The sequence below is a fragment of the Corynebacterium pseudokroppenstedtii genome (assembly GCF_019754945.1).
Lineage (GTDB): Bacteria > Actinomycetota > Actinomycetes > Mycobacteriales > Mycobacteriaceae > Corynebacterium > Corynebacterium pseudokroppenstedtii.
In genome coordinates this window covers 346,028-397,910 of record NZ_JAEUWU010000004.1, presented here as the reverse complement: position 1 = coordinate 397,910, position 51,883 = coordinate 346,028, and the positions used below count along the sequence as shown (strand labels likewise).

Genomic DNA, 51,883 nt, shown 5'->3' with positions numbered 1-51,883 from the left:
CCGGAAGCTAAGCCTGCCTGCGCCGATGGTACTGCACCTGGGAGGGTGTGGGAGAGTAGGTCGCCGCCAACCTTGACGTTGGAATAATAGAATATGGCGTGTTTGTGTTTGTGTGTGGTGCGAGCCCCGGTGGGCCACACCACACCTTTCGTATGCACAGAAACAAACATGGGATGGACACAAGATTCTTCTCATAGATCTGGGAACGCATTTCCGTCCCGCTTCTTATCCGAATGAAATCTTCATAGAAGGCCATTGCTAGCCTGGGGACTATGAGGAAGTTGTATATTGCTGCCACCGTTTGGTTGGCTATCGGGCTCATCGCTGGTGTGTTTTATCGCGAATTCACCAGAGCCCACGATTTCGAAGGCACTACTCAATTATCTGTGGTGCACACCCACTCGCTTATTCTTGGCATGACGATGAATCTTCTTTTCCTTGTCTTCGCCTTGGTACTGCGCATTGACAAAGATCGGCGGTTTACCACATTCTTTTGGGTATACAACGCGGGAGCAGCGTGGACCGTCGGGTTTCTCGCTTTCCACGGCATTCGTCAGGTCCTCGGTCAAGACTTTCCGGAGTCGTTGGCCATCTTCGCAGGTATGGGCCACATTATTATCACCGTTGGGTTTGTCCTCTTCTTCGTGATTTTGAATAAATACGTCAAGAGATGGCAAAGGAAAAATAACGTATCACACTAGGTCCGTCGTTTCCTGAACATGGTTACCCGTATCCGCTAACTATCCGGTTGTAGCAGACCATTCGGGTGTAATGGAAAGTTTCCCGCACGTTAAATCTTCCCAACGAGATAGGTAATCGCGGGAAACCAACGTAATCTAAGTTGCGTAATTACGCACTATCCTCCGCCAACGTCGTTTATTAAAGTCATTTATCAAAACCCAAATCGCCGCGTTTAAGCTATCCCGCCCGTTAGGGGCCCGCACCTAACTTAAAAGCGGCTTTAGCCGTGCTGTTTAAAGGAGCCCTCATTATGCGTCTACGTTCAGTGGCTGCAGCTATCGCAACTCTGGCGTTATCCGCAACCGGCCTCGTTGCCTGCGGTGATGGGGGTGGAGCCACTCTCGACGGAGCGGGCGATCCCAACATCGTCCGGACCGCAGCGTCGGAACCCCAAAACGGACTCATCCCCACAAATACCAACGAATCAAATGGTTCCCAGGTACTGGAACTTCTGTATCGCGGCCTTGTGTCCTACGACGAAAATGGTAAGTCGCATAACCAAGTCGCTGATTCCATCACCGCTAATCCAGACAGCACAGAATTCACCGTCCGGCTCAAAGACGGGTGGACATTCACCGACGGAACACCCGTCACTGCAGATTCATTCATCGACGCCTGGAATTACGGAGCAGCCGGAAAAAACGCCCAAAAACAACAAGACTTCTTCTCAAATATTAAAGGGTTTGACGACGTCAAAGACCCCAGCAGTAGCGTCGAAAAGCTGTCCGGGCTGCAAAAAGTGAATGATAAAGAATTCACGATTACGCTCTCCGATCCGGACTCCCAATTCCCCATCAGCCTCGGAGCGACGCCGTTTTTCCCGCTCCCGCAGTCGTTCTTCGATGATCCGAAGAGCTTCGGCGAGCATCCCGTCGGCAATGGGCCCTATAAACTAGATGGCCAGAATGCGTGGACTCACAACAGTTCGATCCGAACAGTAAAGAACGACAAATATGCTGGTGACGATAAGCCGAAGAACGGCGGCGTCACCTTTAAGCTGTACGAAAACCTTGATACGGCGTACACCGACCTGCAGGCGAGCAACCTTGACATCATCGGTCAGACCGTTCCCCCGACGGCGATGCAGACCTTCAAAGATGACTTTCCGTCCACGCACCTCGTGAAGCCGATCGCGTCCAATGGGGGCTTCGTCATTCCGCAATGGCTCGACCACTTTGGCAACGATGAAGAGGGGCATTTACGTCGGCAAGCGATCTCTATGGCGATTAACCGGAAGCAAATTTCCGACAAGATCATGAACGGTACGCGCGTGCCAGCGAAGGACTTTACCGCGACGACGCTCGGCGACGTGCCCAATGTCGAAGGCAGCGACGTGCTGGACTATAACCCGGATAAGGCCAAAGAGCTGTGGAAAAAGGCTGACGACATCAAACCGTACAGCGGGAAATTGGAGATTGCGTACAACTCGGACGGCGGCCATAAAGAATGGGTCGAAGCCGTATCGAACAGTATTCATAACGTTTTGGGGATAGATGCCACGGGCAAGGCGTACCCCAACTTCAAAGCACTCCGAAACGAAGTATCGAGTGGGTCGATTCATACCGCTTTCCGAAGTGGCTGGCAGGCAGACTTCCCTTCGCAAGCGAATTTCCTCCAACCCCAATTCGCGACGAATGGAGCGTCGAATGACGGTAAATACACCAACGCGGAATTCGACAGCCTCCTGAAAGACGCGTCGAAGGAAAGCGACCAGAAGAAAGCGCAGGAGATCTACGCGAAGGCGCAGGCGATTCTCATGCGGGAGCTCCCCGAAATCCCGCTGTTCTACTACACCGCCTCTGCCGCGTGGACTACCTCGCTATCGAACGTGAATTACGACTGGAAAGGCGTCCCCATCTTTACGGACATCACGAAGAGCTGACCTATCGGCCGACCGATCGATAAGGCTCCCCCACGATAAGGACCCCTCATGCTTTGGTATATCGGAAAACGATTATTACAGATGGTGCCCGTTTTTCTCGGAGCAACATTCCTCATTTACGCCATGGTGTTCCTCACCCCCGGCGACCCCGTCGCGGCACTAGCCGGGGATAAACCCCTGAGCCCAGAGATTATCCACTCCATTCGCTCGCAATATCACTTAGACCAGCCATTTATCGTCCAATATCTCCTGTACCTCAAGGGGATTTTTACCGGTGACCTGGGACAAACGTTCTCCGGGCAAAGCGTCGGCACTGTTCTGGGAAATGCGTTCCCTGTCACGATTCGGCTGGCACTGATGGCCATCGTCATCGAAACCGTATTCGGTATTGGTTTCGGTGTCCTCGCCGGATTGAAGAAGGGTGGGCTGTTCGACTCCACCGTCCTCGTTATCTCGCTGTTCATCATCGCGGTGCCGATTTTCGTCATCGGCTTCGTTGCACAGTTCCTCTTTGGCATTAAATGGGGAATCCTACCAGCCACCGTCGGTGCGCAGGGCGACTTTAAACACCTCCTCATGCCCGCCTTTGTGCTGGGTCTCGTGTCCTTTGCTTACGTGCTGCGCTTGACCCGATCAGAAGTGGCCGAAGCGCTGGGCCGGGACTTTGTGCGTACTGCCTATGCCCGAGGAATGAGCAAACCACAGGTCATCCTCCACCACGTGTTGCGAAACTCCATGATCCCCGTCGTGACGTTTATTGGTGCTGACCTCGCTGCGCTCATGGGCGGGGCGATCGTCACCGAAGGCATCTTCAACATCAACGGCGTCGGTGGCCTGGTCTACCACGCAGTGATGTTAGGCGAAGCGCCGACCGTCGTGTCCGTCGTCACGGTCTTAGTCATTATCTTCGTCGTATCGAATCTCCTTATTGACCTGCTCTACGCACTTCTTGACCCGAGGATCCGCTATGCCTAATCCATCACACACACCCGCCCACAGGTCATCAGAAGGAGAAACATCAGCAGAATTGCCGACGACTCACGGAGGGAATTCATTGGCAGCGGAAACTCATTCCCCGGCGGCGGGACGCCATGAGAGACACGAGGGCCACGGTGCCGGACTAGTTACGTCGTCGCGAACGGAACGGTGGGTCGCTGAAACGGTGGGCGTGGATGAACCATCGCGTGACGATCTTCTGGCGGACAAGAAACCATTGAGCACGTGGGCAGAAGCCTGGCAGCGGTTGCGACGTCGGCCCCTGTTCTGGGTATCAATGGTGATTATTCTGGCGGTGCTGCTGGTTACGTTCTTCCCGGGACTGTTCACATCGACGGACCCGAAAACTGCTGACCTGAGTAAATCGCTGGAGGGGCCGGAAGCCTCGCACCCCTTTGGTTTCACTCGACAGGGTTACGACGTGTACTCCCGCACTCTGTACGGAGCGCGCGCCTCGGTCGTGACCGGCGTGTCCGTCACAATCGTCATCACGATTCTGGGGACGATCATCGGCTCGGTGGCCGGCTATGTCGGTGGCTGGCTGGACGCGGTGCTGTCCCGCCTGACCGATATTTTCTTCGCGATACCGCTGATCCTTGCGGGCATCGTTCTGATGCAACTGTTCAGCGAGCGCAATACGCTGACTGTCATCCTGGTGCTGTCCGCATTCGGCTGGCCGCAGATGGCGCGCATTGTGCGTGGTGCGGTCATGACGGTGAAAAACAACGATTATGTCATGGCGTCGCGTGCGCTTGGTCTCTCGCAGTGGAAGATTCTGCTGCGCCACATCATTCCTAACTGCCTCGCGCCCATCATCGTTATGGCAACGACGTCGCTGGGTATCTACATCGTGGCGGAAGCAACGCTGTCCTACCTGGGCATTGGATTACCACCACAAACGGTGTCGTGGGGGAATGACATCTCGACGGCACAAAACACCCTCCGAGCAGCGCCGTCGACGCTGTTCTACCCCGCGGGTGCCCTGGCCATCACAGTGCTGGGCTTCATCATGCTGGGGGATGCGTTAAAGGATGCCCTCGACCCGAAGGAGCGTACGGCCTCATGACATCGATCCCACATTTTGCGAACCGACACTCCACGGAGACGCAATCCGTGAATAAATCTGAGCACAGCGTCGGCACGCACAATTCCAGCAACGATACCCGCCCGCTGTTGCAGATGCGCGACGTCGATATCGCCTTCGGCGGAAAGAAGCGGCCGATACCGACGGTGTTCGGAGTCAACCTCGACATTTACCCGGGGGAGACTGTCGCGATCGTCGGTGAATCTGGTTCGGGTAAATCCACGACGGCACATTCGATCATCGGTTTGCTCCCTGGTGGAGGCCATGTGACCGGCGGTACCATCACCTTTGATGGCCGGGACATTACGCACGCGTCGCCTAAGGAGTTCACGGCTCTTCGCGGTGCGGACATCGGTTTAGTTCCGCAAGATCCCATGTCGAACTTGAACCCCGTGTGGAAAGTAGGTTTTCAAGTCAAGGAGGCTCTGAAGGCCAACAACGTCGCGACGGGGTCCGCCGCCCACAAGCGGGCTGTTGAGCTGCTCTCGGAGGCTGGACTGCCCGACGCTGATAAGCGCGTGAACCAGTATCCGCACGAGTACTCGGGCGGCATGCGCCAACGCGCGTTGATAGCGATCGGTTTGGCGGCGCGTCCGAAGCTGCTTATTGCCGACGAACCGACGTCGGCACTGGATGTCACCGTGCAGCGGCACATCTTGGATCACCTGGATTCGTTGACCCATGAACTGGGCACGGCGGTGATGCTGATTACGCACGATCTCGGTTTGGCGGCCGAGCGCGCGGATCGGATCGTCGTGATGAGCCAAGGGCGCGTTGTGGAATCGGGTCCTGCGCTGGAGATCCTTCAAGATCCTCGACACCCCTACACGCAAAAGCTGGTGGGGGCGGCTCCATCGCTGCGGGCGCGGCGCCATGATGTCATTGAACAGCGCGAAAAAGTGGCCCACGAGGCCGAGGAAAGGGCCCTCGAGCGCACCACTGGGCCGCACGCGGCGCAGGATGGCGACGTCGAGCACATTATTGAAGTCCGTGACTTGGGGAAGGACTTTCCGATCCCGGGTGGCCCGCCATGGAAAAAGAGCATGTTCACGGCCGCTGCGGATGTGAATTTCTACATCCGGCGTGGGACCACAACGGCGCTGGTGGGGGAGTCTGGTTCAGGCAAGTCCACCGTGGCGAAGATGATCCTCGGCCTGCTGCAGCCGACGCGGGGTTCGGTCACGTTTAATGGGCGCGATGTCACCGCTTTGAACCGAAAGCAAGAGCTTGCTTTCCGACGCAGGGTGCAGCCTATTTTTCAGAACCCGTTTGGGTCGATCGATCCGATGTATTCGGTGTTCAACACCATCGCGGAACCGCTGAAGATTCACAACATTGGGAATCGAGCGAGCCGCGAAAAGAAGGTTCGCGAGTTGTTGGACCGTGTGGCCATGCCGGCGGCGATGATGCACAGGTTCCCGTCGGAACTATCCGGCGGTCAGCGGCAGCGCGTTGCAATTGCGCGTGCATTGGCCCTGGACCCCGACGTCGTCATCTGCGATGAGGCGGTGTCTGCCCTGGACGTGCTGGTGCAGTCGCAGATCCTGAACCTGTTGAATGAGCTGCAGGCAGAGATGGGGTTGAGCTATCTGTTCATCACCCATGACCTTGCGGTGGTCAAGCAGATTGCCGACGACGTGCTGGTGATGCGTCAGGGGCGTCTGGTGGAGCGCGGAACAACGGATGAGCTGTTCGACCATCCGCGTGAGGAATACACGCGTAGCCTGATTGATTCGATCCCTGGCGGGAGCATCGACCTGGGCGGTGCGTAGCGGGGCTCGTAGCGGGCGCGGGCTCCGCAGTCCCGCCCCCTAATCGGCGATGGCGTCGAGTGGACTGATCCGCGATGCGCGTATGCCAGGCCAGACCGCAGCGATGATGCCAACGACGGCGGATGCAATAAGCATTGCGATGATCTGTTCCCATGGGATGACAATTTGCGTAATGCCTTGTGCTTTCATGACGTTCATGAACATCCACCCAATGTAGAGCCCAATAATCACCCCGATAATCGCACCATAGACGGACAATTGGATACTTTCGAGGGTGATCATGCGGCGTACCTGCCCGCGCACCATGCCCACGGCTCGAAGCATCCCGATTTCTTGCCGACGCTCAACAATGCTGAGCGCGAGCGTATTGATAATCCCAACAATCGCGATGACCACCGATAGGGCCAACAAACCATAGAGGATGGACAACAGTTGGTTAACAAGTTGTGCTTGTTGGCCTTTGAATTCGTCGCGTGTTTGCACTTGGACAATGACGTAGTGTTTGACCTTCTCTTTGATCCTTTTCTGCATGGTGACGTCGTCGACGGAGTGGTCGGTGCGGACCGTGGTCATGAGGCTGCGCCACGTGTGTTTATCAGGGCTGATCTTGTCGATATCCTGCTGTGACACCAGCGCGGTGGGGAAGAGCTTGCTGTCCATGATCCCGATGACAGTGGAAGTGGCGTGTGCGTCGGCGGGCGCTCCCCCTTGGGATATGAGTCCACCAGTAGAACCCGGGCTAGCGGCCGTGAGCGCGTCTATGTCGACGGTGTCGCCCACATGCAGGCCGTGCTTCTTAGCAAAACTGGCGTGAATAACAGTTCCGCCGCGGGAAAGGTCCTCGGTCCCCTCTTTCATCTTGAGATCGATGTAACCGTGTGGATTGTTGGGCGTGAAAATCACATATCCACGGTTCTTGTCGTCTCCCCGCAGCGTGGCGTTGGCCAGGGTGTAGAAGGGGGCAACTCCGGTGACACCATCGACAGATGCGATCTCCTTGTTCACACCACCAGGCAGAGAAAACATACTTCCCGTGGTCGCGCCGGGCGGCGTTGCGACGAGATCCGCGGTGAGTTCATTGTCAACAAGGTCCGACACTGTGCTTTTCATGGAGGCGCCGATCATGCCGACGGAACTCACGAGGGCGAGCCCGAGGGTGAGGGCGAACGCAGTAGTAGCAGTTCGTCGGGGGTTTCTCGACGAATTGGTGGCCGCGAGCTTGCCGACGGAGCGCCAGGGCAGTCCGAGGACGCGCCCTATTCCACTGACAAGCGGAAGGGAGAGCGCGGCGGAAACGGCAAGCGTGCCAACGATGATGGCCACGGCCCCGATGCCGAGGATGATCATGCGGTTACGTGTCGTAAAGTCGTCGGCGTAGCTTCCCCACCACGCGAGGGCCGCGCCCCCACCGAGGATGATGAGTCCAATGAGGGTCCGGCGAAGCAAGGGCGCGGATTGCGTCGTAGCGTTCATCGATTCGACGGGCCGCGTGGAACCCGCTCGCCAGGCAGGCGCCCACGCGCTCACCAGCGTGACAATGATGCCGATAACAAGCGGCCACACCATCGACTGCCACGTGAGGGGGATCGAGGAATCGGGCATGTCAAGGCCCGTCTTACTGAGCCCCGCCACAAGGAGGTGAACGAGCCCGAATCCAGCAGCGATGCCGATGACTGACCCGACAATGCCGACGATCAGGGCCTCGATGAGCACAGAGCGCGTGATCTGCCCCCGCGACGCACCCAGCGAACGCAGGAGTGAGAACTCACGAATCCTTTGCGCCACGATCATGGAGAACGTGTTCGCAATGATGAACGTGCCGACAATCAGGCCGATCGCCCCGAAAGCCAGAAGGAAGTAGTTGATGAAGGTCAACTGGCTGGAAATACTCGACGTCATCTCTTTGGACGCTTCCTTGCCAGTTTGGACTTTGCTCCCGGGGACAGCGCGAGAGATGGCCGCCATGACCTGCTGTTTATCCGCGCCGGGTTGGATGGCGACGTTGTAGGAGCTGATGCTGGTGCCGGCGAGTTCGCGGAATTGGTCGGGGTTCATGGCGACGCCGGCCCACCCGCCAAAGTTGGTCGACGTCGTATAGAACCCGACGATGGTGACGTCGGTACGCATGGTGGGTGTGGCGACAATGAGGTGATCGCCGAGGGAAATGTTGTTTTTCTTAGCGGCGTTGCTGTTGAGAGTGGCTTCCCCCGACTTGGTCGGTGCGTGTCCTTGGGTAATGGACCACGCGGTGTTGGCTTGCTCGTCGTCGGGATAGTTGGGGAGGATTTGTGCCGTTGCTCCGCCGGTGTCGATCATGGTGCCGTCGTCATGGGCGACGGCGACATTCATGTCGGTCATTTCGTTGGTGGCGCGGACGCCGGGAATGTTGTTGATGGTGTCGCGTTGGTGGGCGAAATCGGTGGCATTGCCGGGTTTGACGGCGATGTCGACGCCGTCGTACATGGTGGTGACGATCTCGGTGAACGCCTTGTTTAGCGTCGCGGTGAAGATGAACGATCCAGAGACGAACGCTGTGCCGAGAATGACGGCGAGGACGGTGAGAGCGAGCCGAACCTTGTGCGCGCGGAGGTTCCGAAAGGAGAGCGTCCACATGGGATGGTGACGCAGCTGATTGTTGGGCGTGGCGGATGCGTTCATGAGGCCTGATTATCTGGGTTGTCGATGGTGGCCATGGTGGTGAGGATGGCTTCTGTGGTGGGGTCGGTGAGTTCATCGACAATGTGGCCGTCGGTGAGGAAGATGACTCGATCCGCGTAGGACGCTGCGCGAGGGTCGTGGGTGACGATGACGACGGTTTGATCGTAGTCATCAACGACGGACCGGAGGGTGGTCAGGACCTCGGTGGACGAGTTGGAATCGAGGTTGCCGGTGGGTTCGTCGCCGAAGATGATGTCGGGCCTCCCGATGAGCGCGCGGGCGCAGGCGACGCGTTGTTGCTGCCCCCCGGAGAGCTCGGAGGGCCTGTGATCAAGGCGTTTCGTGAGGCCGAATGAGGTGACGATGTGCGTGAACCATTCCTTATCGACGCGATGGCCACCGATGTCCATGGGTAGCGTGATGTTCTCAGAGGCAGTGAGCGTGGGGACCAGGTTGAAAGACTGGAAGACGAAGCCGATGCGGTCGCGTCGGAGCCGGGTGAGCTGTTTGTCGTTGAGGGTGGAGAGGTCGGTGTCGCCGACGAAGGTGGAGCCTTCACTGACAGAATCAAGCCCGGCCATGCAGTGCATGAGGGTGGATTTTCCGGATCCGGAGGGGCCCATGATGGCGGTGAATTCCCCGGTTCGGAATTCGACGGAGACGGAGTCGAGCGCGGTGACGCGGGTGTCGCCTTTGCCGTAGTACTTGGAAATGGCGTCAGCCCGGGCAATCGGGGCGTTAGTGCCGGCTGGAGTAGAGGACATGAGTGAGCCTAGGGATATATGGTGTGGTTTTCTTCGGTTGTTTCTGCGTCGGGGAAAACAGTGGTCTTCGGCGCGGTATAACCAGGTCGTAGGGAACGGGGTAAGCGTTTATTGCTGTCGAGTTTGGTCTTGTGTCCCCATTGGATAACGGGGACGGAATTGGGTTGTGCGTCGTCCGTGGTGGTTTTTGTGGTGTAGTCACTGGGTTTCGACGAGAACGCGAGTGAATTCCCCTTGGTCAGCGCGAATCCGATGTTTTTCACGAACCGGGACGGCGACATCGGCGAGCGGTATGCCTCGAATAGTGAGACAAAGCCGGAATCGTGGAGCGCGATTCGTGCTGCGTGGACCTTCTTTTCGCTATCCCAGAACGGAGTGTCGGCCACCGGCGTGGCGCTGTCGGCAAGTTGCCAATACAGCGGTAGTGATTTGTCGTGCCCGATACGCGCGTTAGATTGTCGCGATTGTCGGGCAGCGAGTGGATTTGCCAACCCCATGGGGTCCACGACCCGGACGTCAAGCGGTGCATTCATGCTGGTCATACCCAGGTTGATGTAGGAGACCGTGACGGGGGTGTTATCGAGCCCACTGGCTGTGCGGAGCACGTCGTCGTAGTGGCTGGTGGCGTCATCGACGGTCGATGACTTCTTGCCAAGCTTTGCCAAGGACTCTTTTTCTTCAGGGCTGGTGAAGTTGGGGACGGGGGTCCAGACGAACCGTATGTCTTTATAAGGTTTGGTGGGGACAGAAGCAAAGGGCTGGACGTGGGGGCCGTCGGTAGTTAAGCCATGATCTGGGGTTCCGCTGTGAGAAGAGTTGTCCACGTGGGGAATAGTTCCTTCGAGCGAGCCCGTGTAGTTGATCATGGTGGGCGCAGCCAAAAAATCTTCCGCCCTGGTGAGGGGGTCATGCGCTGAGTGCCCAGTAAAAGTAGTCCAGAATTCGCGTTCATCGACGATGTCGAGGTGCTTAAAATCTGCAACTGTCGTTGGCTGGGTAAAGGGGTGACCAGCGCATAGGCGGATAATCCCCCATAGTCCAACACTTGCGCATCCCGCAATGATGATGATTGCCGACGCCACCAGTGGCTGCTGCGCCGCGCGGGAATGCTCATGGCGCTTTTGCCATGAGTGCTCTTCAATCGTCGAGAGTTGTGCTCGTGTGGACGACGCATGTGCGAAGCGGATAGGGACAACGGCGATGGGCATGACTAGGGCGAACAGGGGGAGAAGCCACATGCGTCCGTGCATGAAATCGCCACCGATTCTGATGACGTAGAGCACGTGCAGTACCCCGCAGGACACCATGATGATGACGGGGAGTGGAGTGCGGCGCCCGTCGGCCCGGAACACTGCGATACCGATGATGATCGCAATGGGAATAATGAGCCACAGCCAATAAGGGTTAGCGAAGTCGAGGACATAGCGCCAGCCTTGTTTCCAGTCCGAGCCGGAGGCAGATTTCGCAACCGCAGTGTTGGGGACCAAGAGGCCGTAATAGCCTGCTCGGAAAATCTCGTAGAGAAGGGGAAGTGGAACTGCCCACGCGAGAAGCGTCCAGCATCGATGAATAACGAGGAGTACGACGATGGTGGCGGCTCCGTAGAGTGCTAGCTCGGGGCGGACTAGCCAGCTCAATCCGGCCCAGAACGCGAGGGCATAGCTAGACCGGGGAAGGGAGCTCGTGCGGTCCCGCCGGCCCCGGGCGTTATTCCAGTACACCATCAGGAACCACAGCACAGCGATCCAGAAGATGGAGAGCCCCCACTCCAACCCCGAGGTTGTGAAGTCACGTGCGGGCGGGAGGCAGATATAGAGCAGCAACCCACAGGGAACAAACAGGGCCCCCGGTGAACGGTGAAGAGCAGCCGACCCCAGAGCGGCAATCGCGACCGCGAGGACCGAGAAAACCAGGCCTGTATAGATGGCTATGGTCTCTAGACGCGCTGATGAGACCGCGGCAATGACGTAGATAATGTACTGCCACATAACGGATGTATTGGCCTCGACGCGCTCGCCCGCATTAAAAACAGGGCCATTACCAGCGAGAAGATTGCGGACGGTACGCAAAACGATGAGCCCGTCGTCGCTAATCCACCGTCGCTGCCACCCGCCGATAGCGAAGATCACAGCGACGGCCAACGCACTCACCCATGAGGTGATGTCGGAGCCTCGAGCGCTCCCGGACTGTGCCGCACTATCTGTAGCAGGCGTGTTTTTGCCCTCATACCCGGCGGTTTTAGCGTCGGATGAATGCTGCTCGGGGTCCCTCGTGGTCATGCCAGGATACTAACACTTGGGCCGGACATAGTTGGCCGCAATGACGGCGCCAATGATGGCGCAGTTATCCGCTCAGACCCAGTGTGTGAGTCAGATCCGGCGCCGTCACGATAATGGGCCGATGAAGGCAGGGATCAGTCCAGCTCAATTGCGTGGATCGCAGGCATAGGGGCTGGTGCCATGCCTCATCAACATGCTGGTGAGCGTCGATAGCTTCGGGCAAAATCCGCGGATAGACCTGGTCGCCCATAATGGGCACTCCCAGGGAATTAAGGCACATCCGCAGCTGGTGGGTCTTCCCCGATAGCGGGTGCATGGTGTAGAGGGCGTAGCGAGTATCACGCAATGGGTCCCCGAACCAGTTGTGATAGCGCTCCCGAAGTGCGCGTTCATCGTCGTCGGTCAACATGCGTATCGACGAAATGACGGTCTCCGCATTGGGCTCTCCGGGTTCCAGCCGAGCCTGGATGAATCCGTGTGTCTTTTCCATGCGTTGGTGAACGTGAATGCCGTCGTCCTCGAGGTTGATGGTGCCGGAGTGGATGGCCACGTGCTCTATCTCGGCGCGGTCAGTGCTCTCTGCGAGAACAAGGTGGTAGGGGGCGATCGCCTGGTAAGTTTTCCGGACTTGCCGACGCGCGAACAGCGTTTGGTACGGCCCGCGATAGCGTGGATGAGTGGTGAACAGCAGGAGGCCAGAGGTGGGGCGGTCGAGCCTGTGAGCAGGAACGAGGTTGTCATTGCCGGTCGCCCGCCGAAGGCGCACGGTGGCTGTTTCCGTGATGTGCCGCCCCCTGGGCATCGTCGCTAAAAATGGTGGTTTATCGACGACGAGGATCCCTGGTGACGAAAACACCGGTGTGCAGTGCCCGGGGACTGGTGTTTCGTAGGCAGGCATGCGGTAGAACCACATTTCGTCATGTGGTTGAAGCAGGTCAGAGGGGTTGAGGGCGCGTCCCCGACCATCGCGAACGAGCCCGGCGGTGAACCGTTCCGCGCGGGCAGCGGTGGTGTCGGAGGGGTGGCGGTGTCGCTGGGAGGAAATCAGGTGCTCGAGGAAATCATCGGCCGTAATAGGCGCTGCACCTGCCGGTACACGGGCATGTGAGGGGTTAAGCCCATCACGAATTCCAAGAGCACGAACCATGCAGACCAGCATAAAGGGCGCGCGGTGGGCACCTGTAAGTGTGGTTCGCGGTGAGTGCTGCTGACGGCCAGTAGTGGGAATCATGGACGGAATTGGCCGTCACCGTTGTTATGGGTTGTAGAGCGAACACAACACTCAATCTCGACAGTTAGAACTGCACCAATAAAACCGTAGGAAGGGTGTTCATGGTTAACCCAGATAGTCCGTCATCAGGCCAGGTGACGTCGGATACCAGCACCACCGACCTCAGCAATATCGAACTTGGTCTTCTTGACCTCGTCCCGGTGAGCGAGGGCATGACAATGTCGGATGCTCTCCACGCGACGATCCGTTCAGCTCAGGCGGCGGAACGTACCGGTTACGACCGTTTTTGGCTCGCCGAGCACCACAATTCGAAGTCGTTGGCGTCGTCGGCAACCACGATCATGATCGGTCAAGTGGCGGCGGCAACGCACTCTATTTCGGTCGGCGCCGGGGGTGTGATGCTGCCTAATCACGCGCCTCTTCACGTTGCGGAGGAGTTCGGTACCTTAGACGCCCTCTATCCGGGCCGGATTGAATTAGGTTTGGGGCGCGCCCCAGGCACGGACCCGATGACGGCGCAGGCCTTGCGTCGGGGGAAGTCGGATGTGCCGGATTTTGAGCACGATCTAGCCGAGCTGCGTCGTTACATGGGTCCGATGGCGCACCGCGTCAATGCCTTCCCGGGATTGCGCAGCCACGTGCCGTTCTACATGCTGGGTTCGTCGGAAAATGGTGCGATGATCGCGGCGCACGCGGGTCTCCCGTTTGTGTTTGCCAGCCACTTTGCTCCTTTCCGCTTGTCGACGGCACTTGAGACGTATCGCAATAACTTCGTCGCAGGAGCATATGGTGATCGTGCCGACGGTTCTACTGCCGACGCCGATAGCGCCGATGGTGGTGTCGGCAGTAATGCTGCTCGGAGTAGTGCTGTGTCGGGTTCGTCGTTGAGCAAGCCACATGTGACTGTGGGGGTTAACGTGATGGTGGCAGAGACTGAGGAGAAAGCTCGGCATCTGTTTACGACGCATGAGCAGAGCTTTTATGGGATTGTGACGGGGACTCGTGGGCTGTTTAGGCCGCCGAAGGACGTGCGGGACGGCAATGTGATGGCATGGCAGCAGGTGGATGCGGCATTGCAGGTGAACGCCGTGGGAACGCCTGATCAGGTGAAGGATAAGATTGCCCGCATTGTTCAGGCGACGGAGGCGCAAGGTGTTATTGCCTCTATTTATGCCTTTGAGGTGGAGGATCGGCTGAGGGCGATTGAGATGCTGGGGGAGGCATTGAGGTCTTGAGACCTCCTTTCCGGGCCTCACCAGAAAGCAACTCTATTTCGGGGGTAGTATCGTGCACCTCGGGGGTACACCACTGCGACTTATGGGGGTACCGTAAGAGGTGGCAATGGTGTTGCCCGTCGGCTGTGATAATCGGTGTGCCGGCAGCAACATTACTGCACAGAAACTAGTTTCGCCTTAGTAGCGCAACGCATTGTGCGGGCAATAACGCTCGCATGAGTGACCTCGAAAGTGGGATGTCATGGTGAAGCAAAACGTTATTGTTGTTGCCGTTGATGGCTCTGCCGCCTCTCAGACGGCTACTCGGTGGGCTGCGAATACCGCACTGAAGCGGAAGGAGCCGATCCGCCTGGTCAGCACGTACTCTATGCCTCAATTCTTATACGCAGAAGGCATGGTTCCTCCGCAGGAACTCTACGATGACCTCGAAGCAGAGGCCATGGAAAAAATTGATACCGCCCGCAAGATCATTGCGGATTTCGACGAGTCCGTCGAGGTCAGCTATCAGGTGGAAGAAGGCAACCCCATCGATATGCTGCTCGATATCTCCCAGGACGTCACCATGATTGTCATGGGTTCGCGTGGCCTGGGCGGTTTTTCGGGCATGGTCATGGGTTCCGTCTCAGCCGCCGTCGTCAGCCACGCGAAGTGCCCCGTCGTAGTCGTCCGTGAAGAATCCGACGTATCGACGGCGACGAAGTACGGCCCCGTCGTCGTCGGAGTTGACGGTACGGGAGTTGCTGAGAAGGCCATCGAAATGGCATTTGCCGAGGCCAGCGCCCGTAAGGCCCCGCTACGTGCAGTTCACACCTGGATTGATATGCAGGTTCAGGCTTCCCTCGCCGGGTTGAATGCGGCCCAGAAGCAATGGGAAGAGATTGAAGAAGACCAGAAGCGGCTGCTCGCCGAACGGATCAGCGGTTATAAGGATAAGTACCCCGACGTGGAGGTCGAGCAGATTATTACTCGCGACCGCCCAGTTCGGGCACTTGCCGACGCTTCCGAGGATGCGCAATTGCTCGTCGTTGGTTCCCATGGTCGCGGTGGATTCCGCGGTATGTTGTTGGGATCGACGTCGCGCGCGCTGCTGCAAGAAGCTCCGTGCCCGCTGATGGTCGTCCGACCGGAAAGCAAGGTATAGGCCGACATGTAGGCACTGGCGTCGCCGAGCCCATTGTGTGGCTGCATCGTGTGGCTGCGTGGCGCCCTGGCGCTTACAGCGGGACTGCTACCTCAGTCGCGGTGTCGTGTGGCTTTGGGAACACGTTAAGTAGTAAGTTGGTCGGTTGATGGATATAGAGGCCATCAGGATCCTTACTCATAGGCCATTGGGCTGTACGCCCTCAAGACACCAGTAGACAAGGAGAGTGACGGCGAGGTGCCAGCTGCAAAAACAACGACTCGTCGTCGCCGGGATCGGCCGAGTCCTCGTCAGCGATTGCTTAAAGCTGCCACTCGTCTATTCACTACTGAGGGAATCCGGGTTATCGGTATTGACCGTATTCTCCGCGAGGCCGACGTCGCTAAGGCCAGCTTATATTCTTTGTTTGGATCCAAAGATAATTTAGTCATTGCCTGTTTAGAGCAGCTAGACGAACAATGGCGAACGAGCTGGCACGAACTCGCCGATCAGCGCGAAAAACCGCAGGACAAGATTCTGGCTTTTTTCGATATCTGTATTAGCGAGGAGCCGGGGAAGAATTATCGGGGGTCCCATTTCCAGAACGCGGCGAGCGAATATCCGCGCCCGGAAAATGATGGGGAACGGGGAATTCGCCAAGCAGCATTGGAACACCGTCGGTGGTGCCGCGACACGATGGCGGAGCTTCTGACCAAGAAGTACGGCTATGCGTCCCGGACTATTGCGGAACAGATCATGGTGTTCTTGGACGGAGGCCTAGCAGGGGCAAAGATGAGCCGCGACGTCGTCCCGCTTCAAATTGCCCGGGAACTCGCGCGGCAGCTGCTATCTGCACCACCCGGCAATTACGTCATTTAAGGTCTCTATGTAATTGGTGCGCGGCGCCCCACGCACTCCCTATACGCGCACGTCGTTATATGGCATCCAGTCACTGACCACAGGGAACACAACCTGCATCAGAATCAGCACTACTGCCGCGATGAGCACGAGTGCCTCGACCACGCGAAACCAGGTGGGACCGGGGAGGTGCCGCCAAATCCATGCGTACATGTGGTGTTCTCCTTAGCTTTCTAATTCGGCTGGTGTTTTGTTGCCATCTTTCGCTTCAACGCGGTCGAGGACGGCGTGAATCACCATGCGCTCGGCATTGGAAAATTGCGGATGGCACGTGGTCAGCGTGATCATGGACAGTCTCGCGGACTCCGGCGTGGAGTCCTCTTTACCAGGAACGGGGGCGATCGTGCTGATGTTGCTCGGCGTCGTGATGTAACGACCACGGACGGAGGCATAATCGCCTGTCGTTGCCTGTTTAGCTAGCGTCGGCGATGTGCAGTGTGCCAGGGCGGTTTCACGGTGGGCGCCTTTTTCGTCGATAGGAAGGACTCGATACACGTACCAGGATTCACGAGTTTCGACGACGATTGAGTCGCAGGTTTTGAGGTATCCCAAGTCATTAAATGGAGCGCCGCGGCCGACACGGTGCCCGGCGAGCGCGAAGTTTCCCTTGTCGCCGGGGTTTTGAGTTCGGGTGTAGTGCCCGGGCCCGCGGCTGAGGTCGCTGGCAGACGTCCCCTGAATAATGGCGTAGTTCCAGTCCGAACCGAATGTGGGAATGCGAAGCTTTCCCATGGCTTCGCCTTCGTCGGCATTGAGGGTGTTGCGGGCGTTGGCCCATTTGTCGTCGAGCTGGCTTTTGGCCTGGGACTGTTCGTGGTCGGACTGGATATTCGTCCAGTAGGCTTCGTAGATCACAAACAGCATGATGACGATGCCGATGGTAAGGATGAGTTCTCCGCTGACACCTAAAATTTTCGACGCCGTGCTGGTCTGACGCCGGCCGGTGCCGGCTGATACCGATCCACCTGACGACGCTGTGGCGTTATCCGTGGAGGGTGCGGATGGTTCAGTGTCGGCGCTGGTCTGTGTAGCGCTGGTGCTGGAATGTGTATCACCAGTATCGGCCTGGTCGGATTGCTGCGCGGCAAGTTCGTCGGGCGAGACCGGAGACGTGACTGTTTCCTTACTATGGCGAGCCATAGACGGCAGTGTACGGCAGATAGAAGCACTTCTGCGAAAATCGTTGTGCGAGGCAGCTATGTTCCACGCCGCCCGGGCCCGTTGCGGTATATCTTCTTCTCAAGGTAGGAACGCTCTTGGTGGAACGCTATTGTCTTATGGTGGTGTTCCTGACTAGTTAATGGGAACGGTTCAGGAATTGTCGTGGCCCTCACGCAGATAATTTGAGAGGTAGTGCATGATCTACAGTCTTTTCGCGTATCCGGTTTCGGGAGTGATCAAACTGTGGCATGTGCTTCTCACGGCCCTAGGTGCAGATCCGATTTCGTCATGGATCGCTTCCTTGTTTTTGTTAGTCATGACGGTCCGTCTTATTTTGCTTCCCTTTGCGTATGCGCAATATAAGTCGACCCGCATTCAGGTGAATCTGCGCCCTGTCATTAACCAGATTCGGGAAGAATACAAGGATAAGCCGGGGACTGCGGCCCGGAAGGAACGCATAGCCAAGGAACAGAAGGCGCGAAAAGACGCTGGGTATCGGCTCAGTGCTGGGTGTCTACCGGTCTTTATCCAGTTGCCCTTCTTTTTAGGTTTATATCGCGTGTTGATTCATATGGCCCGGCCCAAGGGCGGTCTCGGGGCTGCGCAGCATGAGCCTATTGGTTTCTTAACCAGTCAAGATGTGGGGCAATTTCTTCAAGCTAAGGCTTTTGGTGTTCCTTTGCCGGCCTATGCGGCTATGGCGTCGGAGCGTTTACAGGCAATGGGCACGGATAAGTCAACTATTTATACCTTGGCTGTTCCGTTGGTTCTTATCGCCTCGACGTTTACGACGATTAACATGTCGTATTCGACGTACCGCAGTTATCGCCAGTTGGAGCATGACAATCCCATTGCTGTGAGGATGCAGAAGATCATCATTCCTATGGCCGTCATGGGTAGTGCCAGCCCCTTGTTATTTGGTCTGACGAGTCCGGTTCCTGTGGCCATCTTGTTCTACTGGGTTGGGAATAACTTGTGGACGATGAGCCAAAACATTTTGCTCTATCGAACAATTGATAAAAGATTTCCCTATACTCAGGAATTTCGTGAACATTATGCGCGGACAAAGGCCGAGCATGATGAGGAGAAGCATGCCAAGAAAGAGAAAAAGCGCACTCTGAAGCGAAATAAGTGGCGCCGTCGGGGGAGGGGATTGATACGACCTTGGCGGATTCCGGCTCTGTGGTTGGAAGGTCACCGAGAGAAAAAGGCCTATAAGCAGGAGAAGAAACAGGCGAAGCTGGATAAGAAGCAAGAGAAGAGAGAGAAGAGAGCCGCTGATCGTGAGGCCGATAGGCAGGCTCGGCAAGCCGCGGCAGCGGCAGCAGCCCGTGCGAACAGGCCTCAGATTAAAGCGATTGAGACTGGCCGGCACGCTCTGAAAGACACACTAGAGACCCCAGAGCTGGATGAGAAGCGGAAGAAAATCATTGCGGCTCAGACGCATGGAGCAATGGTGCCGCAACAAATAGCGCATACTGCGAAAAAGCCGAAGAAGCGCCGTGGCCCGTCGTATTCGGGTTGGGGACCGCGCGAATAGGCCGCGACAAAGATGCGACTAGCCCGCGACTAAATGATTAGAGCTGTAATTTCTCGATCACTGTTTCGGCAATCTTTTGTGTTTTCACGGTCTGGGTTTGGTCAGAGTGGACAATAACCACCACTGGGCCCTTGTGAATTGCGTACACTGCCGCATTTTCCGCTTGAGCTCGATATCCTTCCCACCCCGTCGGTTGGTTGGTGTGTTCAACATCGCCACCGCTGACGGAATTGTCTGAATTCTTGGTAATTGTTGCGGCATCATCCGTTGTTCCTGGATGAGTGATAGCGGCGCTGATCATATCGATAGCTGCTTGTTCGTTTTTAGCTGTCCGAATGATTGTTTGCGCTTGAGGTGTATTTCCATACGAAAGCCATTGGCATGCCGGGGGATTAAACCGCTTATCGACAGACACTCCGGTGACGCGTTGACCGTTGAGGTCCGCCATGTCCTGGTTGTCCAAGTATGGGCAAGGCGTCGAGTCTGAAGCGTCAGAGGAGGGGCGAGCATCGATCGGGAGGCCATCGGCGGCCACGGTGGCTGAGGCAGCGTTAGAGCTGGCTGTAGAGCCATCTGATTCCGATCCGCTTGATCCGTCGTTAGAACATGCGGCAAGTGATACTGCGGTGATTGCGGTAAGGACGGTGGATATGGCCACACGGAAGCTCTTGTGGCGTGTTAGGTGTCGTTTCATAGGTCGATTGTGGTTCGTGTATTTGTTGCAGGCGTTATCGGAGCCGAAATGTCGGAATCGATATGTCGTGAAAAAGCGATGAACACCGCTGTGTGCGGTATCCATCGCGGGCAGGATTTAATAACCGGAAACGGATTGTTTCGGTTTAGGAATCTTTGTTCACCGGGTGAGCGCGATCATAAGCCTCGATGATTTCTTTCTTAATCTGGCCACGGGGTGCAACGTGGTAGCCATTCTCATTGGCCCACTTACGGATTGCGCGGTTGCGAGCCTTGGTGGCCTCCGAGGAAACATTGTTGCGGTATGAGGAACGACGACGTCCACGGCCGCTTTCTTTTGTTGCGGAGGAAATGAATGGCTCTAAAGCCTCGTGGAATTTACGGGCGTTGTCTTCCGAGACCTCCAGCATGTACGCAGTGCCGTCGACGCTGAAGTGAATTTCTGTTGCGTCGGACTCGGTAAGTTCGGTGCCGTCTAGGTCATCAAAAATTTGTGGAACGTATCGACGTGCCATTGTTATCTCCTTATATCAATCTTTTCTTATGGTGAGAGAATCTAGCCGCGGTGAACCCTACGATCACGCACCATGATTGAGCGCCGTCACGCGGCAGCGTACGACACGATGACATCAAATGGATGACATCAAATGGCCGTAACCATATGTCGATAACACCATATGCTACACCATTATGCGTATATATTCGGCGAAAGTCTACTCGCTCCCACCATTAATTTCTCTATTTATTGGAAACCTTCTTTTAAAGCACTAACGCGGTTCTGAACACTATTAACGGTGTGCCAACAGATATCTCTGAGACGATTTCTCACCACTGTGAATCAGTTTTTACTACGTGTTTACACAGGGGGCTTTGATCTGGTGGGCATAATCCCGATCCAACTGCCAGCAAAACATAAGGAAGGCAAAAGAGGTTGTATTCGAAAAGTAGCCCCACCACACCTACCGACATTCTGCCCACATAGAAAAGCTCCACAGGGCGGAGAACCCTGCGGAGGTAGGAATGTGATGGGTATTAATGCGCGATCTTGTGGTGGATCTCCGATTGCATGGCATCCAGCTCAGCCGATGCCTTCGATAGCGCCCGGTTACGCTGCTGCTTCGGCATCTTCTCTGCGCTCTCAATGTTATTGAGCAAAAGATCCAGCCGCTTATTGACGTCCCTGGCGAAACCGGACGGGGCATCCTTCGCCTGAACTCGTACATTCTCTACACGAGCTTTCAGCGGAGCGCCATCACCGCGGAACCGAGACAAGTCCTGAGCAGACAGCCCCAGTTTCTTGGCTTTGTTCGCTACGCTTCGGCCTTCAATTCCATTGACCGCTCTGTAGATCAGGGGGATAACTACCGGAGCCGCCACGCGAAGAGCCCCAGCCCACTTTGCAGCCTTAGCGGGCGAGAAACTCCGCTCACGAATTTGCTGCACAGCGGCCTGTGCAAGGTCCTTTTCATGCTTGCGTTGGTCCTTGCGGTCCTTCGCATCCTGCTTCATGACCTTTTTGGCGGTCTTGTTCAGATATTTCTCTTTTTTCGCGTTGAGCTTCTTTTCATCCTTAGCGCGGGACTTTGCCTGACGCTTCGCGATCTTTTCAGCTAATTTACGGTCGCGACGTTTTTGACGTGCTCGCTTTAATAATCCCATGATCCATCCTTGTTGAGTTCAGAGCTAATGCGCTGGCGCGTAACCGACCGGCACTTGCTCTGCGCTACCGTGTTGGAATGCTCAGTAGTTCACGTAAATTTTAACTACTTCTATCGTCTTCTACTCTAACGGTTATCCTGCCATAGAGCGTTAATTGTGGTGCCCTCACCATATTTTGCGCGAGCCCGCCTGAAATAATGAACCTAATGACTGCACCGAGACCCCATCCCGCGGATACTCCCGTAGAGGCTACAGAGCTATCGGGATGTCGGTATCGCATTCGCCAACACCGCACCTTCGATCGTGAAGGCCAGCCTCGTCCACCGCGGGAAGCAGCTCGAGCGCGTCAGGCCAGGTCAGAGCTCGAACGTACTCTGGTATTTGGGCAGCTGAGCGACGACGGAGCCACCGTACCCGGCGTTGGCAATAAAAAATCACTCACAATGACGATCGCTAATTGTGCGAAGGAAGCCAGATGGGCGACGGATGCCGAGACCCAAGCGGACTGCGATCATGCGGGGACGCACCTCACCCTCCAGGATCGTGAGGCGATGTGGGATGCCCAGGAGTGCGCCACTCTGGAGGCCCTGGCTGAGGGCGTACGAGTGATTATCAACCCGCGGCTCACGGCGCGAATATCCATGGCAGAGCTGCAGGATGCGCGCCCCGGTGTGGACGTGGCTAACCCGTGGTGGTTGGCTGATCCCACCGATCCGGCCCTGAGCCCCACGGATGACGTCATTATCGGTACTGCTCCTGACCTGCTGGTTCGGGTGGATTCATCGGTGTTCCCGCATGAGGCTCGCTACATGCCGGTCACTGTGAGCACCCACCAAGGCATCGTGCCGGACCCCACACGGCGCATTATGTCGGTCTCCTTACCGAGGTTGGGCACATCGGCTCCCCTGTGGCGGTCGGGCCGGGCCAAAACGCACTCCGGAGACATTCATCCGCTGGTCGCGGCGCATTATGCCCTTCGCGACGTTGGGTCGTCGTCCGACCTGATCGGGATTGTGGGGCAGGGCGCTCATGATGTCGCGGTGTGGCCCGTCGGCACGATGACCGACGGGTTTGTTGATGCAGTTCGAGTGCCTATCTCTACGCAGCCGCGAAAAATTAAGGCGTGCCGCAGCTGCCGCTTTGAGCGCGATTGCCACACCGAATTGAAGCAGATGGACGATATCAGCCTTGTTTTACATGGGGCGCGGGCGGACAAATATCGCCTTGCCGGCATATCCACTGTTCATCAGCTTGCCGACGCTGGCTGTGGCGATGCCAGCATCATGGCGTATGCCTACACGCAAGGCTGGACAGCCGTTCATCGTCCTGACAAGGTGCGGCAATGTCGGAATAAGGCGCATAAGGCGCATGGAAGCATCGCGGCCGAGAATAGGGTACGGACGGACCTTGCACGTGGTGATGCCGACGTTGTCCGCAGAGCAGATGTCGAAATCGATGTGGATATGGAAGCGTACCTCGAGCGCGGATGCTACTTGTGGGGGACCTGGAACGGATCCACCTACCGACCCTTCGTGACGTGGCAGCAGCTGAACTCCGATGCCGAAGCACGAAATTTCGCCATGTTTTGGGCGTGGCTCATGGATCAACGAGACCGCGCTCATGCCCGGGGCGATAGCTTCGCCGCCTACTGCTATGGGGCTCAAGGGGAGAACATGTGGCTTAAACGGTCTGCCCAGCGGTTTGGTGGGCTCACTTTCAGCACTGCTGCCTACGAAGGCCCGGAACCAGCACCCGCAACAACGGTTACCGTTCCCACCGTCGCGGAGGTCAACCAGTTCATCCGCTCGCCCGAATGGGTTGACGTGTATGCGGCCGTCAAAGGCGAACTGGTGGGGCCAGCAGGATTGGGCTTGAAAACCGTGGCGCCACTTGCCGGCTTCCACTGGGAAGACGCCGACATGGACGGGGAAGCATCATTATCAGTGTTTATGCAGGCAAAAGGGGTCGATCCATTAACTCCCATCCCCACGGGCGTGACGAGCAAACACGACGCCCGCGCACTACTCCTTCGCTATAACAGGGATGACTGCCGCGCGACGGCCGTCGTCAGGAATTGGCTCACGGCAGGCGCGCCGGGCGCACACACCATGCCCGCCCCACACCTCACCGTTAACTGACCTTGATCTTGCCCATCGCGCCGCGTTCAGCGTCGGCAAACTGGTGGTTAACCATCGTGTAGGTACCGGCTTCGGGGAAGTCGGCCTCCACAAAACCGCCCTGAGCGGCCAAAAGATCAAGCGCCTGAGAACCGCCATCGTCGACACCGAAGGCGTCACGCCCATGTCGAAGAGTGTACGAACCCTCCTTGTAACTGGTATCAAACTGCGTGCCCACAATGTGGAAGGACTCGGAAATATTCGGGCCCGCATTGAGCAACCAGAACCGTGCGCGCTCACCATGCTTGAGCTCGAGAGGCTTTTGGACGTACTGGTTCTCGAGGCCGTTAAACACCACCTTGCTGGGTTGTTCGCTGCGGAGCAATGCGGAATCAACCGGATTGTCTTTATCCTTACCCAGGCCATACAGCTCCGACTGAACCATGATGTACTCATGATCCACGGGGTCCAGGTCCGGCGGATCAATAATCACAGCACCGAACATGCCGGCAGCAATATGCATACTGATCGGGGCCGTACCGCAGTGATACAACCAGATACCGGCATGCTCAGCGCGGAACCGGTACTCCAGCGACTCACCAGGCTTAATAGACCGCATGGGCTGGTCAGGGCTCACCATGCCCGCGTGGAAATCAATCGAGTGGCTAATAGAACCATCATTCTTTAGATGGACGACGAACTCATCGCCGACGTGACCACGCAGCACCGGCCCCATGGGCGCACCGTTGAATGTCCACGACGCGCGCTTCGTGCCGTCTTCCCGAATTGTCCGGTTAACCTGTGAGACCGTCAAATCAATATCGTGTGTTGTCCCCTCGGGTGCAGGGCCCACTGATGGATCGCGAATGACCTCGGGTTTCAGCGGACTATCCGTACTCGTCGATGTCATAGAGTGTCCGCTGGCGTGAACATCGTCCTTATCCGACGCAGCATCGCCGCTGGAATCGCTGTCGGTGGAGTTTGCCCCGGCGGAACCGTTTGAGCCGCCCTTGATATTCACGGTCAGCTCCATACCGCGCATTTGGTGGCCGGGGATAGTGCACCAACCCTTAGTCTTCTTCGTGATCACGCCCGATGTGAACGTTTTGCTCTCTCCGGGGTCCACTTTCCCCGTTTCGCTGCCATCGGCCAGCTTGAGGTCATGGACTTGGTCGCCATCGTTCTTCAACGTCACTTTGAGGCGGTCACCAGCCGGAACGTCAATGGAATTTGGGCTGAAGGACATGCCTTTGGCCGTCACGGTAACTGACGTCGTATGCCCGGTTGCCGCGACGGTGGAGCCCCCGGAATTGTCCGACGAACCACTACCGGTCCCGGTTATGGCGAGAGTGGTGCATGCAATGAGCGCGATCGCTGACATCGTGGCCGCAACCTGGGCGAGCGGTGAGCGTGAATGCGGTGGGTTCGGGGGAATCGCGCGGGCAGCGTTGGTACCGGTCTCGTCGGCAGGTGAAGTAGACGACGCTGCCTGCTCATCAGCCTTTTTCCGACGTGTCGCAGCCTGCGCGCGAATCGCCTTAACTTGGTTTTTAGCCGACACAGCAGCCAGCGGAACAAACATCGCTAAGCCAATACCCGCAGCAAATGAGCCCACAATGTGAAGCCATCCGCCGACGGGAAGAACCCACAGGATCAAGCCGACGTTCACCATCGTCGTTCGCGCAGGACCCATGAAATCCAGCGTCGCAAGGCCTTGTGATACGGCCTTACCGCCACCGCCCATCGTCGAGGGAAGCAGGTAGCACATCACACCAATGAGCAATTGCGCGCCGAAACCAACCACCAGAGGAACCGTCGGCGTCGAAATAATCTCGTCCGGGTTCAGGATCTGGCTGATCCCCGCGACGAGCATCGTGCCGATGACCCACAGAACGGCGAAGGCCACCGACGAGCGCGCGAAAACTGCAGGTGGTTCGTGGGAGACGCGCCGGGAGTTCCGAACGATGCCCGCCCACGGGTGTGCGCACAGGATCCACCCTGCTCCGTAGACCACCATGCCGATACCGACGAGCTCGAAGCGTCCGGAAATTGTGCCAATGCTCAGCACCAGGATGCCGCCCAACATCGCGGCGAGCGTCGGAACTGGGCGGAACCCCGACACGCGCGCACGCCAAATAGCGGGGAAAAGGATGGTCAGTGTGCCCGCGGCGGTTAGGCCGACGAAGCCGAGCACGTTGACCGCCATGTGCATCACAATCAGCCGGTCATGCCACGTCCCCGGAAGAGGATGAGCCAGGGTCGCGCCCAAGCCCGCGCCAATGGGCAGGATTAACGACGCAGCGATGTAGAACATGACGATCGCCGCGTAATCACCCAGTTCAGAGCCGGATTTCGCGGCACCGCGACGTGCCTTCACCCATTGCGAAATGAGCGATATCGCGTGGATCGCCACGGCTACACCAACAATGACGGCTCCCACGGTGACAACAATCCACGCCCACCCGTGCGCGCCGCGTGCAGCGTCGTTAAATGCCTGCCCAATGACGCAGAGGATAACGCCCACGTTGAGGGCATAAATGAGGGCCACCTGCCTCGGGCGGGAGGAGTCAGGAAGTCTTTGGTGGAGGAACTTTTCGGTGAAGTGCTGTGACCACACCATAATCGAGTTCATCAGCGCGCCGAGGGTGAAGAAATGCACCATCATCCAGCGGTTATTTGGCACAAACGGGTGTGCCAAGGCGAGGACAATGATGGCGGCGAGCCACAAGCTCACGGGTCGGGAGGCGCGCCGGTGCCAGGACTTCGCTGATGTCTTCGAGGACGATGACTCGCTCGGCCCGCCGGAAGCAGGCCCGTGGGACCGGCCGGGGCTGGTCTGCCCAGCGGAATTGTCGTCGGCGGAGTGAGAAGAACGAGCCGAACCATCAGGGGAGACGGGGAGAGATTCATCGCGGGAACTCATAGTGATTTCTACGCTATTCCACACTGAGGACAAACGGGAAAATGGGCATCGAAAATGTGCATATAATCATGCTCCGAGCCTTTCGAACACCACCGCTTCGGTCTACCCTGTGCTCATGGGATTTCTTTTTGGCACTCGACCCACACCAACAAGCATCGTGAACAGGGACGATGCGCTTCCGGGGCGCAATGAACCTATCCTGTCGCACCCCAAACCGCACACTGTCCTAAAAACCCCCATCGACGGGCCCTGGAAAGACGGGCAGCGGAGCGTCGTTGTGGGGCTCGGATGCTTTTGGGGAGCCGAAAAACTCTTCTGGCAGATCGATGGCGTAGAAAGCACGGCGGTCGGTTACGCCGGTGGGTATACGCCGAACCCGACCTACCCGGAAGTATGCACAGGACGGACCGGCCACGCCGAAACTGTCCGCGTCATCTATGACCCGGACACGGTATCGTTCGAGGACCTCATCCGCACATTTTTCGAGGCGCACGACCCCACGCAGGGGTTCCGCCAGGGGAACGATGTGGGCACCCAGTACCGCTCCGTGATTTACGCACAGACCGACGAGGAAGTGGAGAAAGCTCGTGAGATAGCGGAGTCCTTCTCCCACTCGCTGGCCGATGCCGGCTACGGGGACATCACCACCGACATTTCTCTACTCTGCGACACCCCGACGAAGACGATGTACCTCGCTGAAGACGAGCACCAGCAGTACCTGGATAAAAACCCCAACGGCTACTGTCCAGTTCACTCAACGGGAGTCGCGTGCCGGTGACGTCGTCGCCCGCGTCGATGGGGTGGTCCGCGCGATAAACAGGGCAATCACTGTTGCTATGGCCAACCCGGCGAGCAGCCACACGACGAGCCCACCCCACTCCCACGAGTGGAGGACATGGCCGGAGAGCCAGCCCACAATCGACGACCCCATGTAGTAGCAGAACAAATACATTGACGACGCTTCCGCCCGGTTGGAGGTGGCAACCACCCCGACCCAGCCAGACGCCACAGAATGGGCCGCGAAGAAACACGCCGTGAACAGCAAAATCCCGAGGATGCTGCTGATGAGCTCGGGAGAAAACAGCACGGCCATGCCGATCATCATGCCGACGATCGACCCGACGAGGACACGCGCACGCCCGAACTTGTGGACCATCGTCCCGGCCTGCGTCGCGCTCCACGTTCCGGAGAGATAGAGGAAGAAAATAGCGCCGGCGACGCCCTCGCTGAGGCCAAAGTGCCCGGTCAAACGGTACCCAACATAGTCATACAGCGACACGAAAGCGCCCATGAAAAGGAAAGCAAGGGTGAATAGCGCACTCAAGCGCGGGTTTTTCACGTGCTGGGCAATAGCGCTGAACTCAGAACGAAACGTCAGGCGTTTGGACTGAAAACGCTGCTGATCAAGAAGCGCCCATGACGTGATGAAGGCGAAAATAATGGCTACCGCCACGCTGGCCGCGAGAGCCCATCGCCACGACGCAAACTCAAGTACGCCAGAAGGGATAACGCGGCCGGACAGCCCGCCCACGGACGTCCCCGCCACATACAGCCCCATCACTTGAGGAACGTGTTTCGGGTGAATCTCTTCCGACAGATACGCCATCGCCGTTGCCGGAACCCCCCGCAACAGTGATGCCCTGCAGTCCGCGCAGGGTAATCAGCATGCCGACCGACGTCGATAAGGGGAGAAGAAGGCCCAGCAACGTGGCCGATAGGGCGCTGAGCATGATGACTCGTTTGCGCCCGAAGCGCTCTGAAATGATTGACGCCGGAATGATGGACAGCGCGAGCATCCCTGTCGTCGCAGAAACGGTTAATGATGCTGTTGCCGGTGTGACATGGAGGTCCTCGGACAGGACGGGGAGGAGAGCCTGCGTGCAGTACAGGGCGTTGAACGAAGCCAACCCAGCGCCCACCATCGCCAAGATGACTTTGCGGTACATGGGGGATTGTGGGGTGTACCCGTCAGGTAAGCCCTGAGTGGCCATAGTGTGACACCTGATTTCCCGGCTCGACGCTAGATGTACCTGACGTTAGATCACCGCATGAAAAGAAGAGACACCCGAGGGTGCCTCTTTCTCTAACGCTCTTTGCTGTGGCCGTTTATTGACCGTGGCCACGTGTGCGGCCAGATACCCGGCCACAGGGCTTTACTTGGACTTTGCCCGTGCGTAGCGCTCTGCAACGTCCTCCCAGTTGAAGACGTTCCATACGGCCTTGACGTAGTCAGCCTTCACGTTCTTGTACTGGAGGTAGAAGGCGTGCTCCCACATGTCCAGCATCAACAGCGGGGTGAAGTCAACGGAAACGTTGCCCTGCTGGTCGGTCAGCTGCTCGATAATGAGGCGGCCAGCGATGTGGTCGTAGCCGAGGACAGCCCAGCCGGAGCCCTGAAGACCGGTAGCAGCAGCGGAGAAGTGGTCCTTGAACTTCTCGAAGGAACCAAAGTCGCGGTTGATGGCCTCGGCCAGCTCACCGGTCGGCTCGCCGCCACCGTTCGGGGACAGGTTCTTCCAGAAGATGGAGTGGTTGGTGTGGCCACCAAGGTTGAAGGCGAGGTTCTTGGAGAGTGCGCGAATCTCGTTGGCGTCTGCCCCTTCTTCGCGGGCCTTCTCTAGCTTCTCCAGAGCGGTGTTGGCGCCAGCAACGTAGGTTGCGTGGTGCTTGTCGTGGTGGAGCTGCATAATCTCGCCAGAGATGTGAGGCTCGAGAGCGTCGTAATCGTAGGGGAGATCAGGAAGTTCGTACACAGCCATTTCAATACCTTTCGTTAGTAGCTAACACGCGCCGCTAAAACATGGCGCACTGTGATTTTCTCAACATTGTGACTCGCACAACTAATTTGTGCGTGAAACCCAGTGTTGTGGAAGCTCCGGGCTTTCGCAACCTTTAACGTGAAGAAATTTCTCTTTATTCCGAAATAGATGCCATAAATGGGCGCAGGTCGGGGCCATAATGGATGAAAAACCCCTATTAATCAGGATGAATCCATAAGATTAAGGTAGGTCGTGGGTGCATGGCCGGCCATGCCCTAAAAAAGGGGGAGGGGTGGCGCGGAGCGCTCATGTCGAAACAAAAGAAACCCATATTCAATCAATCAGAACCGGGGGTAAATGTTTGATTGCTTGTCAAAACACTAGCGTATTCGGGCAAAACCGGGCACAATAACACTGAAGAATAAATCACGGCACATACGCGCCGTCGCACCATCTTTTCAGATCTCATTCCTTGGAGGAATTCTCATGGCAGATCAAGAACACCGCCGCCTTGGTAACAAAATCGTTCTTATCGGCGCTGGCGACGTCGGAATCGCCTACGCCTTCGCCCTCATCAACCAGGGTGTGTGCGACGAACTGGCCATTATCGACATCGACGAAAAGAAGACCGCCGGCAACGTCATGGACCTCAATCACGGCGTCGTGTGGGCATCCAGCCCGACCAACGTCAAGGTAGGCACCTACGACGACTGCGCCGACGCCGCCATGGTCGTCGTCTGCGCTGGCGCTGCACAGAAGCCGGGTGAAACCCGCCTGCAGCTCGTCGACAAGAACATCAAGATCCTGAACAGCATTATTGGCGATGTCATGAAGCACGGCTTCGACGGCATCTTCCTCATTGCGTCGAACCCTGTCGACATCCTGACCTACGCCACCTGGAAGATTTCCGGCCTTCCCAAGGAGCGTGTGATCGGCTCGGGCACGGTGCTGGACTCCGCACGGTTCCGCTCGATGCTGGGCGACATGTACGACGTTGCCCCGAGCTCCATCCACGCCTACATCATCGGTGAGCACGGCGACTCGGAACTTCCGGTGCTGTCGTCGTCGACCGTCGGTGGTGTGTCGATGCGCAAGAAGCTCGAGAAGGACCCTGAGCTGCACGGACGCTTGGAGAAGGTCTTCGAAGAGACCCGCGACGCCGCCTACACGATTATCGACGCCAAGGGCTCGACCTCATTCGGTATCGGCATGGGCCTGGCTCGGATCACGCGCGCTGTCCTGCAGAACCAGAACGTCGTCCTTCCCGTCTCTGCATACCTGCAGGGTGAATATGGCGAAGACGACATCTACATCGGCACCCCGGCCCTCGTGAACCGCGGCGGAATCCACCGTGTTGTTGAGCTGGAGCTCGATGACCACGAAGCCGAGCAGATGAAGGCATCAGCTGCGCAGTTGCGTGAAATCAAAGACCGCTTCTACGGCCCGAATGCCGATCAGGAAGCAACGAAGTAGTATTCGGTCGTACGAGAAATCCGCCGCTCCGGAGGGCACATAGTGGAACAGAATGGTCATAACGGTGAACTCAACGATGCCAGCGTGTCAGGGGCATCGTCGTCGAAGGCAACTACGACAAATTCAGCGACGACCTCACTGAATGAGTTGACCCGTGGTGTCGATAGCCTCCTGACCATGCTCAGCGAGGTTGACCAGGATAAACGCAACCTCATCGACGCCGCAGACGCGGAACACCGTGAGGGGGTTCGCAATGTGCAGCACTTCGCGCGCCTCCAGGCCGATGATGCCCGCGACATTGTTGCCCAGCTGCGGGCGGTAGGAATTCGTGTATCTGACCAGGCCCCCGTTGCCGACCAACTCCGCGCGGCGAAAACTCTGCTGCAGAACCTGGGTGGAAAGCCCAGTGACTACGGCGATGCCGACCGTGCTGCCGAGGGCGACACCTACGACATCACCCGTCTAGCTGCAGCGATAGAGCGTTCCCAGGAGCAATTGGCGTCCAACAGCTCTGCTCTGTTGGGTGAACCGCGGGACGGTATGCCGAGCTGCGTCATGGTTACTCTCCCCACTGAGGCAGCCGACGATCCCGACCTTGTCCAGTCCTTCGCCGACGCGGGGATGGACATTGCCCGGATCAACTGCGCGCACGATACTCCTGAAGCGTGGCGAGCAATGGCAGCGAACGTCCGTGCCACCAGCGCCCGTGTAGGTCGTGACATCAAAATCTCCATGGACCTGCCGGGGCCGAAACTGCGGGTTGGGGCTATTGAACCCGGCCCGCGGATCGCACGCACCCGCGTGACCAGGACGAAAACAGGACGGATCCTGACTCCCTCCAAGTTGTGGATCACCCCGTTCGATCACAACGCCACGACACCGGCGCCCGTGCCGGAAGGCCTTCCCGGTCGCCCCACGCTGGCCATCCAGGTCGATCCGGAGTGGCTGCAGACGGTCAACGAGGGCGACGAGCTATCCATGCTGGATGCTCGCGGATCCAAGCGTTACATGACCGTGCACAAGGTTACCGACGAGGGAGTTCTGGCCTACGGACGCCAAAACGTCTACCTGGCCAATGGCAGCCTGGTCGCATGCCAATACATCAAGACTCGGATCCACGGGATCGGGCGCTCTGAGCAGCGTGTTCACGTCGACGTGGGATCACGTTTGATCTTGACCAGCGACCCCACGCCTACCGACCCGACGGACGATATCCCTGCCGTCAACTGTGGTGAGCCAGAAGCTATCCGCAGCCTCGACGTCGGATCCACCGTCCTTTTCGACGACGCGAAGATCGAGTGCGAAGTCACGTCTGTCACCCGCGCCGGTGAGAAGGACCCCGAAGGCAACACCGCGGAGTACGATTCCGCGGAACTCGTCGCCATTCACACCCGTGAAGGCGGCAAGAACCTGCGCGAAGGCCGCGGGATTCACTTCCCCGGCGTCCACGTTCCGCTTCCCGCGATGACCGACGAGGACCGCGCCATCCTCCCCGAGATCGTTCGCACGGCAGACATCATTGCGCCGAGCTACGTCCGCTCCGCCGAGGACCTCACCGAAATTCTCGACGCCATCGAGAAAGAGATCGACGTAGCAGCCTCGGAAAGCGAGGACTCCGCCGCAGTTAGCGCGCGCATCCGGAACCTTGGCGTTATGCTGAAGATCGAATCCGAAGAATGCTACAACGACCTACCCAATGTGGTGACCGAACTACTCCGTCACAGGAACTCGGGCGTCATGATTGCTCGCGGTGACCTCGCGATGGAACTCGGCTTCAGCCGCATGTCCGAAGCCCGCGAACAGATCATGGGCGTGGCGAATGCTGCTCACATTCCCACTATCTTCGCGACGCAAGTCCTCGAAACCATGGCGAAATCCGGGCTGCCCTCACGCGCAGAAATCACCGATGCCGACGTTGCGCTGCGTACCCAAGGCGTCATGCTGAACAAGGGAACGCACATTCCGGATGCTATCAACATCCTCAACAGGATCGGTCAAGCGCTCAACACCAGTGACAATTCTCTAGATTCACGAAGCCGAGGACGGGCCTAAGAAAACACGGCTGGCTCGGCGGAAAGAAAGAGAACCGATGGAGATCATCGCCCACCGCGGAGCCAGCTGCGACCACCCCGAACAGACCCTCGCTGCCTACGATGCCGCCCTCTCCGAGGGAGCCGACGGCATAGAATGCGATATCCGCCTCACCAAAGACGGACACCTCGTATGCTCACACGACCGAACATTCGAACGCGTCGCGGGAGATAAACGCCCCATCGCGGAACTCACCCGCGATGACCTCCCCAGTATCAACGTCGGCACCACGGCGGAGCCGCAACAACCGCTGCTTTTCGACACGCTCCTGGACCTCGTTGAGGGCACCGACTGTGGACTATTCGTCGAAACGAAGCACCCGTCGGGATATGGCGGCCAGCTAGAAAAGACGCTGGTCTCGGTACTCCGCGATCGTGGCCACGTCGATAATCCCCGGCTGCACGTCATCTCATTTTCAGCCATGTCGCTAGCGAGAATGCGGCATCTCGAGCCCTCTGTGCACCGCATTCTGTTGCGGCGCGAAATTCAACGCCCACTCGGCCCCATCCTTTGGCGGATGGATATTCCACAGGCCTATGGCCCGTCCATCGTCAACGCGAAGCTGCGTCCGGGGCTGATCCGTCGTGGCGATGGGTGCTACACGTGGACCGTCAACACGCGAAATGATGTTGTGTGGGCAGCTCAGCACGGGATTGACTGGTTGGCGACCGACAAACCACGCCAAGCGCGCGAGTGGATGGATGAAGCGTCAGCCCAGGCTGAGTATCCGGCGGCGAGCTGAGCGGGAAACGTCATCCCGGATGGGTGGTACCATCCCGCGCCGAAAAGTCGGGCTTAGGAATGCCCAATCTTCCACGATGAACTGGCTAGCTGGGGGAGTGGGCAGGTAGCCTAGGCCAGGTGTCAAGGAAGAAAAAGAAGAATGAGAATCTGCCCGAAGGAATGACCCGTCGCCAAGCGAAGTTGGCTAAGCGGGCCGCCGAACGTGCAGCACTAGAGCGTGACCCGCGACCATTCGGGGGTTTTGCGTCGGAAGCAGATCTTATTGCCATGCAGGAATTCGCCCCCTCCGCGCGGGCGAAAATCGCGGTGAAAGGCGTGGACTACCCCGTCTACCTCGTGACCGTCCTGCCCGGAGCGACCGCCGCTATCGTGCGCGATACCGACGGCGACACTCCCCCTACCGCGTTCGTTGCTCTCCAGCGGCAGCACCGCGGCCCGAACCCCCACAAAGATTTAGCGCACACCCTCGCCTGGTTGCAGACCGCTCAACCAGGGCAAACGCTGGGAACATCCATTGCCGACGGCACCGAGCCCGAGTTGAGCGAGCTGATGGACCCCGCGCAGAAGCTCGACGTACAGGTCGAGAAGGACTTCGACTGGTGGCTCCCGGAGGGACAGACCATCGATCCTGCCATGCAGCAGAACATGAAGCAGGTGAACGAGTCGATGCTCCCGACCGAGAGAGTCGACGTATCCGCGCCGGGCGCGGTCTGGTGGACGGATGGTGGCGACAAAGGCTACATCCGCTGGATCCGACAGGACGATGAGGACGCGTTATTTACCGCGTTGGCCCGCTTGTACGCTGCTGGGGACTTGACCTTGGGCGAAGGCACACGCTTTGCCGGGGCATTCCGCACCCACGGTGTTGCGGTGCCCGTCTTCGACGTTGACCCCACAGTGACGGCGCAAGAATTCCAGGAGCCCATTCAAGAACTCGCTGTGTCGCTGGAAAAGGCACTGGCGGTGGACACACCGCTGACTGCCGACGAGCGCAAGGCGCGGGATACGATCCGTTCCCGCCAAGTGACTATCCGATAGCCGGCTAGCGCAGCGACTTGAATAGTTCCTGCGCTCCGTCGTCGTCCCACACGTCGACGTCCCCGACATCGGTGGATTCATAAGATGCGATGGGGATCGTTTCGGTCCGTGGTGACAGCCCCAACCCGATGCCTAGGCGCGCTAAATTCCACACGTGATCGTGCTTGTCCACTGTGAAAGAATCCGTCATACGGCTGACAAAGGGGAAGAAGCGGAACGGGTTGAGGAACGTGGTGGGGGACAGCGCTTTCTTCACCAGCGCGGCGAGGAACGTCCGCTGGTTCCGGGCACGGCCGATATCGCCGTCGTCCATCGAATGCCGTGACCGAACGAACCCCAGGGCGGTGGGGCCATCAAGTTTTTGGCACCCCGGCTGCAGATTAATTCCCGCGAGCGGATCGTCCATGGGCTGCTCGACGCAGATTTTGACGCCGCCCACGGCATCGACCACGCCGGCAAACCCGCCGAAACCGATCTCCGCATAGTGGTCAATGCGCAGGCCAGTGGCCTGTTCCACGGTCTGCTGGAGGAGCTGGGGGCCGCCCAGAGCATACGAAGCGTTGACCTTGTCCTTCCCATGACCAGGCACATCGACGTACGAATCGCGGGGGATCGACACCATCGTCGCCTTCCCTACGAAGGGAATGTGCACCAGGATGATGGAATCTGTGCGTCCGCCGCCCGTATCGCCGCCGGTGGACAGCTCCGCCTGCTGATCCTCAGAGAGGCCGTCACGCGAATCAGAGCCGACGAGCAGCCAGTTCGTTCCCGAACCGCCGCTGGGGCGGCCGCCATAATTGGTGAGAGCATCAACCCGATGGAGCCGAAGATCGACCCACACCATCGTCCCGAGGATAACGAGTATGAGGACGCCCAGGAGAGCTCCTAGTTTGCGCCCCCACCCGGACGATCGCCACCAACGTCCACGGCTCGCGCCGGATGGAAGCCAGCGACGCCCTCGGCTTGGGCCGGACGGGCGGCTCTTCTCGGACGGGCGGCTGCCGGCTGCAGGGTAGCTGGGCGCGCCGGTGCGTCGGTTATGCTCCTCGATCCCGCGAGGAGGCAGCGGTTGTGAGTATCGACGGGAGCTCGAACTGTAGTCCCCGGGACGTCCATCACGACGGCGTGGAGGTTGCGGAGCGTTGTCTCGCTCCGACTGCCTACCTTGGTTTCTCGCGCGGGACGACGTTGGCCCCGGTTGTGCACGAAAGTGCTGGTATTCATGCTTCTCGTGCCGCGCAGGAGAGCTCCCCCCGGAGTAGTCAATGTGGGACGCGTCGACTCGGTCACTGCCAGTGCGCCTACTGTCTGCTTCGTGACGGTGAGCCCCGCCACCAGCACTATTCCCCGAAGCTGCAGTGTTTTTCCGTGACCGGCGTCGGATAGGTCGTCCGTAGCGGTCGACGATCGGGCGGCCATCAGGGCCGCGGAGGTAATCGTCATCGCTAGTGGTATTCATGTGAATAATGTTACTGGGTGTGGCGTCGGCGCACGTGGTGGCGTCCACCCGATGCCCGCGGAGCATCCGTCACAACAGGTAGCGGCGCGGTCATGTCGTTGCGATACCTATGGGACAGCGACGGCCCCGATGACCGCAGCCATTCGTCGTCACGATCATGTGCTTGTTGCCACTGAGCGATGCGCGACCGTGTGCGTCGTGGAAGAACCGAGCCGGGCAGAAGGGCCATGATGCACATCAGCAGGATGAGCCCAATCAGGGCGATTAAGCCGCCGGACTGAACATGTACCTTCGCCTGGGCCGCGGCCCCCACCACGTCGGAGAGAGGTGGGACGAAGAACAGGCTCAAACCAATAGTGAGGAAACCTGCTAGGCGGCGACGTTCCGCCAGGACCACGGAACCGAAGGCAGGGAGCAGCGCAACCTGGAAATAGTGGGTCCACACCAGCCCAGAGCACGCCGTGGCGATGCTCGTAATTCCCACCATGAACAGCGGAAAAGCATATTCCCGACGCACATACGCAGCCGCGAGGACAAGGATGGCCAGCAAAGCCGCCAGTATGAGCGGAATCACCACAACCCAGGTCGGTGGATTGCGGATGATGGGCACCCAGACGTTGTCGTCGTCGCCAAGATGGCTTCTCAACATGATCGATGCGAAACTCTGGCTCTCCAGGGCGACAACGCGGGCGGAGGATAGATCGTGAATGATACGAATCCAGGTGCGGAATACTTCCGTTCCCAGCGTGACCAGCGACAAGAGGAACGCCACCACAGTGGTGACGACGGCGACGCCGGCTGTTCGGCGCGATCGACGGAAAAGGAACATTGCGGCGATGAGAGCGAAAGGACTCAGCTTTACGACGCTGACCAAGCCGAGCACAATGCCCGCCGAGCGGGGCCGAGTGCGCGCAGCGGCGATCGCGTAGGCAATGCCCGCGTAGATCAGCGGGCTTGTTTGGCCCAGACGAATAGCCATGGAAAATGGTGCTGACACCCAGGCCACCACAACGACGGGTAGCAGAAGAACGAGTGGGATCGGCCGCCCCACCCAGACGCGATAGGCACAAGCGACAGTGATCACCATGGCCCAGCCAGAGAAGAATCCCAGCGCGAGCGTCGAAAAGTCGTAGCTCATGATGCGGGTGATGACGCTCATCACTTCGGCCACGATCGGCGCCTGAATAAATGGGTGAGGCAAGGGGGATGTGACGTGCTCATTGGCAAATGGCGCCCAGTACTCCCCGGCCCAGCGCGCAAAATCCTGATGGTTGTAATCGTAAATATGGTTCTTATCGCCTTGCGCGACGAGTTTGCCCGCGATCCACAGTGAGGACCAATCATCTGTCTGCCGGTGGGAGTTCCACGCCAAGACAGTGATAAGGCCGGAGAGCACAGCAACGATATGGCCCATTCTGCCGACGATGTGGCCACGCTGACGTGGCGATGAGCCAGAGATGAAGGTGGAATGGGGTGCGTTTGCGTGAGCGAACCAGCGGGCGACTGCAGAACGTGGGGTGGTGCGCCTAGCCACGGGCGAGTTGGTGCGCCCGGAGGCCGATGCCCCAGCACCCCACGGCGCCCGGAACTCCGGTGCAGGGTTGGGGAGCCCAGCGCTAGCCGCCCGACGTGCGGGAACCACAACGGCAGCAGCCAGCAAGAACAGCATGATAATCGTCGCCATCAAGGCTCCGCCAGGGACATAGAAGCCTGTTTGAGCAAAGTAGCGGTTATCGTGTTGCGACGAAATAACGTCGGAAAGCGGAGGAAAATAAAGGACGCTGACCATCGCAATGCACGCCACTGCCCACCTGCGGCGCGCGGTCAGCGCGAACACACCGAAGGCCGGCAACACAACGATGATGAAATAGTGCGTCCACACGAAGCCAGAAAAACACGTGGCCACGCACATGGCGCCCACCATGATGATCTCGAAGGCCCGCCCCCGACAGCGGTACGCCGCGATGGCCAAGGCCAGGGCAATCACGGCGGCCAGCATCATCGGTGTGACCACCATCCAGCCGGGCGTGTCCTGGATAATCGGCGCGCCCGCGGGTCCCTCGTCGATAAGATGGCGCTTCATGATTGACACGAAGGTTTGGCTCGTCGGCGCGATCACTTTGAACGTGGAGAACATGTGAATCCGCGCACGCCAGATTTCGTGCAGCGGCCACCCCACGGTCAGCACGGAGAAGCCGAAGCAGAGGGCGGTTGTTGCGATAGCCACGAGCGACGTTCGACGTGACCGACGGAACAGCAGCATCAGCGGAATGAGAGCTAGCGGCGTGAGTTTAATAACGCTAACAACCCCCAGCACGATGCCCGCTGACCAGGGTCGACGACGCGCTGCCGCGATGCTATACGCGATACCCGCAGTGACCAGGGGCGTCGTTTGCCCTAACGTGATCGACCACTGAAATGGGGTGGAAAGCCACACCACCAGCGTGACGCCGACCAACACGCCCATGGGTATTGGGCGGTGAAACCACACATAAAACGCACTGGCCACCAGCACGACCAGTGCCCACCCCGACGCCACTGTCAAGAAGAACACCGATGTGTGGAATGACATTATGAATGTCAGGGCTTCGGCCATTTGGGCAACGAATGGTGCCTGAACAAACGGATGCGGTGAGGCTGATGTGACATCTTGCTGCGCGAACGGCTGCCAGAAAGGGCCTGCCCAGGCAGCGAAATCGTCGGGGGCGTAGTCGTAGATGTGCGGATCGTCACCTTGGCGGAGGAGCTTGCCGGCGATCCATAACGCGGCCCAGTCGCCGTTTTCGCGTGGGCCGTGCCAGATTAATTGTGTTAGAAGCCCCACGAGGAGGCCCAACACATGGGCCGGCCACCCGATAATCGCGGCCGAGCTGCTTTCCGAACTGTTTTCTGAACCCCCGCTCTGTGCTCTGCTTAGTGCTTCACGGGCACGGCCGGTACCAAACCGGCTACCACTCCGAAGCGACAAAGCAGGCACAAAATTTCCTTCCGACAAAAGTATCGCTTACCAGTGATAACGCTGGCAGCACCCCGGCGACGGCAGGGGATGTTCCGGCCTAGCGACTGATGCTCAGGCTCTGGGCCTGCGCTCATCCGGTTCATGCTCATCCGGCTCCGCGGATATGCAGGTGACGCAGCTACAGGTGAAACCAAGCGTTGAGTATATCGAAACGCGTGGGGCTAGAGTTACACGGCCTTGTAGGGCACATTATCTACAGCCCCAGCCACGGCAGATGGCCGGCTAACAGCGCCGCGCCCACAAAAGCCACGCAGTCAATAACCGCGTGAGCAATCACCAGCGCCCACACACGGCCTGTGCGTTCGAAATACGTCCCAAAAACCAGGCCCATGATCGCGTTCCCCACGCCCGCGCTCGGGCCCTGGTACACGTGATACAGACCTCTCAACAGGGCCGACACCACCACGCGTGGCGCCCCCGACACACCACACTGGGCCAAGCGGGTTTGCAGCCATCCCACGACGACCACTTCCTCGGCCCAGGCCGTCGCGCACGCGGAAATGACTAGCAACACGTACGACCACCAGGCGCGGACCCCCGCCGCAGGATCAACCGTCGTCGACAAGCCCCACGCGCGAGCCACGGCATAAAAGCACAGCCCGGGCAGGCCAATCGCCGCAGCGGCCGCCAGCCCGTGCCACACGTCGGACAGTCCGGACCACCGCAAAAACCGCAGAGGATTCGTCGTCACGGGATGGACCCACAACATATACACAGCTAGCGCGCCCCAGGCGACCAAGGTCCCCGCCGACAACACCTGCAGCGACACATCGAGCCACGCCGCTGGCGCCTGCGAAGGATTCAACTGGGCGGTCTGGCCCTTCAACGGCGTCGGCGATACCAGCGCCTCCACCAGGCGCAGCGTTGCCCGCAGCCCCGACATCCCAAATGTCACGGCCAGAACAATGACAATTTCCCAGCGCAGCGTCGCGGTGGCACTACTTTTCGACGATAAGCCCGACACCAAGAACCTCCCACGGCGACACACGATCCCCCACAGCGCCCACGTGCACACTCACCGGCCACCCGTGCCACGGGCCGTCAATCGCCGTCGTTACGACAGGAACCGAAAGCCCAGCCCAGCCCGTCAAGTTCCACAACGTACACCACGGGGTCCACGCGGTTTGGGCCGCAAAATCCTCCTCGGGGGGCAAGGCTGCAAACGTGCCTACGGGCGGCGGCGGATACGCGATAGTCGGGTTCAGTACCAGATCCACATTCGCCATATCAGACCATTGGCCGAGCACCAGATCAGGAAGCTCCCGAAGCCTGGTCAGCGTCTCTTCATACTGCTCGGCCGTGATCGTCGCGCCCAGGTCACGAAAATACGTGCTCAGCGGGGACAACGCGCCATCTAGATTTCTGCACCGGTACGCCAGCACGATGCGCAGAAGCTCAATCGTCTCCGGTGGATATGGGCTGGTCACGGGAACAACATCATGGCCCGCCGCCCTCACGCGATCGGCAGCAATCCGAAGAGCGCCTGTCATCATGGAATTCGACGTCGGACGGGGCGCAGGGCTCGACGCAGTGTGCCCCACACTATGCAGCGGTTTCGTCAAAATTCCCACACGCAGACGTCGAGAAGGAACACTCATATTCGGCGTCCCCGGAACCCACTGGGTCCGAGTCACCCGCGGTTGCCCAGGAAAAGTAATTAACGACGACGCCACCGCGACATCCGCAACAGTGCGCGCCAGAAAACCATCCGCGCGCAGCTGCCCATCGGTTGGATCGTGCGGAGGCTTAAATCCGACGATCCCGCAACAAGCGGCGGGGACGCGGATCGAGCCGCCGCCATCGCTCCCATGCGCCACCGGGACGATACCGCGCGCAACCAGCGCCGCCGCCCCGCCCGACGAGCCACCCGGCGTGCGCTCGGGCAAGGCCGGATTAACGACCGCCGGAAGATGAGTCGGTTCCGTATAACACGATAAGCCCAGCTCAGAGGTCGCCGACGCTCCGAAAATGGTGGCGCCCGCGCCCAATAATGCATCCGCCACGGGGTCATTCTTCTCCGGCACCGACACTCGGTCGGCCGAACCTTGCGTGCAGGGAATCCCCCGCACAGGGAGCAAATCCTTAATCGGAATAGGTAAGCCGGCGAATGGGCCGCTACTGCGCTGAGCGCTCGGGTACGTCACGGGAATCTCGTCCAGGGCAAAACCCAGCTCTTGTGTGCTTAGCCCGGTTGACTCCCGGGCGGTCTGCACACAGTCCCGCGCGAGGCCCGCCAGCACGTCCGGGGAAAGATGCTGGTCACGACTATGCTGGTCAAAAGGTGTACCGGCCTCCTGAGTTCCGACGCGACGACGCCCACCGCGCACCATAGCGAGGATATCGGCCAAAGGGGCGTCCAGCACGTCGTGGAAATCCATACCTGACAGCCTACGGGGAGGCGGATACGGTTGCGCCACCACCACCTTGTCTATCTGATTCTTGATTCCCGGTGGTTTAGGGTTGAAGAGAACACGACATAGGCAGGTGGAATGAGTAGCGAGCAGTCAAAAAGCGTGGGAACGAATCAAACCAGTCACACACCCGAGACATCCGAGCGGGACATTCCCGTCGTCGCATTTCTCGGACCCTCAGGGACGTTTACGGAAATGGCCATGCTGGAATTCGCCGGCCGTGGGTGGTGCGACACGCCGCCCCAGGGCGCAAGGACGGGGGCTGCTGGGCCAGAAAGCAGCGGCGTGAAAGCCACCGAGCCCATCACCGCACACGGTCACCGAATAGTTCCGCTCCCCGTCGACTCGCCTCAACACGCTGTTGACGCTGTTATTCGTGGCCGCGCCGATTGGGCGTGCGTTGCCATTGAAAGCTCAGTTGAAGGCCCTGTTACCAGGACTTTCGATGCGCTCGCAGGATCGCACCCGCTACAGATCTATCGTGAAATCGCCATCCCGATCGCCTTCTCTATCCTCGTCCGGCCGGGCACCCGCCCTCAGGGCATCACCACTTGGAGCGCGCACCCCGTCGCCCGTCCCCAAGTGACATCGTGGATTGATCACCACCTCCCGCCGGCCGAGTTCGTTGCTGCCCGATCCAATGCCGCAGCTGCAGAGATGGTCGCCCGAGGAGAGGTCGACGCCGCCGCAGCGCCTGCCCGCGCCGGGCAGCTGTATGGCTTGTACTCACTAGCCGATGGCGTTGCCGATGTGACCGGCGCGCAGACTCGCTTCGTGTTGGTGGGTAAGCCGGGTAAACCTACTGCTCACACGGGTCGTGATCGCACGTCGGTCGTCTTTAACGTCCGCAATGAGCCGGGCGCGCTGGCTCGTACGCTGACGGTGGTCTCGTCGAATGGCGTGGATTTAACGCGCATCGAGTCTCGCCCGACACGGAAAGCGCTGGGAGAATACCGCTTTTATATGGACATGAGCGGGCATATTTCTGATCCTCATGTGGCGACGGCTTTGCAGCATTTGCACAGAACGGTCCAGGTGCTGCGCTTCCTCGGGTCATGGCCGATGGACGACGGGCCCCACGGGGCGACGACGTCCGATGCTGCGGCTCCGTCGTCCACCATGAGCCCGGATAAACCGTCGACGGCAACTCCCGCTGAGTGGTTTACCGCGCAGGAGTGGGTTGCTCATCGCGCGGAAGGGACCGCCCCGGAGACCGATGTCCTGTGGTAAAGCGATACAACGCTGGACCGTCGGCACAGAGGCACGCTGTGAGCGGGTACAGCGAGTACAGAATGATGACAAACGGCTGGAGGAAAACAGGTGAATAGCGTGGGTACAACAGTCAACAGTGGCACATCACACGGCCATGCATCGGAGGAGAAGCAGCAGGGCGCGTCCCGCGGACGGCTGATTCTCTTCCGCCACGGGCAGACGACGTCCAACCTCATCACCGCTCTCGATACCGCTGTGCCTGGCGCCGATTTAACATCAATGGGCGTTGAGCAGGCTTTTACCGGTGGTGAGCGAATCGTTGCCGACGGCACCCTCTCCGGAGCAGGCGAGGCGCAGCACGGGAACGAGTCAGCGGGCTCACCGCGGCCGGTCATTATCAGTTCGGAAGCACTCCGCGCCAGGAAAACCGCCCGTTTTGCCGCGCAGGGGATGGTGAACCAGGGCGCGTCGGTATATACCGCGTCGCCGTCGCCAGATGGGGTGATGACCGCCCCCATCACGGCCGAGCCGGATAATCCCACTGTGCCAACGGCAATCCCTGGTTTGACCGAGGTCACCGCCGGTGATCTGGAAATGAACACCGACATGGAGTCGATACACACGTATCGCTACACCCAGTTGCAGTGGTCATCGGGAAAGATGGATATGCGTATGCCCGGCGGACAGTCCGGATGGGAAACGCGCCGTCGCTTCCTGGAGGGCATTACCCCGATGCTGCCGCTCCTTGTTTCTGGTGCGGTGGAGTCGGATACGAGTACACCCAGTGATCTTATTGTGGTTGTTCACGGGTCGGTGATGCGCTTTATTGCAGGTCAGCTGGCTGGCGTGGAGGCCCATTTCGTGCAGGACGGCTATGTGTCGAATTGCCGGTGGATTGTGTTGGATTCCCCAGCATCGTTGGATCTGGCTGCGGCGTCGTATTCAGATGTTGACCAGTCGTGCGGTTCGTGGCGGGTGAAGCAGTGGGCGTGGTTGCCGGGTGAACGTGTCCGGCTCAAGGGGTCTGCTCAGTAACCGGCGGTAACAGGGGCCAGTGATAGCGAGGTAGCTACGCTGCGAGTTCGGTGTGCCGTTAGTATTGCCGGTATGCGGATTCTCGTCGTCGATAATTATGACAGTTTTGTGTACAACCTTGTGCAGTACATCGGGCAGCTGGGAGAGACGTGCACGGTGTGGCGTAACGACGACGACCGTTTGGTGGATTCTACGGAGGATCAGGCTGCGGGCCGGTCGGTAGTTCAGCGTTTCGACGGGGTGTTGATTTCGCCGGGGCCCGGAACTCCGTCGGCGGCAGGTCAGTCGATTCCGCTGATCAAGGCATGTATCCGCCATGAGGTGCCGATGCTGGGTGTGTGTTTGGGGCATCAGGCGTTGGCCGAGGCTTTGGGTGGTTCGGTGGTCCGTGCGGATGAGTTGTTGCACGGGAAGACATCGCCGGTGTGGCATGACGGTTCTGGCGTGATGCGGGGTTTGCCGGATCCGGTGACGGTGACGCGATACCACTCGTTGACGGTGGATGAGGCGTCGTTGCCGGACGAGTTGGTGGTGACCGGCCGGTCGGATTCGGGGATGGTGATGTCCATGCGGCATGTGTCGCTGCCTTTGCATGGTGTGCAGTTCCACCCGGAGTCGATCATGACGAGCTGCGGCCACCGGATTGTGGCGAATTGGATGGGGTGCGCTGGTTTTCCTGTCGACGAGGAACGCGTGCGTGAGCTGGAGAATCGGCACAACGCTGTCTTGTCGGGGCTGTAGGTCGCGTGAAAGTGGCTACGTATGAAGGGGTCTTCCTGAGAAATCTAAGTCTGAATTAGAATTTCTGGGCGTGGCGCCGAACACCAAGAAGAATGAGACTGAGGAGCAAAAGCGTAACTTTCGTTCTCACATGGCTGTTGCACAGCTCTTCCGCTCTTTTCTTAACCAAACCGGTGAGCGTATTCGCCTAATGGAGTGGTTGGGCGTTGAGACTATGCCTGTCATCGTTCCGGCACTTGGAAACACTTCGGCTTCCGACATACGAGAGGCTGCTAGCCGCCACTTTGAGACTGGCGAGGAACATGTCATTGTTCCCATTTGTCTGCCTGCTAGGGAGCCCGAGAGTATCAAGTTGTGCGTGCTTGTCGTTTCAACGCACGACGCTAAAACTCTTTGGCAATTGGATATGAACGAACTTCACGACAGCATTGATATGGCTCAAGTCGTGGAAGCTCTGGACTCTACCAAGAAGTGGGATGTTGAGGAGCTCGACCTCCAGCAACCGGAATTAAAAAACCTGGAGGCCTTGGTTTAATCGACGAATAGAAATCAAAACCGCAGCCCCGGGCGCTTTGTTGTGCCCGGGGCTGCGGTTTTTAGTGAGTTGGTGAACCGTACATGTGGTGTGTACTAATTCATCAACTAGCCGCTTGTAGTCTCCCCGACCTCCCGCTTCTAGGGCAGGAGGCTGAACGAGCCGACACCGACATCGATCGTCGAGTCTTTGTCGACGGCCTGACCAGCGGGGATCGACTGAGTCATGATCTCGTTGATCTTAGTGAGATCGTTCGTCTTTTGATCGTGTGTGGTCAGCCGAGCGGTCCCACCGGTCCATCCGGCCGAGCGCAAGGCGGATAGCGCCTGGCTCGTGCTTTGCCCGACCAGGTTAGGCATCGTCAGCTGGTTACCGCGGGAGACCTGAAGCTCGATCGTTGCTCCCTTGGGCATCTGATTGCCTTCGTTGGCGGTGCGGAGCACCGTGCCTTCGGGGCGGGTGGAATCGACTTCGGTGACCGTCACCTTGAACCCGGCACCTTCGAGGTTGCCGCGTGCGTCGTCGATCGATTGACCAGTGACGACGGGCACCCGGACGCGTTCGGGCCCGGTGGACACCGTGATAGTCACACTACTGCCCTTGGCGACGTGGGAACCCGACGCCGGTGTTTGCTCGATAATCCGGCCGGAGGCCACGCTGTCCGATGGCGCCTCTTTCACCGTTTGGTCGAGCACAAGCCCGGCTTCTTGGAGCAGCTGCGAAGCCTCTTGCGTGTCCTTCCCCGTGAGGTTCGGTACGTCGGTTTGCTCTTTTCCAGTGGAAATGGTGAGCGTGACCTGGGTGCCCTTGGGCACTTGCGATCCCGCTGCCGGGCTCGTGTCAATGACATGGCCCTTTTCGACGTCGGCATTAGACGCTTCCCACGTTTTCACCTTGAATCCGGCGTCTTCGAGCTTGGCGATCGCGTCGTCCTCGGTGAGGTTCCGAACGTCGGGGATGCTTATCTTTTTGTTGTCGTTATTCTCGACGTGGGGGAGGCTGCTGCTCGTGGTGTTGTCGTGGTAGTAGGACCATGCGATGGCACCGCCGATCCCGAGGACGGCGAGGATAACGAGCGTCCAGATGATCCGTATCCATGTGGATAGTGTGCTGCGTTTCTTTTCTCCCTGCTCGGAGTGCTTGCTGGCGTGTCTGCCGCCGGAGTTCCGCGTAGCGGTGTCGCTTCCTGCAGGTGCGACAGCCGCATGTGCTCCTTGCGCTTGGTCGGGGGCGTCTAACGAGTTAGGTTGCGCTGCGTGGGCACCTTGGGTGGCCGCACTGTGCGCGCCGCTCCCAGCCGCGACGCCGGCAGCTCCCGCGGTACCAGCAGCCCCTGCAGCGGGCATGACGGTGGTCGCGACATCGCTGGGATCGTTCTGATGCGGCATCGGGCTGTACGGGTTAGTCCGATGCTGTGCAGCCAGCGGTGTGCGGTGGTTAGCCAGGCGTCGAAGATCGTCGGCGAAATCGGCGGCATCGTCATAGCGGTCGGCCGGGTCCTTGGCCATCGCTGTCATGATCACGGCGTCGACGTTGGTGGCGGTGGTCGGATCGAGGCTGATGCCGTCGACGTGCGACGGCGGTACCGGTGTGCTTTGCACGTGTTGGTACGCGACGGAGAACGGCGATTCGCCCTGGAAGGGCGGCTGTCCCGTGATCAGTTCGTAGAGTACGCACCCGCTGGCGTAGATGTCGGATCGTGGGTCGGCGGAGTGCCCGCGCGCCTGCTCAGGAGAGAGGTATTGCGCGGTGCCGATGACGGCCGCGGTCTGCGTCATGGAGGACGTCGCGTCGCCAAGCGCCCGCGCGATACCGAAGTCCATGACTTTCACGGACCCGGTGGCCGTAATCATGATGTTGGCGGGCTTGATATCGCGGTGGACGATGCCCGCTTCGTGGGAGAAGTGGAGTGCGTCGGCGACGTCGGCCATGACGGTGGCGGCATACTCGGGATCGAGGGGCCCGTCCTCGCGGATGATGTCGCGGAGGGTGCGTCCGCGGACGCGTTCCATGACGATGTAGGGGACGGAGCCGTCAGCTTCGCTTGTCTGCCCGGTGTCGTAGACGGCGACGATGGCGTGGTGGTTGAGCTTGGCGGCGTTGAGCGCTTCGCGACGGAATCGTTCGAGGAACGTGGTGTCGCGCGCGAGGTCGGGCCGCATCATTTTCACGGCGACGTCGCGTCCGAGGAGGGTGTCGGTGCCGGCGTAAACGTCGGACATTCCTCCTGTGCCGATGATTTCGGAAAGTGTGTATCGGCCCCCTAGTAGGGTGTTTGAATCCATCGTTTAGACCCCGCTCCGAGCGCTATTTCCGTTACTGGTTCCGTTGTGGGAGCTGTGGCCTTGCCCGGTGGTCCCTCCTGTTCCGCTTCCTCCGTTGATGGCGGAGTTTTGTTGGTTGGTGTTGCCGGATCCGCTGTTACCACCGTTGTTGTTTCCGCGGCTGCCGTTGTTTCCTGCGTTCCCGGATCCGGTGTTGGTGCCTCCGTTGGAGTTATTCCCGCCGGTGTTGGTGTTCCCGGAGTTGCCGTCGGTGGTCCCGTTGTTTCCGTTTCCGCCTGTGGTGTCGTTGTCGGTACCAGGAGTGTCGTTCGTACCCTGGTCCCCGGTTTCGGTCGGCTGGACGGGTCGGGTCTCAGTGCCGGGGTTGGTTTGTTGTTCAGTATTGGTCCGCTGCGGTGGCTGGTAGGTCTCCGCTGGTGCGGTGTCATTGTCGTCGTTCTCACCAGGGACGACGGTGGTGATGACGCTGGTTACTGTTTCGCCAGTTTCGTCGCGTCCGCCATCGCGGTGAACACCGAAAGCCAACCATGCACCAATAGCGACGACGATGAGGACGAGGAGCCCAATGAGCGTCCAGAGCCACCGCGTGGCCTTGGAGTTGTTGTTCTTGTTAGGGGCCGCGCCTTTGTTGGTGTTCCGGGCAGGGCTTTGGGCACGGTTAGGCGCACCACCAGGACGTTGGGTAGCGGCCGCTGCCGCGCCGGGAGCTGCAGCGTTCTGCTGTGCTGCAGGGCTGACTCGTGTCCTATCCGAGGGTCCACGGTTGGTCGCCGCTCCGCCGAGGGACGGGTGGACGGTGCCGCCGGGGTGCGGTGCTGGCCCTTGGACCTTGGGCGCAGGAGTTTGAGGTTGTTCCGTGACCTGCGCAATGGATTCGCCCGGCGCCGTCGGCGAGACGAATTGCGCAGTCGGCTGAGGTTCCCCGTTAGTGGTGAACATCGCGGTCGGAGCGTCAGGCCCGCCAGGGGTGACCATGCCGTCTTGGTTGATCTGTTGATGAAGTGTTTCAGGCAGTGGCGGCATGTCGCCGTTGCGAACATGGGCGACCGCCATGGTGAGTTCGGCACCATTGGCGTAGCGCGCGCGAGGGTCTTTACGCAGCGCAGTCGCAATGAGCTCGCGAGTGTTCCGGCCGATGCTCTCAGGCAGGGCAGGCGGCGTCGTGTTGATATGCGCGATGGCGACGGACACGGTGGAGTCGCCACGGAAGGGCCGCTGACCGGTCAGCATTTCATAGCCGACGACACCGAGCGAGTAAATATCGCTGGCAGGCCCCACTTTCATCCCCTGGGCTTGTTCAGGGGAGACGTATTGCGCGGTGCCCACCACCATGCCGGTCCGCGTGAGCGGCACCGCTTCGGCGGCTTTGGCGATGCCGAAGTCCGCGACCTTGACGGTGCCGTCGGGTGTGATGAGCAGGTTGCCGGGCTTGATATCACGGTGAACCATGCCGGCAGCGTGAATGGCCTGCAGCCCGAGCGCGCTTTGTTGCAGCACGTCGAGCGCAAGTTTTTCGGGAAGTTTCTTTTCGCGCGCGAGGACGTCGGCAAGCGATTCGCCACGCACGTATTCCATGATGATGAAGCAGAAAGTCAGCCCGGCATCGAGGACTTCGCGGTAGGCGTGGGTGTGAACGACATTGGGGCTATCGATGAGCGATGACGCGTTGGCTTCGTTCCGGAAGCGTTCGCGGAACTCGGTGTTGTCGGTGTACTCGGGCTTGAGGACTTTGATGGCGACGGGGTCGCCGGTGTCGTTGTCGGTGGCGAGCCACACGGTGGACATGCCGCCTCGGCCGATGATCCAGTTGAGGCGGTAGTGGGTTCCTACGAGGCGTTGAACGCGCTCAATGTCTGATCGATCCGGTTGGAGATCGTTGTCATTGGTCATGTTTTACACCCCGTCCTTGAGTGCCTGGGCGATGACGGCGCGGCCGATGGGGGCTGCGACGGATCCGCCCGTTGCTGCTTGTCCTCGGTCACCACCATTTTCGACGACGACGGCCACGGCGACGTCGGCGTTCTGGGAGGGCCCGAAGGCGACGTACCAGGCGTGTGGTTTGGAGGACCGTGAGTTTTCGCCGTGTTCGGCGGTACCGGTCTTGGATGCGATGTCGGCGCCGGCGTACCCGCTGGTGCCCTTTTCGGATCCGATCATGAGCTGCGTGATGCGGTTCGCGATGTCTTCGTTGACCGCGGTATTGACTTGTTCAGGTTTCGTGGTCTTGATGGGCTTGAGGCTGGAGTCGGTGATCTGTTTGATCAGGTACGGCTTCATCCTCTTGCCTTTGTTGGCAATGGTGGCGGCGATAATGGCGTCCTGCAACGGTGTGATGGACACGTCGCGCTGTCCGATGGAGGACTGCGCCAGCGACGGTTGGTCAGCGATCTCGCCGACGGTGGACGTCTGGACGGGCAGCCCGAAGCCATCCACGCTCTCACCCACGCCGAAGGCTTTGGCGGTCTTCTTGAACTGTTCGGTCCCCGCAGCCATCCCGAGCTGGGCAAACGCCGTGTTACAGGACAGAGTGAACGCGGTGGACAGCGTCGTCACGGAGCCACTCCCGCAGCGCTCGCCGTCGTAGTTCTCCATGGTCGTGTAGCTATCCGGCAGCGTAATCTGTGGTTCCGCGGTGACCGTGGTGTTGGCGTTGACGTTGTTCTTCTCCATGGCAGCAGCCGTGGTGATGAGCTTGAACGTCGATCCGGGCGGGAGTGTTTGCTGCGTGGCGTGGTTGAGCAGTGGCGATTCCGGGTTGTTGTTGAGGGCGGCCCAGTTTTGTTGTGCTTCCTCAGCATTGGGGGTCACGATACTGCGAGGGTCGTAGCCAGGTGTGGAGGCCAGCGCGAGCACCTCACCAGTGGAGGGGCGGAGCGCAACGACTGCACCGGTGTATCCGCGGCTGGTCATGGCGTCATAGGCGACGCGCTGTGTCTTGGGGTCGATGGTGAGCTCGACGTTGGCACCCTGGGTTTCCTTACCAGTGAGGGTGTCGGTGAACCGTTTAGTGAACAGCGAATCGTCGGTGCCGTTGAGGATGTTGTTCTGGCTGGCCTCGATGCCCGCTGTCCCATAGCGGTCAGAGAGGTAGCCCTCGACGGGCCCGAACGCGTCGGGGTCGCTGACGTATTCGCGGTTGTACATGTCATTGGCGCCTTTGACGGAGTGCGCCAGAATTTCTCTCCCGGCGCTGATTTGTCCGCGTTGGCGTGACTTCATGTCGTAGTACTGGCGACGGTCAAGCGAGTTCTTGGCCAGGTGGTCGGTCTGGAACCCTTGGATCCAGGTGAGGTTGGCCACCATGGCGACAACGAGGAGGAGGCAGAAGATGGTGACTGCGCGGATGGACCGGTTCACTATTGTGCCTCCTTCTGGTTGGTGCTGGCTTGCTGGTTGGTTTTACGGTTCGGTGTCGCGGCTGACCCGCTAACGCTAGCTGGTTGTCGCGCGGAATTGGAAATGCGCAGGATGATGGCCAGCAGCATGTAGTTGGCAAGGAGCGACGATCCGCCGTGTGCGACGAATGGCGTCGTCAGTCCCGTCATTGGCAGTAGTCGTGAAATCCCGCCGACGACGACGAACACTTGGATCGCGATGGTGAGCGAGAGCCCAGAGGCGACGAGTTTGCCGTAGGTGTCGCGTGTCTTGAGCGCTGTTTTCATGCCTCTGGTGACGAAGATGGCGTAGAGAACGATGAGCGCGGAGAGCCCCACGAGGCCGAGTTCCTCACCAATAGCTGCGAGGATGAAGTCGGAGTGCGCGACCGGCACCTCTTCGGGGTATCCGCGTCCGAGTCCGGTGCCGGTGATCCCACCCCACGACAGGCCGAAGAGCGCTTGCGAGAGCTGGTATCCGCCTTCGTTGTAGTGGCTGATGGGGTCGATGAAGTTATCAACGCGTGTCTGGATCTTGGCGGAGATGTTGTAAATCCCGACGGCCCCAATGGCGGCCAGCCCGAGCCCGATAATGATCCACGACGGCCGCGAGGTGGCGATATAGAGCATACCGAGCACGGTTCCGAAGAGGAGGAGCGCTGGGCCGAAGTCGTTTTCGCCCGCCATGATGACGAGGGCGATTCCCCACACGACGAGGATGGGGCCGAGGTCACGCAGCCGCGGGAATCTCATTCCCAGGAATTTAGTGCCCGCGACGTTGAACAGCGCTCGCTTTGTGGTGAGGAGTGAGGCGAAGAACAGCAAGAGCAGGATCTTTGAGAACTCGCCGGGCTGGATAGAGAACGGCCCGATCTGTACCCACACGTTGGCGTCCGCGTTAAGGCTGGTGGGCCACACCATCGGTACGGCCATG

At 59.0% G+C, this 51,883-nt stretch carries 40 protein-coding genes and 1 rRNA gene (1 of these 41 only partly in view); 20 read left to right on the top strand and 21 right to left on the bottom strand.

Translation table 11 applies throughout. From position 1 onward, the window contains the following. The 6 genes from rrf to JMN36_RS08885 form a co-directional block, all read left to right on the top strand. Positions 1–72 (top strand): 5S ribosomal RNA (rrf, locus tag JMN36_RS11105); the annotation flags it as partial. 200 nt (positions 73–272) lie between these two features. Then, positions 273–701, top strand: coding sequence for a DUF2871 domain-containing protein (locus JMN36_RS08905; protein ID WP_204087811.1), 429 nt, complete (start codon positions 273–275; stop codon positions 699–701). Between the two features lie 290 nt (positions 702–991). After that, the gene (locus JMN36_RS08900) at positions 992–2,623 is read left to right on the top strand and encodes a peptide ABC transporter substrate-binding protein (protein WP_221924254.1); all 1,632 of its coding nucleotides are present in this window, start codon (positions 992–994) and stop codon (positions 2,621–2,623) included. Positions 2,624–2,671: 48 nt separating this feature from the next. Further along, positions 2,672–3,598: an ABC transporter permease gene (locus JMN36_RS08895; RefSeq protein WP_046201854.1), complete on the top strand. Its 927-nt coding sequence runs from the start codon at positions 2,672–2,674 to the stop codon at positions 3,596–3,598. Then, positions 3,591–4,685, top strand: a complete 1,095-nt coding sequence (locus JMN36_RS08890) for an ABC transporter permease (RefSeq protein ID WP_204087813.1) — start codon at positions 3,591–3,593, stop codon at positions 4,683–4,685. Before JMN36_RS08895 ends, JMN36_RS08890 begins: the two co-directional genes overlap by 8 nt. Further along, positions 4,682–6,475, top strand: a complete 1,794-nt coding sequence (locus tag JMN36_RS08885; protein WP_412728558.1) for a dipeptide ABC transporter ATP-binding protein — start codon at positions 4,682–4,684, stop codon at positions 6,473–6,475. The genes JMN36_RS08890 and JMN36_RS08885 overlap by 4 nt, the downstream gene beginning before the upstream one ends. Before the next feature lie 39 nt (positions 6,476–6,514). Here JMN36_RS08885 and JMN36_RS08880 read toward each other — a convergent pair whose 3' ends face one another. From JMN36_RS08880 to JMN36_RS08865, 4 genes are all read right to left on the bottom strand, one after another. Continuing rightward, positions 6,515–9,133 (bottom strand): ABC transporter permease, encoded by a 2,619-nt coding sequence (locus JMN36_RS08880; protein ID WP_221924253.1) that lies wholly within the window; start codon positions 9,131–9,133, stop codon positions 6,515–6,517. Further along, positions 9,130–9,897, bottom strand: coding sequence for an ABC transporter ATP-binding protein (locus tag JMN36_RS08875; protein WP_204087815.1), 768 nt, complete (start codon positions 9,895–9,897; stop codon positions 9,130–9,132). The genes JMN36_RS08880 and JMN36_RS08875 overlap by 4 nt, the downstream gene beginning before the upstream one ends. An 8-nt stretch (positions 9,898–9,905) precedes the next feature. Further along, a complete protein-coding gene (locus JMN36_RS08870; RefSeq protein WP_204087816.1) occupies positions 9,906–12,176 on the bottom strand; it encodes an arabinofuranosyltransferase AftB family protein in 2,271 nt (756 codons plus the stop codon). A 64-nt stretch (positions 12,177–12,240) separates the two neighbouring features. Further along, on the bottom strand, positions 12,241–13,323 hold the full coding sequence (locus JMN36_RS08865) for a pseudouridine synthase (protein WP_236881782.1): 1,083 nt from the start codon (positions 13,321–13,323) through the stop codon (positions 12,241–12,243). Positions 13,324–13,508: 185 nt separating this feature from the next. Here JMN36_RS08865 and JMN36_RS08860 point away from each other — a divergent pair, with 185 nt between their 5' ends. The 3 genes from JMN36_RS08860 to JMN36_RS08850 all read left to right on the top strand — a co-directional run bounded on the left by JMN36_RS08860 (position 13,509) and on the right by JMN36_RS08850 (position 16,641). Then, entirely contained in the window at positions 13,509–14,642 is a 1,134-nt protein-coding gene (locus JMN36_RS08860) for an LLM class flavin-dependent oxidoreductase (RefSeq protein ID WP_221924252.1), read from the top strand. 241 nt (positions 14,643–14,883) lie between these two features. Continuing rightward, on the top strand, positions 14,884–15,783 hold the full coding sequence (locus JMN36_RS08855; protein WP_046201857.1) for a universal stress protein: 900 nt from the start codon (positions 14,884–14,886) through the stop codon (positions 15,781–15,783). A 237-nt stretch (positions 15,784–16,020) separates the two neighbouring features. Then, a complete protein-coding gene (locus JMN36_RS08850) occupies positions 16,021–16,641 on the top strand; it encodes a TetR/AcrR family transcriptional regulator (RefSeq protein WP_204087818.1) in 621 nt (206 codons plus the stop codon). Between the two features lie 39 nt (positions 16,642–16,680). On the opposite strand, the gene JMN36_RS08845 is transcribed toward JMN36_RS08850, so the two are convergent. Together JMN36_RS08845 and JMN36_RS08840 are read right to left on the bottom strand one after the other, a co-directional pair. Then, positions 16,681–16,833 carry a hypothetical protein gene (locus JMN36_RS08845; RefSeq protein ID WP_204087819.1) on the bottom strand — a complete coding sequence of 51 codons (153 nt, stop codon included), beginning with the start codon at positions 16,831–16,833 and terminating at the stop codon, positions 16,681–16,683. Between the two features lie 12 nt (positions 16,834–16,845). Beyond that, positions 16,846–17,820, bottom strand: a complete 975-nt coding sequence (locus JMN36_RS08840) for a class E sortase (RefSeq protein ID WP_204087820.1) — start codon at positions 17,818–17,820, stop codon at positions 16,846–16,848. Positions 17,821–18,037: 217 nt separating this feature from the next. Here JMN36_RS08840 and yidC point away from each other — a divergent pair, with 217 nt between their 5' ends. Next, positions 18,038–19,381 (top strand): membrane protein insertase YidC, encoded by a 1,344-nt coding sequence (gene yidC / locus JMN36_RS08835; RefSeq protein ID WP_221924251.1) that lies wholly within the window; start codon positions 18,038–18,040, stop codon positions 19,379–19,381. A 37-nt stretch (positions 19,382–19,418) separates the two neighbouring features. On the opposite strand, the gene JMN36_RS08830 is transcribed toward yidC, so the two are convergent. The 3 genes from JMN36_RS08830 to JMN36_RS08820 all read right to left on the bottom strand — a co-directional run bounded on the left by JMN36_RS08830 (position 19,419) and on the right by JMN36_RS08820 (position 21,733). Further along, positions 19,419–20,075, bottom strand: a complete 657-nt coding sequence (locus JMN36_RS08830; protein ID WP_204087822.1) for a DUF2020 domain-containing protein — start codon at positions 20,073–20,075, stop codon at positions 19,419–19,421. 145 nt (positions 20,076–20,220) lie between these two features. Then, complete coding sequence (locus JMN36_RS08825; protein ID WP_012730789.1) at positions 20,221–20,589, bottom strand: histone-like nucleoid-structuring protein Lsr2; 369 nt, start codon at positions 20,587–20,589, stop codon at positions 20,221–20,223. A gap of 517 nt (positions 20,590–21,106) precedes the next feature. Then, the gene (locus JMN36_RS08820) at positions 21,107–21,733 is read right to left on the bottom strand and encodes a DUF6474 family protein (RefSeq protein WP_046201861.1); all 627 of its coding nucleotides are present in this window, start codon (positions 21,731–21,733) and stop codon (positions 21,107–21,109) included. Between the two features lie 206 nt (positions 21,734–21,939). Between JMN36_RS08820 and JMN36_RS08815 the strand changes: the two genes are divergently transcribed. Then, positions 21,940–23,871 (top strand): ribonuclease H-like domain-containing protein, encoded by a 1,932-nt coding sequence (locus JMN36_RS08815; RefSeq protein ID WP_221924250.1) that lies wholly within the window; start codon positions 21,940–21,942, stop codon positions 23,869–23,871. Here the strand turns inward: JMN36_RS08815 and JMN36_RS08810 are convergent. Continuing rightward, positions 23,864–26,773, bottom strand: a complete 2,910-nt coding sequence (locus tag JMN36_RS08810; protein ID WP_221924249.1) for a multicopper oxidase domain-containing protein — start codon at positions 26,771–26,773, stop codon at positions 23,864–23,866. The two genes, JMN36_RS08815 and JMN36_RS08810, sit on opposite strands and share 8 nt — an antisense overlap. A 115-nt stretch (positions 26,774–26,888) precedes the next feature. Here JMN36_RS08810 and msrA point away from each other — a divergent pair, with 115 nt between their 5' ends. Beyond that, positions 26,889–27,551 carry a peptide-methionine (S)-S-oxide reductase MsrA gene (gene msrA / locus JMN36_RS08805; RefSeq protein ID WP_204087826.1) on the top strand — a complete coding sequence of 221 codons (663 nt, stop codon included), beginning with the start codon at positions 26,889–26,891 and terminating at the stop codon, positions 27,549–27,551. On the opposite strand, the gene JMN36_RS08800 is transcribed toward msrA, so the two are convergent. The 3 genes from JMN36_RS08800 to JMN36_RS08795 form a co-directional block, all read right to left on the bottom strand. Further along, positions 27,528–28,331 (bottom strand): MFS transporter, encoded by an 804-nt coding sequence (locus tag JMN36_RS08800; protein WP_269091323.1) that lies wholly within the window; start codon positions 28,329–28,331, stop codon positions 27,528–27,530. The two genes, msrA and JMN36_RS08800, sit on opposite strands and share 24 nt — an antisense overlap. Further along, complete coding sequence (locus tag JMN36_RS10925) at positions 28,261–28,764, bottom strand: MFS transporter (RefSeq protein WP_269091313.1); 504 nt, start codon at positions 28,762–28,764, stop codon at positions 28,261–28,263. The genes JMN36_RS08800 and JMN36_RS10925 overlap by 71 nt, the downstream gene beginning before the upstream one ends. 162 nt (positions 28,765–28,926) lie before the next feature. Then, positions 28,927–29,532 carry a superoxide dismutase gene (locus JMN36_RS08795; protein ID WP_012730795.1) on the bottom strand — a complete coding sequence of 202 codons (606 nt, stop codon included), beginning with the start codon at positions 29,530–29,532 and terminating at the stop codon, positions 28,927–28,929. Between the two features lie 486 nt (positions 29,533–30,018). On the opposite strand from JMN36_RS08795, the gene JMN36_RS08790 reads away from it, so the two are divergent. The 4 genes from JMN36_RS08790 (at position 30,019) to JMN36_RS08775 (ending at position 34,878) form a co-directional block, all read left to right on the top strand. Continuing rightward, positions 30,019–31,005: an L-lactate dehydrogenase gene (locus tag JMN36_RS08790; RefSeq protein WP_204087828.1), complete on the top strand. Its 987-nt coding sequence runs from the start codon at positions 30,019–30,021 to the stop codon at positions 31,003–31,005. A gap of 42 nt (positions 31,006–31,047) precedes the next feature. Then, entirely contained in the window at positions 31,048–33,057 is a 2,010-nt protein-coding gene (locus JMN36_RS08785) for a pyruvate kinase (protein ID WP_221924248.1), read from the top strand. 37 nt (positions 33,058–33,094) lie between these two features. Next, positions 33,095–33,838, top strand: a complete 744-nt coding sequence (locus JMN36_RS08780) for a glycerophosphodiester phosphodiesterase (RefSeq protein ID WP_221924247.1) — start codon at positions 33,095–33,097, stop codon at positions 33,836–33,838. A 119-nt stretch (positions 33,839–33,957) separates the two neighbouring features. Then, entirely contained in the window at positions 33,958–34,878 is a 921-nt protein-coding gene (locus JMN36_RS08775) for a DUF5926 family protein (RefSeq protein ID WP_236881779.1), read from the top strand. Between the two features lie 4 nt (positions 34,879–34,882). Here JMN36_RS08775 and JMN36_RS08770 read toward each other — a convergent pair whose 3' ends face one another. From JMN36_RS08770 to JMN36_RS08755, 4 genes are all read right to left on the bottom strand, one after another. After that, on the bottom strand, positions 34,883–36,337 hold the full coding sequence (locus JMN36_RS08770; protein WP_221924246.1) for an LCP family protein: 1,455 nt from the start codon (positions 36,335–36,337) through the stop codon (positions 34,883–34,885). 10 nt (positions 36,338–36,347) lie between these two features. Then, entirely contained in the window at positions 36,348–39,314 is a 2,967-nt protein-coding gene (locus tag JMN36_RS08765; RefSeq protein WP_221924245.1) for a glycosyltransferase family 87 protein, read from the bottom strand. A 235-nt stretch (positions 39,315–39,549) separates the two neighbouring features. After that, positions 39,550–40,320 (bottom strand): CPBP family intramembrane glutamic endopeptidase, encoded by a 771-nt coding sequence (locus tag JMN36_RS08760; protein WP_412728559.1) that lies wholly within the window; start codon positions 40,318–40,320, stop codon positions 39,550–39,552. Beyond that, on the bottom strand, positions 40,295–41,734 hold the full coding sequence (locus tag JMN36_RS08755; RefSeq protein WP_221924244.1) for an amidase: 1,440 nt from the start codon (positions 41,732–41,734) through the stop codon (positions 40,295–40,297). Before JMN36_RS08755 ends, JMN36_RS08760 begins: the two co-directional genes overlap by 26 nt. Positions 41,735–41,845: 111 nt before the next feature. Here JMN36_RS08755 and pheA point away from each other — a divergent pair, with 111 nt between their 5' ends. The 4 genes from pheA (at position 41,846) to JMN36_RS08735 (ending at position 45,290) form a co-directional block, all read left to right on the top strand. Continuing rightward, positions 41,846–42,997 (top strand): prephenate dehydratase, encoded by a 1,152-nt coding sequence (pheA, locus tag JMN36_RS08750; protein WP_221924243.1) that lies wholly within the window; start codon positions 41,846–41,848, stop codon positions 42,995–42,997. A gap of 90 nt (positions 42,998–43,087) precedes the next feature. Further along, a complete protein-coding gene (locus tag JMN36_RS11020; RefSeq protein ID WP_204087833.1) occupies positions 43,088–44,014 on the top strand; it encodes a histidine phosphatase family protein in 927 nt (308 codons plus the stop codon). Positions 44,015–44,086: 72 nt separating this feature from the next. Next, on the top strand, positions 44,087–44,755 hold the full coding sequence (locus JMN36_RS08740; RefSeq protein WP_204087834.1) for an aminodeoxychorismate/anthranilate synthase component II: 669 nt from the start codon (positions 44,087–44,089) through the stop codon (positions 44,753–44,755). 70 nt (positions 44,756–44,825) lie between these two features. Next, complete coding sequence (locus JMN36_RS08735) at positions 44,826–45,290, top strand: hypothetical protein (protein ID WP_204087835.1); 465 nt, start codon at positions 44,826–44,828, stop codon at positions 45,288–45,290. A gap of 140 nt (positions 45,291–45,430) precedes the next feature. On the opposite strand, the gene pknB is transcribed toward JMN36_RS08735, so the two are convergent. The 4 genes in view from pknB to JMN36_RS08715 are tightly spaced (at most 3 nt apart) and all read right to left on the bottom strand, a layout consistent with a single transcriptional unit that may run on beyond the window. Further along, the gene (gene pknB / locus JMN36_RS08730) at positions 45,431–47,575 is read right to left on the bottom strand and encodes a Stk1 family PASTA domain-containing Ser/Thr kinase (protein ID WP_221924242.1); all 2,145 of its coding nucleotides are present in this window, start codon (positions 47,573–47,575) and stop codon (positions 45,431–45,433) included. Positions 47,576–47,578: 3 nt separating this feature from the next. Then, positions 47,579–49,465 carry a serine/threonine-protein kinase gene (locus JMN36_RS08725; protein WP_221924241.1) on the bottom strand — a complete coding sequence of 629 codons (1,887 nt, stop codon included), beginning with the start codon at positions 49,463–49,465 and terminating at the stop codon, positions 47,579–47,581. Positions 49,466–49,468: 3 nt separating this feature from the next. Next, positions 49,469–50,932, bottom strand: a complete 1,464-nt coding sequence (locus JMN36_RS08720) for a penicillin-binding transpeptidase domain-containing protein (RefSeq protein ID WP_221924240.1) — start codon at positions 50,930–50,932, stop codon at positions 49,469–49,471. Continuing rightward, positions 50,932–51,883, bottom strand: the 3' portion of a protein-coding gene (locus JMN36_RS08715; protein ID WP_221924239.1) for an FtsW/RodA/SpoVE family cell cycle protein. It continues 503 nt past the right edge of the window; the window shows 952 of its 1,455 coding nt (coding positions 504–1,455); the start codon falls outside the window, past its right edge — the gene reads right to left on this strand; the stop codon is at positions 50,932–50,934. The genes JMN36_RS08720 and JMN36_RS08715 overlap by 1 nt, the downstream gene beginning before the upstream one ends.

Bases quoted from the DNA above. Each gene is read 5' to 3' on its own strand.
- JMN36_RS08725 (WP_221924241.1), bottom strand. From the start codon at position 49,465: ATGACCAATGACAACGATCTCCAACCGGATCGATCAGACATTGAGCGC.
- JMN36_RS08890 (WP_204087813.1), top strand. From the start codon at position 3,591: ATGCCTAATCCATCACACACACCCGCCCACAGGTCATCAGAAGGAGAA.
- JMN36_RS08860 (WP_221924252.1), top strand. From the start codon at position 13,509: ATGGTTAACCCAGATAGTCCGTCATCAGGCCAGGTGACGTCGGATACC.
- JMN36_RS08790 (WP_204087828.1), top strand. From the start codon at position 30,019: ATGGCAGATCAAGAACACCGCCGCCTTGGTAACAAAATCGTTCTTATC.
- JMN36_RS08840 (WP_204087820.1), bottom strand. From the start codon at position 17,820: ATGGCTCGCCATAGTAAGGAAACAGTCACGTCTCCGGTCTCGCCCGAC.
- JMN36_RS08795 (WP_012730795.1), bottom strand. From the start codon at position 29,532: ATGGCTGTGTACGAACTTCCTGATCTCCCCTACGATTACGACGCTCTC.
- JMN36_RS10925 (WP_269091313.1), bottom strand. From the start codon at position 28,764: ATGGCCACTCAGGGCTTACCTGACGGGTACACCCCACAATCCCCCATG.
- JMN36_RS08905 (WP_204087811.1), top strand. From the start codon at position 273: ATGAGGAAGTTGTATATTGCTGCCACCGTTTGGTTGGCTATCGGGCTC.
- JMN36_RS08820 (WP_046201861.1), bottom strand. From the start codon at position 21,733: ATGGGATTATTAAAGCGAGCACGTCAAAAACGTCGCGACCGTAAATTA.
- JMN36_RS08875 (WP_204087815.1), bottom strand. From the start codon at position 9,897: ATGTCCTCTACTCCAGCCGGCACTAACGCCCCGATTGCCCGGGCTGAC.
- msrA (WP_204087826.1), top strand. From the start codon at position 26,889: ATGGGATTTCTTTTTGGCACTCGACCCACACCAACAAGCATCGTGAAC.
- JMN36_RS08895 (WP_046201854.1), top strand. From the start codon at position 2,672: ATGCTTTGGTATATCGGAAAACGATTATTACAGATGGTGCCCGTTTTT.
- JMN36_RS08830 (WP_204087822.1), bottom strand. From the start codon at position 20,075: ATGAAACGACACCTAACACGCCACAAGAGCTTCCGTGTGGCCATATCC.
- JMN36_RS08800 (WP_269091323.1), bottom strand. From the start codon at position 28,331: ATGGGGCTGTATGTGGCGGGGACGTCCGTGGGCGGGCTGTCCGGCCGC.
- pheA (WP_221924243.1), top strand. From the start codon at position 41,846: ATGAGTAGCGAGCAGTCAAAAAGCGTGGGAACGAATCAAACCAGTCAC.
- JMN36_RS08900 (WP_221924254.1), top strand. From the start codon at position 992: ATGCGTCTACGTTCAGTGGCTGCAGCTATCGCAACTCTGGCGTTATCC.
- JMN36_RS08865 (WP_236881782.1), bottom strand. From the start codon at position 13,323: ATGGTTCGTGCTCTTGGAATTCGTGATGGGCTTAACCCCTCACATGCC.
- JMN36_RS08880 (WP_221924253.1), bottom strand. From the start codon at position 9,133: ATGAACGCATCCGCCACGCCCAACAATCAGCTGCGTCACCATCCCATG.
- JMN36_RS08810 (WP_221924249.1), bottom strand. From the start codon at position 26,773: ATGAGTTCCCGCGATGAATCTCTCCCCGTCTCCCCTGATGGTTCGGCT.
- JMN36_RS08885 (WP_412728558.1), top strand. From the start codon at position 4,682: ATGACATCGATCCCACATTTTGCGAACCGACACTCCACGGAGACGCAA.
- JMN36_RS08780 (WP_221924247.1), top strand. From the start codon at position 33,095: ATGGAGATCATCGCCCACCGCGGAGCCAGCTGCGACCACCCCGAACAG.
- JMN36_RS08815 (WP_221924250.1), top strand. From the start codon at position 21,940: ATGACTGCACCGAGACCCCATCCCGCGGATACTCCCGTAGAGGCTACA.
- JMN36_RS08755 (WP_221924244.1), bottom strand. From the start codon at position 41,734: ATGGATTTCCACGACGTGCTGGACGCCCCTTTGGCCGATATCCTCGCT.
- JMN36_RS08740 (WP_204087834.1), top strand. From the start codon at position 44,087: ATGCGGATTCTCGTCGTCGATAATTATGACAGTTTTGTGTACAACCTT.
- JMN36_RS08825 (WP_012730789.1), bottom strand. From the start codon at position 20,589: ATGGCACGTCGATACGTTCCACAAATTTTTGATGACCTAGACGGCACC.
- pknB (WP_221924242.1), bottom strand. From the start codon at position 47,575: ATGGATTCAAACACCCTACTAGGGGGCCGATACACACTTTCCGAAATC.
- JMN36_RS08870 (WP_204087816.1), bottom strand. From the start codon at position 12,176: ATGACCACGAGGGACCCCGAGCAGCATTCATCCGACGCTAAAACCGCC.
- JMN36_RS08855 (WP_046201857.1), top strand. From the start codon at position 14,884: ATGGTGAAGCAAAACGTTATTGTTGTTGCCGTTGATGGCTCTGCCGCC.
- JMN36_RS08845 (WP_204087819.1), bottom strand. From the start codon at position 16,833: ATGTACGCATGGATTTGGCGGCACCTCCCCGGTCCCACCTGGTTTCGC.
- JMN36_RS08770 (WP_221924246.1), bottom strand. From the start codon at position 36,337: ATGAATACCACTAGCGATGACGATTACCTCCGCGGCCCTGATGGCCGC.
- yidC (WP_221924251.1), top strand. From the start codon at position 18,038: ATGATCTACAGTCTTTTCGCGTATCCGGTTTCGGGAGTGATCAAACTG.